The organism is Testudinibacter sp. P27/CKL/0425, assembly GCF_052931395.1.
The window spans coordinates 1,150,103-1,207,773 of record NZ_CM128801.1; the positions used below are offsets into that span (position 1 = coordinate 1,150,103).

Annotated in this window: 51 protein-coding genes and 1 riboswitch (2 of these 52 running past the window's edge); of the genes, 29 read left to right on the forward strand and 22 right to left on the reverse strand. The window is 48.7% G+C overall.

The genetic code is table 11. The features are described from left to right. A protein-coding gene (locus ACUHGC_RS05775; RefSeq protein ID WP_446834671.1) for a nicotinate phosphoribosyltransferase crosses the window boundary here: on the forward strand, window positions 1-1,049 show its 3' portion. The gene continues 79 nt to the left of window position 1, outside the view; 1,049 of the gene's 1,128 nt are visible here — the last part of the coding sequence; the start codon falls outside the window, past its left edge; it ends in the stop codon at window positions 1,047-1,049. Further along, window positions 1,030-1,770, forward strand: a complete 741-nt coding sequence (gene nadE / locus ACUHGC_RS05780) for an NAD(+) synthase (RefSeq protein ID WP_446834672.1) — start codon at window positions 1,030-1,032, stop codon at window positions 1,768-1,770. Before ACUHGC_RS05775 ends, nadE begins: the two co-directional genes overlap by 20 nt. A gap of 55 nt (window positions 1,771-1,825) precedes the next feature. Here the strand turns inward: nadE and putP are convergent, their stop codons facing one another. Both putP and ACUHGC_RS05790 read right to left on the reverse strand, forming a co-directional pair. Beyond that, window positions 1,826-3,328 (reverse strand): sodium/proline symporter PutP, encoded by a 1,503-nt coding sequence (gene putP / locus ACUHGC_RS05785; protein WP_446834673.1) that lies wholly within the window; start codon window positions 3,326-3,328, stop codon window positions 1,826-1,828. 62 nt (window positions 3,329-3,390) lie between these two features. Next, window positions 3,391-4,083: a YggS family pyridoxal phosphate-dependent enzyme gene (locus ACUHGC_RS05790; RefSeq protein WP_446834674.1), complete on the reverse strand. Its 693-nt coding sequence runs from the start codon at window positions 4,081-4,083 to the stop codon at window positions 3,391-3,393. 200 nt (window positions 4,084-4,283) lie between these two features. On the opposite strand from ACUHGC_RS05790, the gene ACUHGC_RS05795 reads away from it, so the two are divergent. The 5 genes from ACUHGC_RS05795 to thrC all read left to right on the forward strand — a co-directional run bounded on the left by ACUHGC_RS05795 (window position 4,284) and on the right by thrC (window position 10,062). Beyond that, a complete protein-coding gene (locus ACUHGC_RS05795; protein ID WP_446834675.1) occupies window positions 4,284-4,589 on the forward strand; it encodes a type II toxin-antitoxin system HigB family toxin in 306 nt (101 codons plus the stop codon). Further along, complete coding sequence (locus tag ACUHGC_RS05800; RefSeq protein WP_446834676.1) at window positions 4,576-4,944, forward strand: helix-turn-helix domain-containing protein; 369 nt, start codon at window positions 4,576-4,578, stop codon at window positions 4,942-4,944. Before ACUHGC_RS05795 ends, ACUHGC_RS05800 begins: the two co-directional genes overlap by 14 nt. Window positions 4,945-5,265: 321 nt before the next feature. Then, complete coding sequence (gene thrA, locus ACUHGC_RS05805; RefSeq protein WP_446834677.1) at window positions 5,266-7,725, forward strand: bifunctional aspartate kinase/homoserine dehydrogenase I; 2,460 nt, start codon at window positions 5,266-5,268, stop codon at window positions 7,723-7,725. An 11-nt stretch (window positions 7,726-7,736) separates the two neighbouring features. Then, window positions 7,737-8,684: a homoserine kinase gene (thrB, locus tag ACUHGC_RS05810; RefSeq protein ID WP_446834848.1), complete on the forward strand. Its 948-nt coding sequence runs from the start codon at window positions 7,737-7,739 to the stop codon at window positions 8,682-8,684. Between the two features lie 100 nt (window positions 8,685-8,784). After that, window positions 8,785-10,062, forward strand: coding sequence for a threonine synthase (gene thrC, locus ACUHGC_RS05815; protein WP_446834678.1), 1,278 nt, complete (start codon window positions 8,785-8,787; stop codon window positions 10,060-10,062). A gap of 66 nt (window positions 10,063-10,128) precedes the next feature. On the opposite strand, the gene yedE is transcribed toward thrC, so the two are convergent. Beyond that, a complete protein-coding gene (yedE, locus tag ACUHGC_RS05820) occupies window positions 10,129-11,196 on the reverse strand; it encodes a YedE family putative selenium transporter (RefSeq protein ID WP_446834679.1) in 1,068 nt (355 codons plus the stop codon). A gap of 321 nt (window positions 11,197-11,517) precedes the next feature. Between yedE and acnB the strand changes: the two genes are divergently transcribed. Together acnB and ACUHGC_RS05830 are read left to right on the forward strand one after the other, a co-directional pair. After that, a complete protein-coding gene (acnB, locus tag ACUHGC_RS05825) occupies window positions 11,518-14,124 on the forward strand; it encodes a bifunctional aconitate hydratase 2/2-methylisocitrate dehydratase (protein ID WP_446834680.1) in 2,607 nt (868 codons plus the stop codon). Between the two features lie 68 nt (window positions 14,125-14,192). Further along, window positions 14,193-15,308 (forward strand): metallophosphoesterase, encoded by a 1,116-nt coding sequence (locus tag ACUHGC_RS05830; protein WP_446834681.1) that lies wholly within the window; start codon window positions 14,193-14,195, stop codon window positions 15,306-15,308. Window positions 15,309-15,392: 84 nt separating this feature from the next. Here the strand turns inward: ACUHGC_RS05830 and smpB are convergent, their stop codons facing one another. Then, window positions 15,393-15,875, reverse strand: coding sequence for an SsrA-binding protein SmpB (gene smpB / locus ACUHGC_RS05835; protein ID WP_446834682.1), 483 nt, complete (start codon window positions 15,873-15,875; stop codon window positions 15,393-15,395). A gap of 198 nt (window positions 15,876-16,073) precedes the next feature. Here smpB and ACUHGC_RS05840 point away from each other — a divergent pair, with 198 nt between their 5' ends. From ACUHGC_RS05840 to ACUHGC_RS05895, 12 genes are all read left to right on the forward strand, one after another. Beyond that, a complete protein-coding gene (locus tag ACUHGC_RS05840; RefSeq protein ID WP_446834683.1) occupies window positions 16,074-17,381 on the forward strand; it encodes an acetyl-CoA C-acyltransferase in 1,308 nt (435 codons plus the stop codon). Window positions 17,382-17,388: 7 nt separating this feature from the next. Next, complete coding sequence (locus ACUHGC_RS05845; RefSeq protein ID WP_446834684.1) at window positions 17,389-19,539, forward strand: 3-hydroxyacyl-CoA dehydrogenase NAD-binding domain-containing protein; 2,151 nt, start codon at window positions 17,389-17,391, stop codon at window positions 19,537-19,539. A 37-nt stretch (window positions 19,540-19,576) separates the two neighbouring features. Further along, window positions 19,577-20,191 carry a class I SAM-dependent methyltransferase gene (locus ACUHGC_RS05850; protein ID WP_446834685.1) on the forward strand — a complete coding sequence of 205 codons (615 nt, stop codon included), beginning with the start codon at window positions 19,577-19,579 and terminating at the stop codon, window positions 20,189-20,191. 7 nt (window positions 20,192-20,198) lie between these two features. Beyond that, a complete protein-coding gene (locus ACUHGC_RS05855) occupies window positions 20,199-21,047 on the forward strand; it encodes an SDR family oxidoreductase (protein ID WP_446834686.1) in 849 nt (282 codons plus the stop codon). A gap of 15 nt (window positions 21,048-21,062) precedes the next feature. After that, entirely contained in the window at window positions 21,063-21,890 is an 828-nt protein-coding gene (folP, locus tag ACUHGC_RS05860) for a dihydropteroate synthase (RefSeq protein WP_446834687.1), read from the forward strand. Between the two features lie 25 nt (window positions 21,891-21,915). Beyond that, window positions 21,916-23,250 (forward strand): phosphoglucosamine mutase, encoded by a 1,335-nt coding sequence (gene glmM / locus ACUHGC_RS05865; RefSeq protein WP_446834688.1) that lies wholly within the window; start codon window positions 21,916-21,918, stop codon window positions 23,248-23,250. Window positions 23,251-23,298: 48 nt separating this feature from the next. Then, window positions 23,299-23,700, forward strand: a complete 402-nt coding sequence (locus ACUHGC_RS05870; protein ID WP_446834689.1) for a cytochrome b562 — start codon at window positions 23,299-23,301, stop codon at window positions 23,698-23,700. 183 nt (window positions 23,701-23,883) lie between these two features. Next, entirely contained in the window at window positions 23,884-24,744 is an 861-nt protein-coding gene (locus ACUHGC_RS05875) for a co-chaperone YbbN (RefSeq protein WP_446834690.1), read from the forward strand. 45 nt (window positions 24,745-24,789) lie between these two features. Further along, complete coding sequence (trxB, locus tag ACUHGC_RS05880; RefSeq protein WP_446834691.1) at window positions 24,790-25,737, forward strand: thioredoxin-disulfide reductase; 948 nt, start codon at window positions 24,790-24,792, stop codon at window positions 25,735-25,737. Window positions 25,738-25,809: 72 nt separating this feature from the next. After that, the gene (gene cydD / locus ACUHGC_RS05885) at window positions 25,810-27,576 is read left to right on the forward strand and encodes a heme ABC transporter permease/ATP-binding protein CydD (RefSeq protein ID WP_446834692.1); all 1,767 of its coding nucleotides are present in this window, start codon (window positions 25,810-25,812) and stop codon (window positions 27,574-27,576) included. A 12-nt stretch (window positions 27,577-27,588) separates the two neighbouring features. Continuing rightward, a complete protein-coding gene (gene cydC / locus ACUHGC_RS05890) occupies window positions 27,589-29,343 on the forward strand; it encodes a heme ABC transporter ATP-binding protein/permease CydC (protein ID WP_446834693.1) in 1,755 nt (584 codons plus the stop codon). A gap of 101 nt (window positions 29,344-29,444) precedes the next feature. Next, window positions 29,445-30,341 carry a sigma 54-interacting transcriptional regulator gene (locus tag ACUHGC_RS05895; protein WP_446834849.1) on the forward strand — a complete coding sequence of 299 codons (897 nt, stop codon included), beginning with the start codon at window positions 29,445-29,447 and terminating at the stop codon, window positions 30,339-30,341. A 143-nt stretch (window positions 30,342-30,484) separates the two neighbouring features. Here the strand turns inward: ACUHGC_RS05895 and mglC are convergent, their stop codons facing one another. The 4 genes from mglC to ACUHGC_RS05915 form a co-directional block, all read right to left on the reverse strand. Then, entirely contained in the window at window positions 30,485-31,495 is a 1,011-nt protein-coding gene (mglC, locus tag ACUHGC_RS05900; RefSeq protein ID WP_446834694.1) for a galactose/methyl galactoside ABC transporter permease MglC, read from the reverse strand. A 30-nt stretch (window positions 31,496-31,525) separates the two neighbouring features. Beyond that, complete coding sequence (gene mglA, locus ACUHGC_RS05905) at window positions 31,526-33,064, reverse strand: galactose/methyl galactoside ABC transporter ATP-binding protein MglA (RefSeq protein WP_446834695.1); 1,539 nt, start codon at window positions 33,062-33,064, stop codon at window positions 31,526-31,528. Window positions 33,065-33,117: 53 nt separating this feature from the next. Continuing rightward, entirely contained in the window at window positions 33,118-34,110 is a 993-nt protein-coding gene (gene mglB / locus ACUHGC_RS05910) for a galactose/glucose ABC transporter substrate-binding protein MglB (RefSeq protein ID WP_446834696.1), read from the reverse strand. Between the two features lie 207 nt (window positions 34,111-34,317). After that, window positions 34,318-35,316: a substrate-binding domain-containing protein gene (locus ACUHGC_RS05915; protein ID WP_446834697.1), complete on the reverse strand. Its 999-nt coding sequence runs from the start codon at window positions 35,314-35,316 to the stop codon at window positions 34,318-34,320. A 197-nt stretch (window positions 35,317-35,513) separates the two neighbouring features. On the opposite strand from ACUHGC_RS05915, the gene ACUHGC_RS05920 reads away from it, so the two are divergent. Genes ACUHGC_RS05920 through galM form a run of 3 tightly spaced genes read left to right on the forward strand, consistent with a single transcriptional unit; the run spans window position 35,514 to window position 38,825 of the window. After that, window positions 35,514-36,569 (forward strand): UDP-glucose--hexose-1-phosphate uridylyltransferase, encoded by a 1,056-nt coding sequence (locus ACUHGC_RS05920; protein ID WP_446834698.1) that lies wholly within the window; start codon window positions 35,514-35,516, stop codon window positions 36,567-36,569. Window positions 36,570-36,606: 37 nt separating this feature from the next. After that, the gene (gene galK / locus ACUHGC_RS05925) at window positions 36,607-37,776 is read left to right on the forward strand and encodes a galactokinase (protein WP_446834850.1); all 1,170 of its coding nucleotides are present in this window, start codon (window positions 36,607-36,609) and stop codon (window positions 37,774-37,776) included. After that, complete coding sequence (galM, locus tag ACUHGC_RS05930; protein WP_446834699.1) at window positions 37,773-38,825, forward strand: galactose-1-epimerase; 1,053 nt, start codon at window positions 37,773-37,775, stop codon at window positions 38,823-38,825. The genes galK and galM overlap by 4 nt, the downstream gene beginning before the upstream one ends. Window positions 38,826-38,870: 45 nt before the next feature. On the opposite strand, the gene ACUHGC_RS05935 is transcribed toward galM, so the two are convergent. Genes ACUHGC_RS05935 through ACUHGC_RS05955 form a run of 5 tightly spaced genes read right to left on the reverse strand, consistent with a single transcriptional unit; the run spans window position 38,871 to window position 44,349 of the window. Next, window positions 38,871-39,707, reverse strand: a complete 837-nt coding sequence (locus ACUHGC_RS05935; RefSeq protein ID WP_446834700.1) for an ATP-binding cassette domain-containing protein — start codon at window positions 39,705-39,707, stop codon at window positions 38,871-38,873. Next, window positions 39,691-40,755 carry a peptide ABC transporter ATP-binding protein gene (locus tag ACUHGC_RS05940; RefSeq protein ID WP_446834701.1) on the reverse strand — a complete coding sequence of 355 codons (1,065 nt, stop codon included), beginning with the start codon at window positions 40,753-40,755 and terminating at the stop codon, window positions 39,691-39,693. Before ACUHGC_RS05940 ends, ACUHGC_RS05935 begins: the two co-directional genes overlap by 17 nt. A gap of 41 nt (window positions 40,756-40,796) precedes the next feature. After that, window positions 40,797-41,690 carry an ABC transporter permease subunit gene (locus ACUHGC_RS05945; protein WP_446834702.1) on the reverse strand — a complete coding sequence of 298 codons (894 nt, stop codon included), beginning with the start codon at window positions 41,688-41,690 and terminating at the stop codon, window positions 40,797-40,799. Continuing rightward, entirely contained in the window at window positions 41,680-42,642 is a 963-nt protein-coding gene (locus tag ACUHGC_RS05950) for an ABC transporter permease (protein WP_446834703.1), read from the reverse strand. The genes ACUHGC_RS05945 and ACUHGC_RS05950 overlap by 11 nt, the downstream gene beginning before the upstream one ends. Then, window positions 42,643-44,349 carry an ABC transporter substrate-binding protein gene (locus ACUHGC_RS05955; RefSeq protein WP_446834704.1) on the reverse strand — a complete coding sequence of 569 codons (1,707 nt, stop codon included), beginning with the start codon at window positions 44,347-44,349 and terminating at the stop codon, window positions 42,643-42,645. Window positions 44,350-44,474: 125 nt separating this feature from the next. Here ACUHGC_RS05955 and pspB point away from each other — a divergent pair, with 125 nt between their 5' ends. From pspB to ACUHGC_RS05975, 4 genes are read left to right on the forward strand one after another with little or no spacing between them, the layout of a single operon-like run. Then, entirely contained in the window at window positions 44,475-44,711 is a 237-nt protein-coding gene (gene pspB, locus ACUHGC_RS05960) for an envelope stress response membrane protein PspB (RefSeq protein ID WP_446834705.1), read from the forward strand. A 9-nt stretch (window positions 44,712-44,720) separates the two neighbouring features. Then, window positions 44,721-45,095, forward strand: coding sequence for an envelope stress response membrane protein PspC (pspC, locus tag ACUHGC_RS05965; RefSeq protein WP_446834706.1), 375 nt, complete (start codon window positions 44,721-44,723; stop codon window positions 45,093-45,095). 39 nt (window positions 45,096-45,134) lie between these two features. Then, window positions 45,135-46,544 carry a YcjX family protein gene (locus ACUHGC_RS05970; RefSeq protein WP_446834851.1) on the forward strand — a complete coding sequence of 470 codons (1,410 nt, stop codon included), beginning with the start codon at window positions 45,135-45,137 and terminating at the stop codon, window positions 46,542-46,544. 8 nt (window positions 46,545-46,552) lie between these two features. Then, window positions 46,553-47,632, forward strand: a complete 1,080-nt coding sequence (locus ACUHGC_RS05975; RefSeq protein ID WP_446834707.1) for a TIGR01620 family protein — start codon at window positions 46,553-46,555, stop codon at window positions 47,630-47,632. A 25-nt stretch (window positions 47,633-47,657) separates the two neighbouring features. Here the strand turns inward: ACUHGC_RS05975 and metC are convergent, their stop codons facing one another. Next, window positions 47,658-48,863: a cystathionine beta-lyase gene (gene metC / locus ACUHGC_RS05980; RefSeq protein ID WP_446834708.1), complete on the reverse strand. Its 1,206-nt coding sequence runs from the start codon at window positions 48,861-48,863 to the stop codon at window positions 47,658-47,660. Window positions 48,864-49,106: 243 nt separating this feature from the next. On the opposite strand from metC, the gene ACUHGC_RS05985 reads away from it, so the two are divergent. Further along, the gene (locus ACUHGC_RS05985) at window positions 49,107-49,709 is read left to right on the forward strand and encodes a peroxiredoxin C (protein WP_446834709.1); all 603 of its coding nucleotides are present in this window, start codon (window positions 49,107-49,109) and stop codon (window positions 49,707-49,709) included. Between the two features lie 86 nt (window positions 49,710-49,795). Here ACUHGC_RS05985 and bioB read toward each other — a convergent pair whose 3' ends face one another. The 8 genes from bioB to ACUHGC_RS06025 form a co-directional block, all read right to left on the reverse strand. Further along, window positions 49,796-50,800, reverse strand: a complete 1,005-nt coding sequence (gene bioB, locus ACUHGC_RS05990) for a biotin synthase BioB (protein WP_446834710.1) — start codon at window positions 50,798-50,800, stop codon at window positions 49,796-49,798. Window positions 50,801-50,878: 78 nt separating this feature from the next. Beyond that, complete coding sequence (gene thiQ, locus ACUHGC_RS05995) at window positions 50,879-51,511, reverse strand: thiamine ABC transporter ATP-binding protein (protein WP_446834711.1); 633 nt, start codon at window positions 51,509-51,511, stop codon at window positions 50,879-50,881. Next, window positions 51,508-53,124 (reverse strand): thiamine/thiamine pyrophosphate ABC transporter permease ThiP, encoded by a 1,617-nt coding sequence (thiP, locus tag ACUHGC_RS06000; RefSeq protein ID WP_446834712.1) that lies wholly within the window; start codon window positions 53,122-53,124, stop codon window positions 51,508-51,510. The genes thiQ and thiP overlap by 4 nt, the downstream gene beginning before the upstream one ends. Before the next feature lie 7 nt (window positions 53,125-53,131). Continuing rightward, the gene (gene thiB / locus ACUHGC_RS06005; RefSeq protein ID WP_446834713.1) at window positions 53,132-54,139 is read right to left on the reverse strand and encodes a thiamine ABC transporter substrate binding subunit; all 1,008 of its coding nucleotides are present in this window, start codon (window positions 54,137-54,139) and stop codon (window positions 53,132-53,134) included. A 47-nt stretch (window positions 54,140-54,186) separates the two neighbouring features. Continuing rightward, window positions 54,187-54,304, reverse strand: a riboswitch (TPP riboswitch). Window positions 54,305-54,349: 45 nt separating this feature from the next. Next, on the reverse strand, window positions 54,350-55,165 hold the full coding sequence (locus tag ACUHGC_RS06010; protein ID WP_446834714.1) for a polyphosphate kinase 2 family protein: 816 nt from the start codon (window positions 55,163-55,165) through the stop codon (window positions 54,350-54,352). Window positions 55,166-55,175: 10 nt separating this feature from the next. Then, window positions 55,176-55,631, reverse strand: a complete 456-nt coding sequence (locus ACUHGC_RS06015; RefSeq protein WP_446834715.1) for an RrF2 family transcriptional regulator — start codon at window positions 55,629-55,631, stop codon at window positions 55,176-55,178. 262 nt (window positions 55,632-55,893) lie between these two features. After that, window positions 55,894-56,781, reverse strand: a complete 888-nt coding sequence (locus ACUHGC_RS06020; RefSeq protein WP_446834852.1) for an IS256 family transposase, variant Zn-binding type — start codon at window positions 56,779-56,781, stop codon at window positions 55,894-55,896. Between the two features lie 194 nt (window positions 56,782-56,975). Next, window positions 56,976-57,671, reverse strand: partial view of a YdgA family protein gene (locus tag ACUHGC_RS06025; protein WP_446834716.1) — the 3' portion only. It continues 798 nt past the right edge of the window; only the last 696 of its 1,494 coding nucleotides appear in the window; the start codon falls outside the window, past its right edge; the stop codon is at window positions 56,976-56,978.

The window sequence follows — 57,671 nt, forward strand, 5'->3', positions numbered from 1 at the left end:
GAATCAAAGACGGTTGGTTTTCTGCGGTTTATTTCTTGAAAACCACAAAAATTGTAGCAAATCGTATTCCTAAACAGACGGTCACGATGCAATTTTTCCAAAAAAATGAGGCGATTGTGTGTGGTATGGATGAAGCGATTGCGCTGTTGCACACTTTTGCCACCAATCCGCAAAATCTGAAAATCTGGGCGCTGAACGACGGTGATAAGATTTCGCCGTTTGAAACCGTATTGATGATTGAAGGGTATTATGAGGATGTCGGCTATCTGGAAGGGATTATCGACGGAATTTTAGCGCGCCGCACTTCGGTGGCGACCCATGTATATAACGTGGTGCAGGCTGCCGGTGAAAAACAGGTGATTTTTATGGGCGACCGTGATGATCATTTTTCACAGCAAGCAGGCGACGGCTATGCGGCATATATCGGCGGCATGAGTGCGCAGGCGACGTATGCGATGAATGAGTGGTGGGGCACTGAAGGTGTCGGCACCATGCCGCACGCCTTGATTCAATTGTTTAACGGCGATTTGATTCAAGCTTGTGAAGCCTATTTGGCGACCTTCCCCGACGATAATCTGGTGGCGCTGGTGGATTATAATAACAACGTGGTTGAGGATTCTCTACGCGTTGCGCGCCATTTCAGCGAGAAATTATATGGCGTTCGGGTGGATACTTCCGCCAATATGGTGGATCAATATTTTCTGCGAAACCAGCATGAATTTGGACAATACGATCTGCGCGGCACTAATCCGCGTTTGATTAAATTATTGCGCCGCCATTTGGACGCGGAAGGTTTTCAGCACGTTAAAATTATTGTCAGCGGCGGGTTTGATTCAGCGAAGATCAAATTGTTTGAACAATTGGATACGCCGGTGGATTCCTATGGCGTGGGCTCTAATTTGCTGAAGGTGAATATCGGCTTTACCGGCGATTGTGTGAAACTAAACGGCGTGGAACAAGCCAAACAAGGGCGTCGCTACCAGTTTAATCCACGCTTGCAGCCAGTGCCGTATACAGAGGAAAATGCGCATGACTCTACAACAGTATAGTGAATATCTGGTTCAATGGCTGGAGCAGCAGCGTGCTTTTTATGGCGCTAAAGGCTATGTGATTGGCATTAGCGGCGGGATTGATTCGGCAGTGGTGGTGAACTTGCTGATGAAAACCGGTGCGCCGGTGCAAGGGCTGATTCTGCCGTCAGAAACCACTTCGGCACAAGATATTGCCGATGCGTATGCGGTGGCGCAACATGCCGGTTGTCCGGTGTTGGAAGTGCCGATTATCGATAGCTACCGCACGTTTATGCACAGCGCACAACCGCTCTTTCGAGACGATGCCGAACGGCAAAATGTGATTGCCGGCAATGTGCAGGCGCGTTTGCGTATGACAATGCTGTATGCTTGTGCGCAAAACCGGCAGGCAATTGTAGTCGGCACGGATAATGCGGCGGAGTGGCATACCGGCTATTTCACCAAATACGGCGACGGTGGTGTGGATGTGGTGCCACTGGTGCAATTGCGCAAAGAGCAGGTGTTTGAATTGGGGCATTTGCTGAATGTGCCGCAAGCGGTGCTGGATAAAGCACCTAGTGCAGGCTTATGGCAAGGGCAAACCGATGAAGACGAAATGGGGGTCAGCTACGCTGAAATTGATGCGTTTTTGCGTGGTGAAAGCGTTTCTGAGCAAGCGCAAAAGCAGATTGACTTCTGGCATAACCGCTCTCATCACAAACGAATGTTAGCTCCAGCGCCGAAAAAAAGGGTGGAATAAGTACAAATAAAAAATGCGGTGATGACCGCATTTTTTTATGGTTTTTTACAAGGCATTATAAATCGGCTTTATAAGCTGCAGTTGTCTGTTCGTAGTTGCGAATCACTTCAGCTTCAGGCTTAGTGCTGATCAGCGAGCCGATCACAATCGCCGCAGACGATAACAGGAATCCCGGAATCATTTCATAAATGCCGCTATTCGGGAACACACTGTTCCAGAAGGAAACCACCAAAGCGCCGGTCAGCATACCTGCCATTGCGCCGGTTGAATTAGTGCGTTTCCAAAATAGCGAAAACAGCACCAACGGTCCGAATGAGCTGCCGAAACCTGCCCAAGCGTGTTCAACCAATTTCAATACTTGGCTTTCCGGATTTTGGGCGATTGCAATCGCAATAATCGCAATCACTAATACCATAATCCGCCCGATCCACACCAATTCCCGTTCGCTGGCTTTCGGCTTGATAAAGCCACGATAGAAATCCTCAGTGATCGCACTGGAGGAAATCAGTAATTGGCAACTTAAGGTACTCATCACCGCGGCAAGAATGGCTGACAATAAAATACCGGCAATCCACGGATTAAACAGATGACGTGCCAATTCGATGAAAATTTGCTCGCGATTGCTGTTCACCGCTGTGGCAAGCTCCGGATTAGCGTAGAAATAAGCAATACCGAAAAAGCCGACGCCGACTGCGCCGAGCAAACAGAAAATCATCCACGACATTCCAATTCGGCGTGCGCTGGTGAGTAAGCGGACATTTTCCGCCGCCATAAAGCGAGCCAAAATATGCGGCTGCCCGAAGTAGCCCAAGCCCCAAGCGGACAGGCTTAATAAGCCGATAATCGAAGTGCCGGTCCACATATCGGTGAAGTTTTTGCCTAACTCGTTGCCAGCGGTTTCTAACACTAATGGCAGTTCATTCAGCCCACCGATAGCAAATAGCACCATAATCGGGGTGATGATCAACGCCAACACCATCAACGTTGCCTGCACGGTGTCGGTCCAGCTCACGGCTAAAAAGCCACCGATAAAGGTATAAATAATCGTGGCGAGCGCTCCATACCAAAGTGCGGTTTGATACGGCGTGCCGAACAGATTTTCAAACAGTCGCGCACCAGCCACCACACCGGCAGAACAGTAAATGGTAAAGAAAAACAGGATAATCGCGGCGGCAATGATTTTCAGCATTTTGTGTTTCGCACCAAAGCGTGCTTGAAAATATTCCGGCAGTGTCAGCGCATTGTCGTGGGTTTCGGTAAATACCCGCAACCGTCCGGCAACAAAATACCAGTTCAAATAAGCCCCAATGGTCAAGCCGATCGCAATCCATGCTTCAACCAAGCCGGCGGAATAAACCGCACCGGGCAGCCCCATCAGCAACCAACCGGACATATCCGACGCACCTGCTGACATCCCGGTAACAAATCCACCTAAACTGCGTCCGCCTAAAATATAGTCAGATAAATTATTGGTATAGCGGTATGCCAGCAAACCGATAAGCAGCATACCGATAATATAAATCGTAAATGTAATAATCGTTGGATCGTATCCAAACATAAACCAACCCTATACTGAATTTTGAGAAAGTGGAAGAGTATAGCACCAATCCACGCAAGCCGTTAGTCTCTAGCACCAAAAATTGCGCTGCCGATCCGCACTTGGGTCGAACCGCACCGGATTGCCATCGCCATATCACCGCTCATGCCGAGTGATAAGGTGTCGATCGGCTGCTGCGGCAGGGCTTGCTGCAATTGCTGAAACAGCGTTTGCATTTGGCGGAACGCCTGCTGTTGTACGGCGGGATCATCGCTTTCTTGTGGAATTGCCATTAAACCGCGCAGCCGTAAATTCGGCAATACGCTGATTTGTTCGGCGAGTGGTAATAAATCCGCAGGCAAGATTCCCGATTTGGATTGCTCGTCGCTAATGTTGATTTGAATCAGCACATTTAACGGCGCAAGTGCGGTCGGGCGTTGTTGACTTAGGCGTTCGGCAATTTTCAGCCGATCAACGGTTTCAATCCAATCGAAATATTCCGCCACCAAACGGCTTTTGTTGGATTGCAACGGTCCGATAAAATGCCATTCTAAAGCAATACCTTGTTGTTGAAAGTGTTGAATTTTCTCAACGCCTTCTTGCACATAATTTTCGCCAAAAGCGGTTTGTCCCGCTTGAATCGCTTGTTCAATCGCTGTGATCGGTTTGGTTTTACTCACCGCCAATAATTTAACTTCAGCCGAAGTGCGGTCGGCTTGCCGACAATAATCGGCGATTTGCTGATGAATCTCAGCCAGATTTTGTTGAATAGACATGGATAAATCGTGTTTCGTGATAACTCAAAAGTGCGGTTATTTTAGCGTGGAATGTGTAGGCTGTCTAAGAAAGAGTGAAAACGGTTTTTTGTCTGTTTTGCGATCGTGATCGAGAAAAAAATGTATGTCAGTAGATAAAAATAAAAAAACGAAACAATATTCCCAAAATGGGAATTTATGCTTTATCATAAGGGGAAAAAATGATTGTTGTCGGAACAGAACTTTTACTATCGTTCTGCAAAAAACACACAAATAGCGAGAAAGCGCTTAAAACATGGCTACAGACTGTGAGGCAATCCAACTGGAAAACGCCGCAGGAAATTAAAAATGTGTATCGTAGCAGTGATTTTTTATCGGGCAACAGAGTGATCTTTAATATTAAAGGCAATCACTATCGGCTGGTGGTGAAAGTCCGTTATGTCAACGGTATTGTGAAAATTGAGTGGATTGGAACACACGCTGATTACAGCAAACAACGGTTTAGGGGACAAAATGAAGAGCGTTAAATTAATTGCAAATGAACAAGATTATCGTGAAGCGTTAGCAAGGCTGTCTGATTTGATGGATTTAGAGCCGGAGGAAGAGAGTGAAAACGGCTTGGAGTTGAATGCACTGGCGTTATTAATCGCCGCTTATGAAGCTAAACATTATCCTTTCCCGACCGATGATGTAACCGCACTTGATATTATCAAATTTAAAATGGAACAAAACCAATTGAGTGCCAAAGATATGGTGAAATATCTCGGATCCCCGTCGAAAGTATCGGAAGTGTTAAACGGCAAGCGAAAATTAAGTTTGAGCATGATTAAAAAATTACATTACGGATTGGGCATTCCGGCAGATTTATTGTTGCAGGTATAAGATTCAACTTTGAGGCTAAATTTCATCATACTGAGCAGCAAAGTGCGGTATGGATTGATTAAATAGAATTTATTGCGGCTTTCTCCAACTTTTCATTGACAATGCGCTTGAAATTCTGTATTTCTATCACATCAAAAATTTTGAAAATTTAACCAAATCATGCAAAACAACACCATTACTATGACCACCATGATTATTACCATGCGTAAGCACGTGGCGGGTTAGTGTTGCATAACGAAATCAAGAGAACCCGCACCGACAAGTGCGGGTTTTTTAATATTTACAGTTTACACAACATCAATAAAAAATCAGGAGAACATTATGCGAGTGCTTAAATTTGGAGGAACGTCGCTGGCGAACCCGGAACGCTTTTTGCAGGCCGCCGGATTGATCGAACAGGCGCACTTAAACGATCAGGCGGCGGGCGTGTTGTCGGCACCGGCGAAAATCACCAACTACTTGGTGGCGTTAGTCGAAAAAGCCAGTAACGGCGAAGCCTTTGAGCATGAATTTAACGAAGCCCTGCAAATTTTCTACCGCATTATTGATGGTCTCTACCTCGCCAATTCCAAACTCGATAAAATCAGCCTGCTGCAAATCATTGATAACGAATTTACCCAATTAAAGCACACCTTAGACGATATTCAGCGCAACAAACGTTGTCCGGACAGCATCAATGCCACGATTTTATGCCGTGGTGAGAAATTGTCGATTGCGATGATGAAAGCGTGGTTTGAAGCCAAAGGCTATCAGGTTACCCAACTTGATCCGGTGGAAAAACTGGTGGCGAAAGGCACATATTTAGAATCATCGGTCAGCATCAGCAAATCCAAACCACGAGTTGATGCCGCATCGATTCCAAAACAGAATATCGTATTGATGGCAGGCTTTACCGCCGGTAATGAACAAGGCGAATTAGTGCTGTTGGGGCGTAACGGTTCGGATTATTCCGCTGCGGTACTTGCCGCCTGTTTAGATGCGGACTACTGTGAAATTTGGACGGATGTTGACGGTGTATATACTTGTGATCCACGTTTAGTGCACGATGCCCGTTTGTTAGACAGCCTGTCGTATCAAGAAGCGATGGAACTCTCTTATTTCGGTGCGAAAGTGATTCACCCACGCACAATCGGCCCGTTGGTGCGTTGTAGCATTCCTTGCGTGATTAAAAACACTGCAAATCCTGATGCACCGGGCACTTATATCAATAATGACGTGAAATCCGACAGCTTGCAGGTGAAAGGCATCACTAATTTAGACAATGTCAGTATGTTCAACCTTTCCGGTCCGGGAATGCAGGGCATGGTCGGCATGGCGGCACGGGTGTTCTCAACTATGTCAAAAGCCGGTATTTCGGTAATTTTGATCACCCAATCTTCTTCTGAGTACAGTATCAGTTTCTGTGTGCCGACCAAATCGGCAGGCGTAGCAAAAGAGGCGTTACAACAAGAATTTGCCTATGAATTGGAACACAAACAGCTTGAGCCGTTGGAAGTTACCGATAAATTATCGATCGTTTCGGTGGTCGGCGACGGCATGAAACATGCCAAAGGCGTGGCGGCACGTTTCTTTACCGCACTTGCCAAAGCCAATATCAATATTGTGGCGATTGCTCAAGGTTCGTCCGAACGCTCTATTTCCACTGTGGTTCCGCAACAAAAATCGGTGCAAGCAGTGAAAGCCACTCACCGTGCGTTGTTTACCCATCATCAAGTGGTGGACGTGTTCGTGGTCGGCACCGGCGGTGTCGGTGGCGAATTAGTTGATCAAATTCAGCGCCAAACCGACTATTTAGAACAAAAGAACATTGCGATTCGAGTATATGCGTTGGCAAACTCTAAACACCTGCTGTTGAACGAGCAGCCGTTGGATCTGAACAACTGGCGTGAGCAGCTGGCTGGCGCAGACGAAGCGTTTTCAGTTGAGCGTTTAACCCAATTTATTCAAGACAACAATATTGTCAATCCGGTGCTGGTGGATTGCACCTCAAATCAAGAGATTGCCAATCAATATGTCAACTTCTTGAGTGCCGGTTTCCATGTGGTGACGCCAAACAAAAAAGCCAACACCTCGGATGTCGAATACTATTTACGCTTAAGAGCGGTAGCGGCACAAAATCAACGCAAATTTATGTACGACACCAATGTCGGCGCAGGTTTGCCGGTGATCGACAACCTGCAAAAATTACTGGCGGCAGGTGATGAAATTTTGCAGTTTGACGGCATTTTATCCGGTTCGCTGTCATTTATTTTTGGCAAGCTGGAAGAGGGCTTGAGTCTGTCGGAAGCCACCAAGCTGGCAAAAGAGAAAGGCTTCACCGAACCGGATCCGCGTGATGATCTGTCAGGCAGTGATGTGGCGCGCAAATTACTGATTATTGCCCGTGAAAACGGCTTAATGCTGGAATTGGGCGATGTGGAAGTAGAAGGCGTGTTGCCGCAAGGTTTTGCCGACGGCAAAAACGTGGACGATTTTATGGCACAACTGCCGCAGCTGGATAGCGAGTTTGCCGAGCGTGTGGCAAACGCCAAAGCCAACGGACAAGTGCTGCGTTATGTCGGGCGTTTAGATAACGGTAAATGCAAAGTGTCAATTGTGGCGGTGGACGGTGAAAATCCGCTGTACAAAGTGAAAAACGGCGAAAACGCACTGGCGTTCTACACCCGTTATTACAACCCGATTCCGTTGCTGCTGCGTGGTTACGGCGCGGGCAATGATGTTACTGCCGCCGGTATTTTTGCCGATATTCTGCGCACCTTACAAAACGGAGGCGGCAACTAATGGCTCAAGATATGTTAAGAGTGTATGCACCGGCATCGAGCGCCAATGTCAGTGTCGGCTTTGACACGTTGGGTGCTGCAATTTCGCCGATTGACGGTTCGCTGTTGGGCGATGTGGTGCAAATCGAAGCGATTGCCGACGGTTTCGAATTGGAAAGTGCCGGTTATTTCGTGCGTAAATTGCCGAAAGAGCCGCAAAAAAATATCGTCTATCAAGCCTATGTGCTGTTTAGCGAGCGGTTGAAGCTACGCAACAGCAAAGTGCGGTCGTTGCGTTTGACGCTGGAAAAAAATATGCCGATCGGTTCGGGGCTTGGCTCCAGTGCCTGTTCGATTGTGGCGGCATTGGTGGCGTTGAACCAATTCCACCAGCAGCCGTTTTCTAAAATGGAATTGTTAGAAATGATGGGCGAATTGGAAGGGCGAATTTCCGGTTCGATTCACTACGACAACGTTGCGCCGTGCTTTTTGGGCGGGGTACAGTTGATGGTGCAATCTCTCGGCAATATCAGCCAAACTTTGCCGTTTTTTGATCAATGGTATTGGGTGTTAGCTTATCCGGGTATTGAAGTATCTACCGCCGAAGCACGGGCGATTTTGCCGAAAAGTTACAGCCGCCAAGATGTGATCGATCACGGTCGTTACTTAGGCAGCTTTGTACACGCCTGCCATACTCATCAGGAAAACTTAGCGGCATTGATGATGAAAGATGTGATCGCCGAGCCTTATCGTGAACAACTGCTGCCGAATTACAATAATGTAAAACAAGGCTGCCGTGATTTAGGCGCATTGGCAACCGGCATTTCAGGCTCAGGGCCGACCATTTTTGCCATCGCACCGGATTTGGTCACTGCGAGTAAAGTTGCAAGCTATTTAGAAAATAACTATTTGCAAAATAATGAAGGTTTTGTCCATGTTTGTCAGGTTGATAATCAAGGTGCAAGGCTGTTAGACTGTTAGTCATCTCAATAATATAACTTATAATAAATTTAGGGCGTATGGTAAACGCCCTGCTATATACAAACTAAATCAGCAGCAAAGGACAAACAGAGGATTTCAAATGAATTTATACAACATCAAACACCCGGAACAGCAAGTGGATTTTGCCCAAGCGGTGCGTCAGGGGCTCGGCAAAAATCAAGGGTTGTTTTTCCCTGAAGTGATCCCGCAGTTGGAGAATATTGATGCGCTGCTGGATTTGCCGCTGGTGGAACGTAGCCAAGCCATTTTATCTGCTCTCATCGGTGAAGAGTTACCAAGTGCGGTGTTAAACCAAATCATCAGCGATGCGTTCACCTTCCCTGCGCCGTTAGCGCAAGTGGAAGACAATATTTATGCACTTGAACTGTTCCACGGCCCGACCTTGGCATTTAAAGATTTCGGCGGTCGCTTTATGGCACGCACCTTAGCGGCGATTCGTGGCGAAGGCAAAATCACGATTTTAACCGCCACCTCCGGCGACACCGGTGCAGCGGTGGCGCACGCTTTTCACGGCTTAGACAACATTGAAGTGGTGATCCTGTATCCGAAAGGTAAAATCAGCCCGTTGCAAGAAAAGCTGTTCTGCACCCTCGGCGGTAATATCCGCACCGTAGCGATTAACGGCGATTTTGATGACTGCCAAGCGTTGGTGAAACAGGCGTTTGACGATGCCGAATTGCGCCAAGCCATTGGCTTGAACTCTGCTAATTCGATTAATATCAGCCGTTTATTGGCGCAAGTCTGCTACTATTTTGAAGCGGTGGCGCAATTGCCGAAAGCCAAACGCGATCAAGTCGTGGTTTCAGTGCCGAGCGGCAACTTCGGAAATTTAACCGCCGGGCTGATTGCCAAATGGTTAGGTTTGCCGATCAAGCGTTTTGTTGCTTCAACCAACGCCAATGATACCGTGCCGCGTTATTTACGCAGCGGCGAATGGCAGCCGAACGCCACCGTTGCAACCCTTTCCAATGCAATGGACGTTAGCCGCCCGAACAACTGGCCGCGAGTGGAAGAGATTTTCAAACGTAACGGTTGGGCATTAAGCGATCTGCACTCTTATGCCCGCAGCGATGCGGAAACCGAAACCGCACTTCAAGCGATGCACGCCAAAGGTTACCTGTGCGAACCGCATGGCGCGATTGCTTACGACACCTTAGCCGCCGATTTGCAAGCGGGCGAAACCGGTATTTTCCTGTGCACCGCTCACCCGGCGAAATTCAAAGAAAGCGTTGATCGCATTTTAGATTTAGATCTGCCACTGCCACCGGCGTTAGACAAACACAACAAATTGCCGTTGTTGTCTGATGAAATGGCGAATGATTTTGCGTTGTTACGTGCATATTTATTGAAAGCGTAAACGCAAATAGGCGAGTTGTGAACCAGACCGCACTTTGACTTGAATGCAAAGTGCGGTTTTTATGACTTACGACGCGCTGGAATTTTTACTGGTCAGCCCGATATAGATACAGAACGCAAAACCGATTGCAACAGCATAAGGCGCGAACGCAGTGATCCCGACGGGGCTGCTTGCCAAGGCAAAATTATGCGCTACAGCGGCACCGACCAACATTCCCAATAGGAAAATTGCCGCATCATTATCGCCTTCACCTAAATGCGCCAACTGCTTGCCCGGACAGCCGCCACCCAACGCAAAACATAAGCCGGACAACGCCATTCCTAAGAAATTCCACACATAGTCATTGTGTGCAATCGGTTGTTCGCTGAAGCCCAATTTAAATTGCCCTAACAGCAAGTTAGTCAACGCGGTGAAAACCACTAATGCGATGATACCGTTAAGCAGATAGCTGTCACGGAACAACACCATATTGCGAATCGAACCGATAGAACAGAAACGTGAACGTTGCATAACGATGCCGATAAGGATTCCGGCGCCGAGCGACAGCCAGAGATTGGCATGCTGTGCCGCAGGGCCTTTTTCAGAGAAAAAGATCGGCAAGTTTTCACCGAAATTTAAGCGAGTCAGCAGTAGAATCAACAACACTGCAGCGAAAATGGTTGGCAATAAGCCCGCGGCTTTGCTGATAGCGGTTGTTTTCCCCAGCGAATAGCCACGCTTAATAAAAACCAGTGAGAACAAAATGCCGGCGGTAAGCCCTAAAATGCCCGCGATAGCGGTTAAATCGCCGCCGCCGAGGCGTAGGTATGCTCGCCAAGGGCAGCCGAGGAAGACCAAGGCGCCGAACATCGCAAAGATGCCGAGCGCAAAACGAATCAGCGGCGAAGAACCACCTTGCGGTTTAAATTCTTTTGCCCAGACCGCACTTGCCAATGCGCCGAACACCAAACCGATTAATTCAGGGCGAATATATTGTACCACCGCCGCTCGGTGAAACCCGAGTGCGCCGGAAGTGTCGCGCAGGAAGCAAGCCGCACAGAACCCCATATTACCGGGATTGCCGAAGTGAACAAGAATGGGAGCAATGATACCAAGTGCAGCACCTGCAACCACAGGCCAAGTAAGTAATTTCATAATTGAACCTTTGGATATCAGAAGTTAACTAAATTGTCGCTGAAGATCAAAATCAGCGTTGAGAACAGCCTATTTATTCTACAAAATAAAGCCCGCAGCCCATATATTCAGTATGTGAATTTGTGAGCTTAATCAGAATAAAAATGGTGTTATACAGCGAAAATCCTTGATCTAGCCCAAAAAAATCACATAAAGTGGTAGCATAGTATGCTATAGGGTGTAAGATGTAACAATTTAATAACAATAGATTTAACGAATGTCTATTGTCACCGAAGTGCTATTTACTCTACTTACTCACAATCACGATGACGAGGTGTAATGATGTCTGATTTCTTAACTAACTATCGAGCCCATGTCGCCGAGCGGGAACAGCAAGGCGTTATTGCCAAGCCGTTAGATGCGGAGCAAACCGCACAGCTGGTGGAATTATTAAAAAAACCGGTGTCCGGCGAAGAAAAGTTTTTATTGGAATTATTTGAGAATCGTATACCGGCAGGCGTGGATGAAGCGGCGTATGTGAAAGCCTCTTTTTTATCGGCTTTGGTGAGCGGCGATGTCAGTTCGCCATTGATTTCGGCTGAAAGAGCGGTTGAGCTGCTCGGCACCATGCAGGGCGGTTATAATATCGAGCCGTTATTGAAAGCCTTGGACGATGACAAGCTCGCGCCGTTGGCGGCAAAAGCGCTGTCGTTTACATTGTTGATGTTCGATAATTTCCATGATGTGGTGGAAAAAGCCAACGCCGGGAATAAGTATGCGCAGCAGGTGCTGCAATCCTGGGCGGACGCGGAGTGGTATTTATCACGTCCGAAACTGGATGAGAAAATCACTGTGACGGTATTTAAAGTCACCGGAGAAACCAACACCGACGATCTCTCGCCGGCACCGGATGCCTGGTCACGCCCGGATATTCCGATGCACGCCTTGTCGATGCTGAAAAATGAACGTGATGGTATCAAGCCTGATGACGCAGGCACAGTCGGGCCTATCAAGCAGCTTGACGAATTAAAAGAAAAAGGCTTTCCGCTAGCTTATGTCGGCGATGTGGTCGGCACCGGATCGTCGCGTAAATCAGCGACCAACTCAGTGTTGTGGTTTATGGGCGAAGACATTCCGTACATTCCGAACAAACGCGGCGGCGGGGTCGTTCTCGGCAGCAAAATTGCGCCGATTTTCTTTAATACCTTAGAAGATGCCGGTGCGTTGCCGATTGAAGTGGATGTCAGCGAATTGAATATGGGCGATGTGATCGATATTTATCCGTATGAAGGCAAAATTTGTCAGCACGATTCCGACAAAGTTCTAGCAGAATTCAGTTTAAAAACCAACGTGTTATTAGATGAAGTACGAGCTGGCGGACGGATTCCACTGATTATCGGACGAGGTTTGACCCACAAAGCGCGCTGCGAATTGGATCTGCCGGAAAGTGATGTTTTTGCGAAACCGAAGATCAGCGAGCAAAGCGACAGAGGCTACACCCTCGCACAGAAAATGGTGGGGCGCGCTTGCGGCGTAGATGGCATTCGTCCGGGGCAATATTGCGAACCGCGCATGACTTCGGTCGGCTCGCAAGATACCACTGGTCCGATGACCCGTGATGAATTAAAAGATTTAGCCTGTTTAGGCTTTTCGACCGATTTGGTGATGCAATCCTTTTGCCATACTGCCGCTTATCCAAAACCGGTTGATGTGACTACGCACCACACACTACCAGATTTTATTATGAATCGTGGCGGCGTTTCATTGCGTCCGGGAGACGGTATTATTCACTCATGGTTGAACCGCATGCTATTGCCGGATACGGTCGGCACCGGCGGTGATTCGCATACCCGTTTCCCAATCGGCATCTCTTTCCCGGCAGGTTCGGGGTTGGTGGCATTTGCGGCGGCAACCGGCGTGATGCCGTTGGATATGCCGGAATCGGTATTGGTGCGGTTTAGCGGCACGATGCAGCCGGGCATTACCCTGCGCGATTTAGTACACGCGATCCCGTATTATGCAATTCAGCAAGGGCTGTTGACAGTTGAGAAAAAAGGTAAGAAAAACATTTTCTCCGGTCGGATTTTAGAAATCGAAGGTTTGGAACAGCTGAAAATTGAGCAGGCATTTGAGCTTTCCGATGCCTCGGCAGAGCGTTCTGCGGCGGCTTGTACCATTAAACTGGATAAAGAACCGATTATCGAATACCTCAACTCCAATATCACCTTGTTGAAATGGATGATTGCCGAAGGCTACGGCGATGTTCGCACCTTAGAACGCCGAATCAAAGGCATGCAGGAATGGCTGGCAAATCCGGAGTTGATGGAAGCCGATGCGGATGCCGAATACGCGGCGGTGATCGAGATTAATCTGGACGAAATCAAAGAACCGATTTTGTGCGCGCCGAACGATCCTGATGATGCACGCACCTTGTCAGATGTAGCCGGTGATAAAATTGACGAAGTTTTTATCGGATCTTGTATGACCAACATCGGACATTTCCGTGCGGCAGGTAAGTTGTTAGATAAATTTAAAGATGTGATCCCAACACGCTTATGGATTGCACCGCCGACCAAAATGGACGCTGCGCTATTGACCGAAGAAGGCTATTACAGCATTTTCGGCAAGAGCGGTGCCCGAATCGAAATGCCGGGCTGCTCGTTATGTATGGGCAACCAAGCGCGGGTGGCCAGCGGTGCGACGGTGGTTTCCACCTCAACCCGTAACTTCCCGAACCGTTTAGGGCAGGGCGCCAATGTTTATCTGGCGTCGGCGGAAGTGTCGGCAGTTGCGGCATTGCTGGGCAGATTGCCGACCGTGGAGGAATACCTCGAATATGCAGCGGATCTACAAACCGATAAAGCCGATACCTACCGCTATATGAACTTTGACCAAATCAACAGCTATGTGAAAAAAGCCGATGAGGTGATTTTTCAAACCGCCGTGTAAAAGTCATATTTAATTAATAATTAAACGGTATAATTACAATCCCTTAGCAATTGCTGAGGGATTGTTTTTTGTCTATCACTTCTCGGGAGCAAGCCATGCCGCCACGCTATTTAATTATTTTTGCCGTTGTGATTTTAACCGCACAAGTGTTTATCTATGTCACCAACCGCGGCTTAAGGTGGTATTTAAAACCCTATATCGGCGCAAAGTGCGGTCTGGCGCTCAGCTTGTTACTATGGATTGTGCCGAATATCTTAATGGCGATCACCGCCAGTCGCATTTTCCCACAATTTCGAATCACCGCCTTCGTGCTGTTCTTGCTCGCTTATGCGTTTATGCTGACGCTGGGCTTATGGCTATTAAATCGCCTCAGCTGTTGGTTACGGAAAAAAACCTTTGCCGACCGCACGTTGCGGATTGCCGCCCCGTTGCTGTATATTTTTATTATCGGCTTAGGGTTGTATAACGCCTATACGCCGCGTGTGCAGCACTATGCGATTCAAAACGACAAATTACAAGGCAGCTTGCGCATCGGCATGGTGGCGGATTTGCATTTGGGGCAATTATTCGGCGTCAAGCAGCTAGAGAAATTAGTACAAATCATGCACGCGCAGCAGGTCGACATCATCTTGATGCCGGGCGATATTATGGACGATAATTTGGATTATTATCTCTCGGAAAATATGCAACCGCACTTGCAAACCCTGCAAGCCCCGCTCGGTGTGTATGCCACGCTGGGCAATCACGATATTTGGGCGGCGAGGGAGATTCGCAGCGCACTGGAACAAGCAGGTGTACAAGTACTTGCCGATGAAGCGGTGTTGATCGAAAATCGGTTTGTGGTGGTTGGGCGCAATGATCATCTGGATAAAAGTCGTCAATCGCTCGATGTGTTGTTGAATCACTTGCCGCACGATCCACCATTTCGAATTTTACTCGATCATCGCCCAGATGATATTCGGCAAAACAGTGAGCAGGCGTTGGACGTGCAAGTGTCAGGGCATGCGCATAAGGGGCAGGTTTTTCCGGCAAACTTAATCACTGCGGTGATATATCCGTTGGATCACGGCTATTTGAACCTGAATAACCGCCACTTTTTTGTCACATCTGGTTATGGTTTTTGGGGGATTCCATTTCGGATTGGCTCACAATCGGAAGTGATGATTATCGACATCAACCGCTAAAGTGCGGTATTTAGGACAAAGCAGACAAAAGGCATTCTAAAAAAATTACCAACTATTTTGTCTACTATGTCTTTTTGCTTGAGTCTAGCCGCGGTTGCTGTTTTTCATGATCCGCTCTTTGGCGCGTTGCCATTCGCGATCTTGAATGGCATCGCGTTTGTCATGCTGTTTCTTGCCTTTTGCCAGTCCGATTTTGATTTTCGCCCAGGCATTTTTCCAATACAGCGACAACGCCACGATGGTGTAGCCGTCGCGGTTGGCTTTGCCGAATAGGTTTTCCAGTTCGCGTTTGCTTAACAACAGTTTACGGGTGCGGGTCGGATCGGCGACCACATGGGTCGATGCCATGTTTAATGGCGTGATCATCGCGCCGAACAGATAGGCTTCGCCATCTTTGAAAATCACATAACTGTCGCTGATGTTCGCTTTGCCGGCACGCATGGCTTTCACTTCCCAGCCTTGCAGCGACAACCCGGCTTCGATTTCATCTTCGATAAAATAATCGTGCCGCGCGCGTTTGTTTAGCGCAATGGTGTTAGAACCGACTTTTGCTTTTTTTTTGCTCATAATAAGGGGTTTTTATCGTTTCAACGTCATTCAATTTGTCAAATAGGGCGAAATTGTATCAATAAGCCGCCCAACTAGAAAGTAAAAGCGTCAGAATTCCCGCGGAAATAAAAATTTTTCGTTTCTTTTAAGCCGAATTTGTTATGCTATGCGCTATTGATAATCAGGGTTAATACGCAATAATCGGGGTTTGTTTTTATGCCTATTCAGCAAAGATTGGTTAATGCACGGGGTGAACGGATTGCAGTGGTGGCGGGATTGCGCACCCCATTTGCACGCCGTAATTCTGAATTTAAAGAGTGTTATGCTACCGATTTAGGGGTGATGGTAACTAACGAATTGCTTAACCGTTTACCGCTGGAGCGCACAGTGGTAGATAAATTTATTTTCGGGCAAGTTATCCAACAGCCTGATGTGCCGAATTTGGCACGTGAAATTGCGCTCACCTTATCCATGCCGCACGCGCAGGCTTATACTTTAAGCAGTTCTTGTATCACCGGATTGCAGGCGGTGGCAAATGTGTGTAACGGGATTATTAGCGGTTCGATTTCTTGCGGGCTTGCCGGTGGTGCCGATTCGATTTCCAATGCACCGTTCAGCCTGAAGCCGAAAGTGATCCGCACGTTGCGCGATATGTGGCGCACCTCCAGTTATAGCCGTAAATGGCATCTGTTCAGACGCCTTTCTCGTCAGGATCTTAAATTACAGCAAGTCAACTTGCGCGACGCGATGACCGGCTATTCGCTGGGCGACATTTCCGAACAGATGGCACAAAATTTTGATTTAAGCCGTGAACAGCTTGATCAATACAGTGCACTTTCACACCAGCGTGCCGAGCTGGCGTGGCAGCAGGGATTGATGAGCGAGCAGGTGATGTTGTCGCACCCTGCGCCGTATCGACATTATGTGGTGAGAGACAATATGATTAGCGAGCAGGTGAACGCCGAGTATTACCAGCGTTTTAAACCGTTGCAGGCGGGGCAGCACAATGTGGTGACGCCGTGGAGCGTATCCGAGCCGGCAGACGGCGCGGCGGCGGTGTTGCTGATGCGCGAAGAATTAGTCGAACAGTATCAATTAAAGCCGTTGGGCTATATTCGCAGTTTTGCGCTGACCGGCAACGACGTGTGGAATAATATGCTACTGGGCGCAACCCATGCCGCCGCACAAGCCTTGGCATGGGCGAATATGGAATTGAAGGATATTGATCTGACCGATATGCACGAATCCTCCGCTGCGCAAATTTTGGCAAACCTGCAACTGTTTGAATCGAAACAATTTGCGCAACAGCATTTGCAACGCGAAACCTCACTTGGCAGCGTCGATATGGATAAATTTAACGTGCTGGGCGGCTCGCTGGCTTACGGCTCGCCGCGGGCGATCACCAGCTTGCGGGTGTTGATCCAAACGTTGCATCAATTGCAACGGCAAGGCGGCGAAACCGCACTTATCGCGTCTAGCGGTTTAGGTGGTCTGGGTGCGGCAATGGTGTTGGAACGGGAGTAGTTGAGAGATGAAAATGCAGGCAGATACTCAAACGAACACAAAATTTGACTATCAGGGCGAACAGCATACCGAGTTGTTTAAACTCAGCTTTCACCAACGCGAAATAGCAGTTATTACGCTGAATGTGACAGCAAAAAAACAGAACTGGCTGAATCAGGAAGCGATTTATTATTTAAACAACCTACTCAATCAACTTGGCAATTGGCCGTTGCGCGGGCTGATTTTTATTTCGGGCAAGGAGAACAGCTTTGTGCAAGGCTTCAGTTTGTTCGGCTTAGAACCGAAAAGCCACAGCGACTTAGCAGCATTCAGCCAGCAAAGTCAGGAGCTGATCAAAAAAATTCAAGCACTGAAATTCCCGACGGTGTGTGCCGTGCAAGGCACTTGTTTCGGGCTGGGGCTGGAACTGGCGCTGGCGTGTGATTACCGCTTGGCGGCGGATGACGGCGAAACCCGTTTTTCGATGCCGCAGGTGAAATCGGGGCTGCTGCCGTTTGCCGGTGGCTGTCATTTACTGACCGAGCAGATCGGGCTGAAGCAAGGGCTGCTGATGTTGCTGTCCGGCAACAAAATCAGCGCGCGCAATGCGTTGGCAAAAGCGCTAATCGACGAAATTGTGCCGAAAGCCAGACTGTTTCAAATCGCCTGTCGTTATGTACGCGGCGAAACCACTTCTGCGGTGCAAAAAGTGAAAAGTGGTTACCAGCATCTGCTGTTTAAAGGTGAAAATATCGGTTGGCTGCGCCGCCATATCATTGAACAAGTGGAACAGCAGATTTGGATGAAATCGTTTGATAACTATCCGGCGACTAAGGGCATTCTAGAGTTGTTTAAACAGCAGCAACAGGCAGTGCCAAGTGCGGTTAGCGCGCGCTTTGCTGAACTATTCGCCGAGAAAACCTCGACGGTATTGCGTCAAATGGAACGCACCAATCGCGAAATGCGTCATCAATACCACGATTTGCAGGGCGATAGTAAAATTAAAAAAGTCGCGGTGTTGGGAAGTGGCTTTATGGGTGCGGGGATTGCGTATATCACCGCCGCGCGTGCCGGTTTGCCGGTGAGGATTAAAGACATCAATCCTGACGGTGTACAAAAAGCGCTGCGTCTGAGTTATCTGTTGTTACAAAAAGAGGTGGATCAAGGGCATCTGCCGTACGGAAAACTGTTGCAAAAAATTTATCTGATTAGTGGCGGAGAGCGTTTTATCGGCAAACAAACCGCCGATATTGTGATCGAAGCGGTGTATGAAGATCTGCAATTGAAACAGAACCTGATCGAAGAAAGCGAAAATTATTACGATCAGAACACCATCTTTGCCAGCAACACCTTGACGCTGTCGATTGCCGAAATCGCCTCAAAAGCACAGCGTCCGCAAAATGTGATCGGCGTGCACTATTTCACGCCGGTCAGCCAGCGCCGAATGGTAGAAATCGTGCCTCACGCTGCCACGTCGCAACAAACGATTGCCAAAGCGATTAGTTTGGTGATAGAACAGGGGCAAGTGCCGTTATTGGTTAAGGATTCCCCAGGGTTCTTTATTAATCGGATTATGATTCCTTATCTGCTAGAAGCCTATTATTGCCTGTTAGACGGCGAAGCGGTCGGCACGATTGATCGGGCGCTACAGGAATTCGGCTTCAAGAGTGGTCCGCTGGCGATGATCGATGAAATGGGGCTGGATATTCTGGTTAAAAGTTTGCCGAAACTGGAGCGTGCTTTCGGACAACGCTTCGCGCCACCGCCGAAAGTGGATTATCTGCTGCGCAACGAACGCAAAGGGCGCAAAAATCGCCGCGGTTTTTATCTGTATCATTCGCGCAGCGGAGATCGCACCCAAGTAGATAAAAGTGTGTACCAAGTGCTGGAAGTGGTGGCGGAAAATAATTTGGAGCCGGAACAAATTGTGCGCCGCTGTATCTTAATGATGCTGAACGAAGCCGGTTATTGCGTGCAGGAACAGGTGATCACCAATTTGAACGAAGGCAATGTGGCGTCAGTATTGGGCGTGTTTTTCCCGGAATTTCGCGGTGGAATTTACGCTTATATAGACGAAGTCGGTGCCAAAACGATTGTGAATGAGCTAGAATTATTACAAGCACAATACGGCGAGCGTTTCCGCCCTTGCGAATGGCTGCGCCGGCAAGCGGCAGAATAGGCGGAGTCAGTTAACCGCACTTGCTAGGAGCAAGAATATGGTGAGTGATAAACGTTGGGATTTCTATGCCGGATTTTATAATCCGCTGCTACGCTTGGCAACCACACAGCGGCGGCAAGTGTTCGCCCATTTGGGATTGCAGCAGGCGCAGCGGGTGTATCTGGCGGGCTGTGGCAGCGGTTTGGACTTGGTTTATCTGCCAGGGGGAAGTCAGGTACTCGGCGTCGATTTTTCAGAAATGATGCTGGCAAAATGTGATCAGCAGGTGCAGCAGTTAGCCAAGCAAGGACATAAACTTGAGGTCAGCTTGCAGCAAAGCCTGGCGGAAGTCTCCGGTTTACCGGGCGAGAGTGTCGATTTGGTTGTGCTGCACCTGATTTTAGCCGTCACCGATAACCCGCAGGGATTATTGGCGGAAGCGGTCAGAATTTTGAAACCGAACGGCATGATTTCCATTTGGGATAAATTTGTGCCGGTCGAAAAAAATGCCGGAATGTTGCGCAAAATGGCAGATTATGTCAGCCGAAAATTGGGCACGACCTTGCTGTTGCAGATCGACGACTTGCTACAGCCGCATTCCTTGGCGATAATGCAACGGCATAATTTGCTGCACGGACAGATGCAGCACCTGATATTACAAAAAGAGAAGTAGGAGTAAGATGAATTCGGTGGCAATTGTCGGCTTAGGCTGGCTGGGTTTTCCGTTAGCAAAACATTTACAGCGCGTCGGTTGGGAAGTGAAAGGCAGCAAACGCACCCATGAGGGCGCGGAAAGTATGCGCCTGAACGGTTTTGAAGCGTATTTTCTGCAACTCGTACCGGAAATTGACGCCGATCCGGATGATCTGCACGCGTTGCTGGACGTCGATGCGTTGATCATCAATATTCCGCCGAGCCAATATTTTTTCGACACTCACAGTTATGTTGAAGGCGTGAAAAATCTGGTGGATGAAGCGTTGCTGCACGGCGTGCAGCATTTGCTGTTTATCAGTTCCACTTCGGTTTTCCCGCCGCAGAGCGGCGAATATGACGAGCAAAGTGCGGTTGAGCCACAGTCGGATGTGGCGAAAGCGCTGTATGAAACGGAAAATTGGTTGCTGCAACTGAATGATGTGGATTGCGACATCTTACGGCTGGCGGGGTTAATCGGCATTGATCGCCATCCGGTCAGTAGCCTAGCGGGGCGGCACGACATAAAAGGCGGCAATCAGCCGGTGAATTTAGTGCATCAAACCGACTGCATTTTGGCTATCCAATCGTTATTGGAAACCAAAGGATACAAACGCTTATACCATTTAAGCGCGCCACAGCACCCGAACCGCGCGGATTATTACCGCAAAATGGCGGAGATCTTAGAGTTGGATCTACCGCACTTTGTACAAGATGAAGCGGATTTGCAACGGATTATTCACGGCAATAAAATTGTCGAGGAACTGGATTTTGAATATAGCTATCCGGATCCGTATCAAATGCTGCCGCAAGCCGAACAATATTTTCACCAAGAATAAAAAACAAAATCAATTATGAAAATCAGTCACCAGAACCGCACTTTGGATCTTTCCACGCCCAAGATTATGGGCATTTTGAACGCCACGCCCGATTCGTTTTCCGACAGCGGGCAGTTTTACCAACTGGATAACGCGTTGTATCATGTCGAAAAAATGCTGGCAGACGGCGCCGAGATTATCGACATCGGCGGCGAATCGACCCGCCCGATGGCGGCGGAAGTGTCGCTCGATGAGGAGCTGCAACGGGTTGTGCCGTTGGTGGAAGCGGTGCGCGCGCGTTTCGATTGCTGGATCTCGGTTGATACCTCAAAAGCGCAGGTGATGCGCGAAGCGGCAAATGTCGGCATGGATTTAATTAACGATATTCGCGCGCTGAGTGAGGAAGGTGCGCTGCAAGCGGCGGCGGAGCTGGCGCTGCCGGTTTGTATCATGCATATGCAAGGACAGCCGCGCACCATGCAGCACAACCCGCAATATGCGGATGTGGTGCAAGAAGTGCTGGACTGGCTGCGATTGCGGGCGCAAGCGTGTGTGGCGGCAGGAATTCAACCGACGAATCTGATACTCGATCTAGGTTTCGGCTTCGGCAAAAGTGTAGAACATAATTATCAATTATTACAACAGCTTGCTCGTTTTTGTGAACTGGGCTATCCCGTATTGGCGGGGGTGTCGCGCAAAAGTATGATTGGGCAGGTGTTGGATAAACCGGTTGATCAACGCATGGTCGGCAGCGTCACCGTCACTTTATTGGCGGCGATGAACGGCGCGACGATTTTAAGAGTACATGATGTGGCGGCAATGTCCGACGCATTAAAAATTTGGCAGGCAATGCAAAACGCCTAACGATGAATAAATAGAGGAAAATCACATGGCAGAACGTAAATATTTCGGCACCGACGGCGTGCGCGGCAAAGTGGGAACGTATCCGATCACCCCTGAATTTGCGCTGAAACTGGGCTGGGCGGCAGGCAAAGTGCTGGCAACCCAAGGCAGCCGTAAAATTTTGATCGGTAAAGACACCCGAATTTCAGGCTATATGCTGGAATCTGCCTTGGAAGCAGGGCTGGCGGCTGCCGGTTTATCCGCCGCCTTTATCGGCCCGATGCCGACGCCGGCGGTAGCGTATTTAACCCGCACTTTCCGCGCTGAAGCCGGAATCGTGATCTCGGCGTCACACAACCCGTATTGGGATAACGGGATTAAATTCTTTTCCAGCAAGGGCACAAAATTGCCGGATGATGTGGAAGAAGCGATTGAAGCGATGTTGGAACAACCGATGGACTGCGTCGAATCTGCAGAACTTGGGCGCGCCAGCCGTCTTAACGACGCCGCCGGGCGTTATATCGAATTTTGCAAAAGCACCTTCCCGGCACACTTAAGTTTAGAAAATTACAAAATTGTGGTGGACTGCGCCAACGGCGCGACTTACCACATCGCGCCGAATGTGCTGCGCGAACTGGGCGCGGAAGTGGTCGAAATCGGCACTAAGCCGAACGGCTTGAACATCAATGAAAAGTGCGGTGCAACTGATATTCACGCGTTAGCGGAAATCGTGCGCGAATCGAAAGCGGACGTCGGTTTGGCATACGACGGCGACGGCGATCGCTTGATTATGGTCGATCACTTAGGCAATAAAGTCGACGGCGACCAAATCTTGTTTATCATTGCGCGCGAAGCGTTACGCGCCGGCAAATTGTCCGGCGGCGTGGTCGGCACGCTGATGAGCAACATGGCGTTGGAAGTGGCGCTGAAACAGCTTTCAATCCCGTTTGTGCGCGCCAACGTCGGCGACCGTTATGTATTGGAACAGATGGAAGCACACAACTGGAAATTCGGCGGCGAAAATTCAGGGCATATTATTATTCTGGAGAAAAACAGCACCGGCGACGGCATTGTGGCGTCATTGGAAGTGCTGTCAGCCATGGTGCAGCAAAAAATGTCACTCAATGAATTGGCAAGTGCGGTCAAACTGTTCCCGCAAGTGTTGATTAACGTGCGTTTCAGCGGCGGCGAAAATCCGTTAGAGCACGACAGCGTGAAAGCGGTGGCGGCGGAAGTGGAAAAACAATTAGACGGAAACGGTAGAATCTTATTAAGAAAGTCAGGCACCGAGCCGTTGATTCGTGTTATGGTTGAATGTGCTGACGGTGAGTTGGCACAAAAATCAGCGGAACGTATTGCCGAAGCGGTGAAAAGCGTTTAAGCAACAGCGTTTTATTTTTTAGTTACTTTTACTTTGTAGGAAGTGAATATGAACATTAAGCAGATGTGGAAAACAGGATTATTGGGGGCAGCGTTGGTGGTGGCAACCCTGAGCAGCGGCGTGGCAAGTGCTAATCTGAAAGACGATATGCGCACCATCGCCGGCAACGCGACAACCGCCTTAAAAACCGAAAGTACGCAGGAATTTGTACAATCTCTGCAAAATCTGAGCAAAGCCGCAGAAAGTGCGAAACAATTCTTGCCTTACAGTTTGCATGATCAAGCAAAAGACAGTGAAGCCGTGTTGGATTATCAGTCAGGCTTACAACAACTGATTGATGTTTCGGCGGAAAGTGTGAAATTTGCCGAACAAGGCGACTTAGCCCAGGCGAAAAAACAGGCTGAAAAGCTGATTGAATTGCGCGACGCATTTCATAAAAAATATAAGTAACCGCACTTTGACAGGGGCGGATTTCTCGCCTCTGTTTTCTCTGATTTTAGCGCCGCTTTTCGGCAATTTCTTTTGTTCATCCGTTCCTTTAAAAGCAAAAAAGTATCCCCATTTATAACAATATCTGTCTTAAGTTCACCAATTTGTTAAACTATGGCGACCAGCCAAAACAGGAATGGATCCATGCTTGATAACCAACAGTATCTGATTGATTTAAATGAACAAAACTTCAACGAAATTTTACAGCTGAGCCAACAATTGCCGCTGGTATTCAGTTTTTATATGCCGGGGCACACGCAGTCGGAAGAATTTACCGCACTTTTACAGCGCATCGCGCAGCAGCACAACGGCGTGTTTGCGTTGGTGAAAGTCAACTGCGAACAGCAACAGGCAATCGCACGCCAATTCCAGATTCAAGCCGTGCCGACGACCTATCTTTTCAAAGACGGCGCGCCGTTAGATGCGTTTTCGGGCGCGTTGAGCGAACAAGAACTGCAAGTGCGGTTGAACGTGATTCTGCCGAAAGAGGAAGAGATCAAATTCAATCAAGCGCTGGATTTTCTGCAAGCGGAAGATTACAACAGCGCGCTGCCGTTGTTGAAAGAGGCGTGGAATTTGTCGGATCATAAAAACAGCGACATCGCGTTGCTGTATGCCGAAACCTATATCGCAATGAAAAATACCGAAGCTGCCGGTGAAATTTTGCAGCAGATCCCGATTCAAGATCGCGACAGCCGTTGGCAGGGGTTGCAAGCGCAAATTGATTTGTTGATTCAAGCGGCGGATACCCCGGAAATTCAGCAGTTACAACAGGATTTTGCGAAAACCCCAACTCCGCAGATTGCACTGAAATTGGCATTGCAGCTGCACCAAGCGGCGCGCAACGAAGAGGCGCTGGAGTTGTTGTTCGGTTTCTTAAAGCGCGATCTTGCGGTGGAAAACGGCGAGTTAAAGCAGCAATATTTGTCGATTTTATCGGCAATCGGCAGTAGCGATCCGATTGCAAATCAATATCGCCGTCAGCTTTATTCGCTACTTTATTAACGATTCGATATAATAGCCGCATTCACTATTTCAGGAGTTAGAAGAATGAGCGTTAAACATTGTAAATTATTGATTTTAGGTTCAGGGCCGGCAGGTTATACCGCCGCGGTTTACGCAGCGCGCGCCAATTTGAATCCGGTGTTGGTGACCGGAATGCAGCAAGGCGGGCAACTGACCACCACCACCGAAATTGAAAACTGGCCGGGCGACTACGGCGACACCACCGGGCCTGAATTGATGCAGCGGATGTTGCAACACGCTGAGAAATTTAACACCGAGATCGTGTTTGATCACATCAACAAAGTGGATTTGAGCCAGCGTCCGTTCAAATTGAGTGGCGATGTGCAGGAATTTACCTGTGATGCCTTGATTATCGCCACCGGCGCTTCTGCTAAATACTTGGGGCTGGAAAGCGAGGAAAGTTACAAAGGGCGCGGCGTTTCCGCGTGTGCGACCTGCGACGGCTTTTTCTATCGTAACAAGCCGGTTGCAGTGATCGGCGGCGGCAATACCGCGGTGGAAGAAGCACTGTATCTGGCAAACGTGGCATCGGAAGTGCATTTAGTGCATCGCCGCGATCAATTCCGCAGCGAAAAAATTCTGCTCGATCGCCTGATGAAGCGGGTGGAAGAAGGCAAAATTATTTTGCACACCAAACGTACTTTGCAAGAAGTGTTGGGCGACGACATGGGCGTGACCGCAATTCGTCTGCAAGATACCGAATCGGCACAAACCGAAGAAGTGAAACTCGACGGCGTGTTTGTGGCGATCGGGCACTCTCCGAATACCGCACTTTTCGAAGGGCAGCTGGCGCTGAATAACGGCTATATCGTGGTGAAATCGGGGCTGGAAGGCAACGCCACCGCCACCTCGGTTGAGGGTGTTTTTGCTGCGGGTGATGTGATGGATCACAACTACCGTCAAGCGATCACCTCCGCCGGAACCGGCTGCATGGCGGCATTGGACGCCGAGCGCTTTTTGGATTCGGAGTAACGAATAAAAATACAAGGCGGTTTATAGCGACCGCACCGCCAACCAACATAAATTTCCACAGATTGAGATCGTATGGATAAAGCCCGTCAAAAAACCGTTGCCAAATGGTTGCGCCAACAGCAAAAAATCATCAAGCGTCCGCTTCAGCTCAATATCTTGTTAGGCTGCGTAAGTGCGGTATTGTTAATCGGGCAGACTTGGCTGTTAGCACTGATTTTAGACGGCTTGATTATGCAACAACTGCCGCGTGCGCAATTTCTACCGCACTTTGCCTGGCTGCTGCTGATTTTCGCATTGCGCGCCGCAATTTTATATGCGCGCGAAAAAATCGGGTTTTATAGTGGACAACGTTTGCGCCAAGCGGTGCGCGGGCAGGTGTTGGATAAGTTGGCGTCTGTTGGACCGGTGACGATGAAAATTCATCCTGCCGGCACTTGGGCGACCATTGTGCTGGAACAGGTGGAAAATTTACACAATTTCTATGCCCGCTATCTCAGCCAGCAGTATCTCTCACTACTGGTGCCGGTGATTATTCTGATCGCGGTGTTTCCGATTAACTGGGTGGCGGGGCTGATTTTGCTGCTGACCGCGCCGTTAATTCCGGTTTTTATGGCGTTAGTCGGGTTGAAAGCGGCAGAAACCAGCCAACGCAACATCACAGTACTCGGGCGATTGAGCGGACAGTTTTTAGATCGGCTACGCGGCTTGGAAACCTTGCGCCTGTTCGGGCGCGCACAACAGCAACAACAAGTGATGGGCGAAGCGGCGGACGAGTTTCGTCGCAGCACCATGGATGTGTTGAAAATTGCGTTTTTGTCGTCTTCGGTGTTGGAATTTTTCACCTCGATCTCAATTGCGATCATGGCGGTATATTTCGGTTTCAGCTATCTGGGGCAGATTAGTTTCGGCTATGCGGGCGTGACCTTAGCGCTGTTTGTCGGCTTTTTCAGCTTGATTCTCGCCCCTGAATTTTACCAACCGCTGCGCGATCTCGGCACTTATTACCACGATCGCGCCGCCGCGATTGCAGCTGCTGATGCGGTGGAAGCCTTCTTACAGCAAGATTTTCTGGCGACGCAATCAGAGCAGACTCAGCCACTAAATAATGCTCAACCGATCAGCCTGCAAGCCCGCGATCTGGAAATCCTCACCCCGCAAGGCGATGCCTTAAGCCAAAAACTGAATTTTAGCCTACCGGCAGGGCAAAACGTTGCCTTGGTCGGGCAGAGTGGCGCGGGCAAAAGTTCACTGCTGAATGTGTTGTTGGGATTTTTGCCGTATCGCGGTAGTTTGCAGGCGAACGGCGTGGAACTGCGCGAGCTGAATGTTGATGACTGGCGGGCGCAAATCGCGTGGGTCGGGCAAAATCCGTTGTTATTGGCGGCAACCATTCGAGAAAATTTGTTGCTCGGCAATCCGCAAGCCAGTGATCAACAGTTAGAACAGGCGCTGGACGCGGCGTATGCCAAAGAATTCACCGACAAACTCGGCTTGGATTATCCGATTCAAGAGGGTGGCAGTGGAATTTCCGGTGGACAGGCACAGCGTTTGGCAATTGCCAGAGCGTTGCTGCGTCAAGCCGGGTTATTGCTGCTTGACGAACCGACCGCCAGCTTAGACGCACATTCCGAAAGTGCGGTGCTGACCACTTTGCACCGTCTGAGCAAACGCCAAACGACTTTGATGGTGACACACCGAATTGAAGACTTGCAGCAGTCTGATCAGATTTGGGTGATGCGCCAAGGCGAGATTTTGCAGCAGGGCAGTTTTGACGAACTGCGCCAACAGCACGGTTATTTCGCCGAATTACTGGCGGAACGCCAACATAGCATTAATTGACGGAGAGAGAGAATGGGTGCGATTTTGCCTTTTTTGGTGATGTTTAAATACAATCTGTTCCGCCTGTTATTCGGCGTGGTGTTGATGATCTGCGGTTTGGCGGCGAGTGTTGGCTTGCTTACCTTGTCGGGCTGGTTTCTGGCGGCGGCGTCGTTGGCGGGTGCGACGATTTTATTCAATTTTTTCTATCCGTCGGCTGGGGTGCGAGGCTTAGCTATCGGGCGCACCGCACTTCGCTATTTTGAACGGATTGTCACTCACGACGTCACATTCCGGATTATTGCGCGCTTGCGCATGACGGTGTTTCAAAAGCTGATCCCGCTGTCGCCGGCGGTACTGGCACGCTATCGCAACAGCGATTTGTTAAACCGCTTGGTGGCGGACGTCGATACTCTCGATAGCCTATATTTGCGCCTGTTCGCGCCGTTTGTCAGCGCGGGCATGGTGATTCTGTTCCTGTTTTTGGGTTTGAGCCTGATTGACCGCACTTTAGCGGCAACGCTGGCGTTGACGCTGTTTGGCTTGATGATTTTAATTCCGAGCGTGTTCTATCGTTTAGGCAGAAAATTTGGCGAACGATTGACGTTACAGCGCGCCGACTACCGAGTGCGGTTTATCGACTGGTTGCAAAATCAGGCGGAACTGTTGCTGTTTAACGTTGCCGAGCCGCAACGGCAAAAATTGCAGCACACCGAGCAGCAATGGCAGCAGTTACAGGCGAAAGAGGCGAACCTCAGCGGTCTTTCGGCGGCATTGCTGCTGTTCGGCAACGGTTCGATCTTGCTGTTGATGCTGTGGCTGGCGGGCGGCGTGGACTTTAATGCTGAAAACGAATTGCGTTTGGCGCACATTGCACTGTTCACTTTTTCCGCACTTGCCTCATTTGAAATTCTGATGCCGTTGGGCGCCGCATTTTTGCGCTTGGGGCAGGTGATCAGCTCTGCCGAACGGGTAAATGATATTATCAGCCAGCAGCCGTTGGTGGTGTTTGCAGGCGAGAAGCAAGATTGGGAGCTTGCCGCGAATGAACCGTTGATTGCCTTAAAACAGATCGGTTTTAGCTATCCGCAAGCGCAGAACGGCACGGCGGAAAGTGCGGTCTTGCGCGACATTGATTGGCAGGTTGGCGCACGGCAAAAAGTAGCGTTGCTCGGCAAAACCGGCAGCGGCAAATCCAGTTTATTGCAATTGATTCTGCGCAATTACGATCCGCAGCAGGGCGAAGTGCGGTTGGGCGGCTATCCGATTGCCGATTATACCGAAGCCTTTCTACGCCGTGAAATCGCCTTTTTGAGCCAGCGGGTGTATGTGTTTAGCGCCACGCTGCGCGATAACCTGTTATTGGCGAATGAATATGCTGATGATCAGCGGCTTAACCAAGTGCTACAACAAGTCGGCTTGGCACATTTGCTGCAACAGCCGGAAGGCTTGGCGGTTTGGCTGGGCGACGGCGGACGACCGCTTTCCGGCGGCGAGCAGCGCCGTTTGGGAATCGCACGGATTTTATTAAGCGACAGCACGCTGATTTTGCTCGATGAGCCGACCGAAGGGCTGGATCGCGAAACCGAGCGCCAAATGCTGGAGTTGCTGCTACAACATTGCCAAGATAAAACCCTGATTATGGTCACTCACCGTTTGACCGCACTTGAGCAGTTTGATCGCATCTGCGTGCTGGATAACGGCAAATTGCAACAGCAAGGCAGCTATGCCGAACTGGCGCAAGATCCGCAGGGGCTGTTTTACCGTTTTCTTAATCGACTTGCCTAGCATAGGGCTGTACGAGGTAATTTATGAACCCGAATAATCCACATCACCATCAGGCATCATCGCAGGGCGCGCAATCCGAATTTGTGGCGCACAGCCCGGAAATGCGGCAATTGTTGAAACAATTGAAACAATTCGCACAATCGGATGCGCCATTGTTGATTCAAGGCGAAACCGGCAGCGGCAAAGATCTGTTCGCCAAATTATGTCATCAATGGAGTCATCGACAGGCGGAAAAATTTATCGCAGTCAATTGTGCCGGTTTGCCGTCGGAAGCCGCCGAGCAGGAGATGTTCGGCGACAGCAGCCACGGCAATCACAGCACCGGTTTTTTTGAATATGCCAATCACGGCACGGTGTTGCTAGATTCGATCAATGAACTGTCGTTGAGCTTACAAGCCAAGCTGCTGCGTTTTTTAAACGACGGCAGCTATCGCCGCGTCGGCGAGGAACAAGAGCATTATGCTAATGTGCGCGTGATCTGCACCTCGCAGCGCCCGCTAGCTTATTATGTTGAAAACGGTGAGTTACGCGAAGATCTGTATCATCGCTTAAATGTGCTCAGCCTGACAATTCCACCGCTGCGTCAGCACAAGCAGGACATACCGCACTTGGTGGACTTTTTTCTTGCCAAAATCAGTCAGCAGCTGGCGATTCCACTGCCGAAATATGATAACGCCTATTTAGCGGCGCTGCTAAACCATGATTGGCGCGGCAACGTGCGTGAGCTGTATAATTTGCTGTATCGCAGCTGCGCCTCGCTGGGTGATCAACAGACGTTGCCACTGCCGAATTTTGCGCGGCAAGCCACGACCAGCAGTACGAGCGAGTTAGCGGAATATGACGGCATGAGTTGGGAAGCGATTATGGCGCAGTTTGAGCGCGAGCTGCTGCAAAAATTCTACCGCAGCTACCCGAGCACCCGTAAACTGGCACAGCGTCTCGGGGTGTCGCACACCACTATCGCGAATAAATTGAAGCTGTACGCAATCAAGAAATAATCCCTAGCAGGCAATAGTCGAATAGCATAAGCAAAGCCGAATAGTAAAAATTTCGGCTTTTTTGTTTCCGTTAATCATAAAAAACCGCACTTGGTAGAGGAGTCCCAAGAGCGGTCAGCTTGCTAGTGCTATTTACGTTTTACTTATTTTTTCTTCGCATATTTCAAGGAGTCGATGGCGACCGCCAAGATAATGATGCTACCTTTAATAATATATTGCCAGTATGGATTAACACCGATATAGGTTAAGCCGTAGTTGATAACGGTGAAGATTAACACCCCGGTTACCACCCCGATGACCGTGCCGACACCACCGGCGAATGAAACCCCACCTACCACACAAGCGGCAATGGCATCTAACTCATACATAAAGCCCAAGTTATTGGTGGCACTACCGATACGACCGGCTTCCAACATCCCACCGAAAGCGTAGAACATCCCGGCAATCATGTAGATAACCACAAGATTACGGGTGACGTTTACACCAGAAACGCGAGCTGCTTCAGGGTTTCCGCCGATAGCGAAGATATTTTTACCGAAACGGGTTTTGTTCCACATAATCCAAACTAACAGGGTTGCAATCGCGGCGTAGATGGTAATGTATGACAGCCTGAACTTGCCGAATCGGAAGTAGCCCTGAGCAAATTCGGAGAATGATGAGGTGAAACCGGCAATCGGAGAAGAACCGACCGCATCGTAATACAGTGAGTTGATACCGTAAACGATGATCATGGTACCTAAGGTGGCGATAAACGGTGTTACATTCAGCACGGCAATGATAAAGCCGTTCATTAAACCAATCACCGCACCAATCGCACAAACCACCAAAATCACCACCGGAATCGGAATTTCAGCGAGATCAGGGAAAACGCGGTTCACGTTATCCATTGCTTGCAACAAGGTGGCGGAAACGACCGCAGCCAAGCCGACCTGGCGACCGGCGGATAAGTCCGTACCTTGCGTAACCAATAATCCGGCAACGCCGAGAGCGATAATCAAGCGCACTGAGGATTGAGTTAAGATGTTACTGAAGTTGATCAAGCTCAGGAAGCTGGAGTCCTGAATAATGATAATCGACAGTAGAATCAGCAATACGAAATAGATCGCATTTTGTTTGAGGAAATCAAGAGATTTGTTTCTTCCTAAATCAGCCATGGTGTTATCCCTTCTCTTATTTTTTATAAATTACAAATATTTAGCGGCAAGTTGTAGAATTTCTTGCTGCGATGTCTCTTTGGTATTGACGATACCGGCTAATTTGCCGTTACTCATTACCATGATTCGATCGGTGATCCCGAGCAGTTCCGGCATTTCGGAGGAGATAATGATAATGCCTTTATCTTTGTTGGCGAGTTCCATAATTAATTGATAAATTTCATATTTTGCGCCAACGTCGATCCCGCGGGTCGGTTCGTCCAACATCAGAATTTCCGGCTGGGTCAACAACCAGCGGCCGATAATCACTTTTTGCTGGTTCCCGCCTGAGAGTGAGCCGATATTGGTTTTATGCGACGGCGTTTTTACGTTCATCGAATCGATCACCCATTGGGTATCACTTTTCATTTTGGTTGTACTGAGCAAACCAAACTTCGACATATACGATTTAATATTCGAAATCAGGGAGTTAAACTCAATGCTGAGATTTGAATAAATCCCGGTGGAGCGGCGTTCTTCTGTCACCAGTGCAAAGCCGTTGTTGATCGCCTCAAGTGCGGTTTTGTTGCGCATCACTTTGTCATGCAGCTTCACCACACCGCTTTTTTTCTCGCGAATCCCGAAAATGGTTTCCACAATGTCGGTACGTTTTGCGCCCACCAATCCGGCGATGCCGAGAATTTCGCCTTTGTGCAATTCAAAACTCACATCTTGAATCGAAGGCTGGTTAAGTGCGGTCAGGTTTTCAACCGTGAGGATCACTTCTTTCGGCTGGTTGGTTTTCGGCGGGAAGCGTTGAGTCAGTTCGCGCCCAACCATCATCGCGACGATGCCGTCCATGGTGGCGCCTTTGACCGGAATGGTGTTGATCCATTTGCCGTCGCGCAGAACCGTGACTTCATCACAAATTTTGAAGATCTCGTCCATTTTGTGCGAGATATAAATAATGCCGCAGCCGCGCTCTTTCAGTTTGGCGATAATCGAGAACAGGTGGTTGACCTCTTTTTCCGACAGAGAAGAAGTCGGTTCATCCATGATCACGATTTTGGCATTATAAGAGAAGGCTTTGGCGATTTCGATCATCTGCATTTGCGACACGGACAGTTTGCCCACTTTGTCGCGCGGATCGATATCAATATCCAATTCTTTAAAAATGGCTTTAGTGTCGTTATACATTTTTGTGTGGTCAACCAAGCCCGCTTTGGTCGGGTAGCGACCTAGCCACAGGTTGTCCATCACGCTGCTTTGTTTAACCAAGTTCAGCTCTTGGTGTACCATTGAAATCCCGTTTTCCAGTGCTTCTTTTGAGGTTTTAAAATTAACCGGCTGTCCCAGAAAAAGAATTTCGCCCTCGTCTTTGGCATAAATACCAAACAGGCATTTCAGTAGTGTGGATTTTCCGGCTCCGTTTTCCCCCATCAGGGCGTGAACCGAATGTGATCGCACTGTCAAATTGGCATTGTCCAGCGCTTTTACGCCGGGAAAGGTTTTGCTTACCCCTTTCATTTCCAACAGAATCTGATTTGATAAAACAGGGCTTTCTGTTTGCACGGATTGCTCTACATTCATATCCAACCTCAAGCGAAAAGGGGAGAGAAATCTCTCCCCTAGATTACATCATATTATTTTAAGAAATTTTCCAAGTTGTCTGAGTCGACACCAACGTATGGAATACGCACAACGCGGTTTTCCAGTTTCCAGTCAGTGCCTTCCGCAGCATCTTTGCCGTTTGCCAGATTATTGGACAGTTGTACGACTGCTTTCGCTTGGTTCACGCCGTCGTTCAGAACAGTACCGGCGATCGCACCGGATTTAACCAGTTGCAATACTTCAGCCAGGGCGTCCACCCCGAAGATCGGCAGGTTTTTACCGTGTGATTTCGCCGCTTCCAATGCGCCCATTGCCATGCCGTCGTTATTCGCGATAATCACTTCAATGTCGTTGGCTTTCGGGCCGGACAACCATGCATCGGATTTATCTTTCGCCATTGCCGCATCCCACATACCGGTGTCGATGTACAATTGCTCAGTTTGAATACCTTGTTTGTTCAGCTCATTGATTACGAACTCGGTACGCGCTTCGGCATCCGGATGCCCCGGTTCACCTTTCAGCAATACATATTGGATTTTGCCGTCTTTATTCAAATCCCAAGCCGGATTGGCTTTCCATTGTTTGGCGATCAAATCACCTTGGATCACGCCGGATTCTTTTGGCTCTGTTCCTACATAGTAGGCTTTATCGTAGCTGCCGATTGCCGCAGGGCCCGGATCTTTGTTGAAGAATACCACCGGAATGTCTTCTTCTGAGGCTTTTTTGATGATGGTTGGTGCAGCCGCAGGGTCAACCAAGTTGATTGCCAATGCTTTTACGCCTTTAGAGATCAAAACGTCAACTTGGTCGTTTTGAATGGATTGGGCATTTTGTGAATCGTTCATTAACAACTCGACGTCTTTCAATGCTTTGGCTTCTTTTTCAATTTCCTGACGCATGGTGGACATAAAGTTGTCATCGTATTTATAGATAGTTACACCAATACGGTTGGCGGCTTGCGCAGAGGTTGCTGCAATTCCTAATCCGACAGCCAATGCAACGGAAGTCAATACGGTTTTTTTCATGGTAATTCTCTCCATCTTTGCTATTAAAGATAAATGCCATCGGTTTTGCTGCAACCGATACTTAGAATATTATCTGCATTAAGCGATAATGTCAGGGCTAAGGATACGCAAGGATTGGTTAAAAGTATGTGATCCTATTCACATTATGAAAACGATTACATGAATAAATTGAAAAATATGCGGCTTAGATCACAATTTCGGTTCAAATTAGATCGATTTTACCGAGAATCGTTTCACTAAAGTCGGGTTAAAGGTGATGTTCGCCGGCGAAGCGACTTCTTTATTCACTAAACTTAGAGCAAGCTCCGCCGCATAATTCGCCATTAAATCAATCGGATAACGAATAGTAGTTAATTTTGGCACCAAATAACCGGCAAGCGGCATATCGTCGAAGCCGATAATCGAAAATTGCTGTGGAACCTTAATGTTATTTTCATTCAAGATAGATAAAGCGCCCGCCGCCATGGAATCATTGTAACAAACCACCGCGGTCAAATTGGAGTTGTAGCTCAACAGCTTAATCATCGCTTCCTCGCCGCCCTGATAATCGGGAGAGGAGTTGGCAATGGCGTGGCAATGAATCGGTAACGCATTGTCACTTAACGCTTTGATATAACCGCTCTTACGCTCAACTTCATCGCTGATATGGTGGTTTGAGCCGATATAACCGATTGAATGGTGACCGTGTCGGATTAAGGTGGTGGTGGCTAAATAGGTTCCCTTTTCGTTATTCAACGCAATGCAGCGGTGTTCAAAACCGGGGATTGTGCGATTGATGATCACCATACCGGGGTGGCGAGTCAGGTAGTCGCTCAACACCTCATCGCTTAAGGCTTTGGAATGCACTACTAATGAATTGCAACGTTTTTTCAATAATAAATCAATGGCTTGCTTTTCTTTTTCCGGATCGTGATAGCCGATGCCGATCAAAATATTGCGGTTATGCAGCGCAGCAACCTGATCGACAGATTTCACTAGAATGGCAAAAAAGGAATCGGTTACATCGGTCACCACCACGCCGATAGTGTCGTTGCTCTGCGATGCCAGCGCCTGCGCGTTGGCATTCGGGTAGTAACCCAACTGCTGAACCGCACTTAGCACCGCTTCGCGCGTTTTGTTGGTGATCGAGGGGTGCGCGTTTAACACCCGCGAGACGGTCGCTACAGAAACATTAGCACATTTTGCCACATCACGAATGGTCACCATTTTATTTCCCTCTTTTTTGATTCGTTGAAACCGTTTCCTATCATACGCTAATTTTCATAATTTCAAGCATAAGTACACAAGTATTTGGGCGTTTTGTGATCTGATTAACGGTTTGTTTAACGGATTATGCTATATTTATCGCCTAATTATGTAAGCGATTACATTGTATTTTGGTCGAAAATAAAGGTGAAAGAGCGATGAATAACATGATTTTTGATGCCACCGAGCACCCGCACCGTCGTTATAATCCATTGAAAGATGAATGGATTTTGGTTTCGTCGCATCGAGCGAAGCGTCCTTGGAGCGGACAAAACGAAACGCCGTCGACTCGCCAGTTGCCGAGTTATGATGAAAACTGTTTCTTGTGCCCGGGCAATAAGCGGGTGTCGGGCGCAGTGAATCCTGATTATCAAAATACCTATGTGTTTCCGAATGATTTTGCCGCATTAATGCCGGATAGCCCCGAGGCGCCGCCGAGTGATAATCCGCTGTTTCAAGTGATGGGCGTGCGTGGATTAAGCCGAGTGATCTGTTTTTCGCCGGATCACAGTAAAACTCTGCCCGAACTGAGCGTGCCGGAATTACGCCAAATCGTTGAAACCTGGAATGAACAAATCGAAGAACTGGGCAAGGAGTATCTTTGGGTTCAAGTATTTGAAAACAAAGGTGAAACCATGGGCTGTTCGCAGCCGCATCCGCACGGACAAATCTGGGCGAACAGTTTTTTGCCGAATGAGGTGGCGACCAAAGAGCGCAATTTACTGAACTATTATCAGCAACACGGCAGCAATTTATTGCTGGATTATGTCAATGCCGAAATGCAAGACGGCAGCCGCACCGTGGTGGAAACCGAATTTTGGCTGGCGGTGGTGCCATACTGGGCGGCATGGCCGTTTGAAATCCTGCTGCTGCCGAAAATGGCGGTGAAACGTATGAGTGAGTTGACTGGTGAGCAACGCGATGATTTAGCATTGGCGATTAAGCGGTTAACCACTCGCTATGACAATTTATTTGAGTGCACCTTTCCATATTCAATGGGCTGGCACTATGCGCCGTTCTTTAAAGACGGGCGCAATTTGGAGCATTGGCAGTTACACGCAGTGTTCTATCCGCCGTTGCTGCGTTCTGCCACCATTCGCAAATTTATGGTCGGTTATGAAATGCTGGCGGAATCACAGCGTGATTTAACCGCCGAACAAGCCGCCGCCCGTTTGGCGCAGCTGAGCGATACACATTATAAAGCAATAAAATAAAGGAGACTGAGAGATGAATGAACACCCACATTCGGCTTTGCCGCCACAACAACAAGCACAAAAAGAGTTTGTCGATCAATTTGAATATCAACCGCAACTGCTGGTATATGCGCCGGGCAGGGTGAATATAATTGGCGAACACACCGATTATAACGACGGCTTTGTGATGCCATGCGCGATCGATTACGGCACGGCAATTAGCGGCGCAAAACGGCAAGACAGTATTTTTCGGGTGTATGCAGCCGATTTGCAACAATGGGACGAATTTGATTTAAGCCAGCCGATTGAACCGCACTTTGATGCCGACGGTGAATATAAATGGACCGGCTATGTGCGCGGCGTGGTGAAATTTATTCAGGAAAAATGCCCGCAATTCAACACCGGCGCCGATTTAGCGATTAGCGGCAATGTGCCGTTGTCCTCAGGGCTGAGTTCTTCCGCCGCGCTGGAAGTGGCGACCGGAAAATTCTGTCAGGTGTTGGGTGGCTTGCCGCTGAGCAATGTGGAGATTGCATTGATTGGGCAAAAAGCTGAAAACCAGTTTGTCGGCTGCCAATGCGGCAATATGGATCAATTGATTTCGGCATTAGGACAAAAAGATCATCTGCTGAAAATTGACTGCCGCACGCTGGAAACCGAGCCGACTCCGGTGCCGCAAGGCGTGGCGGTGATGATCGTCAATTCCCATGTGAAACACGATTTGGTGGCGGGCGAATATAACAGTCGTCGGCAACAGTGTGAACAAGCGGCGGCGTTTTTCGGCGTGAAAGCGTTGCGCGATGTTTCGATTGAACAATTTAAACAGCGTGAAGCCGAGTTGACCGCACTTGACCCGATTGTCGCCAAACGCGCCCGCCATGTGGTTACCGAAAATCAGCGGGTATTAGACGCCGTGACAGCGCTGAAAGACGGCGATTTGCAGCAATTGGGTGTGTTGATGGGGCAGTCGCACGACTCGATGCGCGACGACTTTGAAATCACCGTACCGGAAATTGATTATCTGGTGGAATTGGCGCAGCAGGCGATCGGCAGCGATGGCGGCGCCCGCATGACCGGCGGCGGTTTCGGCGGCTGTATCGTAGCGTTGGCGCCGGAAGAGAAAATTGAAGCGGTGCGCAAAAATATTGCCGAACACTACCAAAAACGCACCGGCTTGAAAGAAGCATTCTACGTTTGCCATGCCTCAGCCGGAGTCAGCGTATTATGATCTGTATTTACAACGAAGATTTAGCCCCCGACGGCAAACCGTTCCAAGTGGTTGAATTATCCAATCCAAACGGCATGAAAGTGCGGTTGACGGATTGGGGCGCCACTTGGCTCGCCTGCCAATTGCCGATTGTCGGGCAGTTGCGCGATGTGGTGTTGGGCTGCAAAACGGTTGCCGAGCATAGCAAACAGGGTGCTTATCTGGGCGCGACGGTCGGGCGTTTCGCCAATCGGATCGCTAATGCCGCATTCACCCTAAACGGCAAGCACTATCAGCTGGACGCTAATCAGCAGCAAAAACATCAACTGCACGGCGGTTCACAGGCTTTCGACAAACGCCGCTGGCAGATTCTGGCGCATAGCGACGATAGCGTCGAATTCGGCTTGCATTCGCCCGACGGTGATCAAGGCTTTGCAGGCAATGTTGAGGTCAAAGTGCGGTATCGGCTGCGTGATGATAACGGACTTTTGGTGGAATTTGACGCGCTGGCGGATCAAGATACGCCGTTAAATTTAACCAACCACACCTATTTTAATCTGGACGGCGAAAGCGCGGAACAAAATGTGTTGCAGCACCGTTTAAAAATCGATGCCGATTTTTATCTGCCGGTGGACAGCGAAGGCATTCCGAAAGCGCCGCTGACCACGGTTGCCGGCAGCGGATTTGACTTCCGACAAGCGAAAACGCTGGCTCAGGATTTCCTAAGCGATGCGGATCAACAATTAGTTGCTGGCTATGATCATGCGTTTTTACTGGCGCATCACGGTTTAGACGGTGCGCCGCAGGTGGAATTAACTTCAGCCAATGGCGATATGAGCTTGCAGGTGTTTACCGATCAACCGGCGATTCAAGTATATAGCGGCAATTTCTTGGCAAACACGCCGAATCGCAGCGGCTCGGTGTATGCCAACCACGCCGGCGTAGCGCTGGAAACTCAAAGTTTGCCTGATACGCCGAATCACCCGGAATGGTTTCAATACGGCGGCATTAGCCGAGCGGGTGAGCGTTACCACAAAAGCACGCTGTTTTTGTTTAAAGTGCAAGAATAAAACGGTGCAACCGCACTTTGCAGTGTTCTGATTAAAAGTGCGGTTTTATTGCTCGTCGAAGTGCGGTTCCCAAGCGGAGTCGTCCAGACTGTGTCCGAAATGGCTTTCCACTAAGCGACGGGTGAAATCGTGCGCCGGTGCGCTTAGCACTTCCCGAGTGCTGCCGTATTCCACCATGTGTCCTTCTTTCATCACCAACATATAATCGGAAATATGTTTAATGATACCAACGTGTTGCCCCAAATAGATATATGACAACCCGAGCTGTTTTTGCAGATCAAGCAGCAAATTCAGCAACTGGGTTTTCACCGAGGTGTCCATCGATGCTAACGCATTGTCTAAGATTAGAATTTCAGGTTCTAGGATTACCGCTCTTGCCAGGGCGACCCGCTGCTTTTGGCTTTGCGACAGGGTGTAAATCGGAATGGTGGCGTGATCGGGATACAAACCGACCAAACGCAAGGTTTGATAGATTTTTTTATTGCGCTGCGCTTCGTCCCAATTAGTAGTCAGCCGCAGCGGAGTGTCTAGCACCTGCCCGATGTTCAAGTGCGGTATCAAGCTGTTGTCGGGATCTTGAAACACCATGCGAATGTGGCGACAGCGGGATTGATAGTCGCCGAATTGCAGTTCGCGCCCTTTAAACCAAATTTTGCCTTTTCTCGGCTGCACAATACCGCCGATCATCTTTGCCAACGTGGATTTGCCGGAACCGTTGGCGCCGACCACCGACAGCGTAGTGCCTTTTTCTAAACTGAAGCTAATATCGGTGACCGCAGAAAAATAGCCCGAACGCCAAAAGGTGTTGTGATCGCGAAACGATTTGCTCAGATCTTCCACTAATAACAAGGAATTATTGGATAACTTAGTTTGCGTCGCCATGTGGGTTCTCGGATTGGATGGTTAGCGGAGTAAAGTCTTTGGCTGCCTGAAACGTGTCATGTTCGCGGATATTCAGCGGGAAATGGCAGGCAAATTCATGGTGTTTAATACGTTTTAATGCCGGTTTTTGTACGCAGCGTTTCTGCGCGAAAGAGCAACGCGGTCCCAAACGGCAGCCGACTGGCAAATTATTCAGCAGCGGAACACTGCCGCGCAAGGTGCTTAACCGGCTTTTCAGCGGCAGTGGCTGGCTGAAATCCGGAATCGAATTGAGCAGCGAAACGGTGTAAGGGTGGTGCGGCTTTTCCAACAGAGCCTGTTTCGCCGCACTTTCTACTGTTTGCCCGCAATACAGAATAGTGAAATGATCGCACCATTCACTGATAGTTTTAATGTCGTTGCTAGTGAGTAAAATCGTGGTGTTTAGATTCTGGTTCATACTGGCAAGCAGCTTGAAAACCTGCAATTGCGTGGTGGCTTCCAGTGCGTGAGTCGGTTCGTCCGCCACCAATAAGCAGGGCTGGTTGATCACCGCCATCGCCACCACCACTTTTTGCGCTTCGCCTTCGGTGATTTCAAACGGGTAGCTGCCCATAATATCTTTATGATCTTTAATCCCGATACGGTGCAGCAGTTCGATCACTTTGCGTTTTTTCCAGCCGAACCATTTCCACCATTGACCTTTGTATGAAAAAGCGGGAATCGCGTTGATTAACTGTTTGCCGATTTTACGGCTCGGATCTAAACAAGAGAGCGGATCTTGGAACACCATGGCGATCTCTTTGCCGACTAATTTGCGTCGTTTTGCCGGGTTGAGCTTTAATAATTCGACATCATTGAACCGGAAACGATCGGCGGTGATTTTCCACGAGGCTTTGGCGGAGTTACAGATGATTTCTGCCACCAGACTTTTGCCCGAGCCTGATTCGCCGATCAGCCCGCACACTTCGCCTTCATTCACCGTCAGGTTCATGTTGTCGATCATTTTGACTTTTCCCTGCGGCGTATTCACTTCTACCGTCAGGTTGCGTATATCCAATAATGCCATGCGGATTCCTATTCTTACCAACGCGCTCAGATTATGCCGACTTACAGCTTACGAAAATAGCGCTCAATCGCCTTTGCCATGCCGTCGCTAAACAGCAACACCACTAAAATCACAAACATTAACACCAGCCCCGGCAGAATTGACAGCCAAGGCGCCAGATAAATCAAATCAATATATTCGCGCAGCAAAGCTCCCCATTCCGGCTGCGGCGGTTGTGCGCCGAGCGCAATAAAACTCAGTGCGCTGATATCCAACATTGCCAAGGTGAAGATTCGGCTGGTTAAACGAATAAACACCGGCAGCAGGTTCGGCAACATCACTTTGTTAATCAGATAGCCTTTCGATGCGCCGTCGAGGCGCAGCATCAGCACATATTCTTTTTTCATTTCGCCTTGCAGTGCCAGATAAACCTGGTGAATAAAATACGGCAGCGAGGCGAGTAGCACCGCCAGCATCGCATTTAACAGACTGGGCTGCATTAAGGTGGCGATGATAATCGCCAACAACAGAATCGGAATCGACAAAAACGCATCCAGAAAATGCCCTAAAATATCCGATTTCAGCCCTTGGCTGGTGCCGGCGATAATCCCAAGCACACTGCCTATCAGCAGCGTCAGCAGAGCGACGATTAATGCGCCGCCGAAAGTATAACGCAGCCCGTAAATCAAGCGACTGAGCAGATCACGCCCCAGCTCATCAGTACCAAAGAAAAAAGCGATTTTACCTTGGTTGCTCCACGACGGCGGTAGTAACTCCTCGCCGACAAACTGCATATTCAATTCATAAGGCGCAATCAACGGTGCAAACAGCATTAGCAGCAGTAACACTGCCAGTAGATAGGCGCAAATCAGCGCCGGCTTATTGCGTTGGAAATGCTGCCAGATTTCCGTCAGCGGCGAGGTGAAACGAAAGTCGTCAGGTTCTTTATCTAACATACCAACCCTTACGATTAAACGGATCCAAAATAAACATCAAAAAGTCGCTGATAATATTAATCAAAATGATCAACAAACCGATAATCATCATGCCGGCGGAAATGGCGTTGTAATCCTGCTGTTCCACCGCATTGATCAACCACTGCCCGATGCCCGGCCAGCTGAAAATATTTTCAACCAGCATACACATCGCAAGCAGCATGGTAAAGCTGCGGGTCAGTTGCGGGATTAATGGTGGCAAGGTGTTGCGAATCAGCATTAAACGGGCGATTTTCAATTTTGACCAGCCGCGGGTTTCCACCACTTTAACATAGTTCTCCGCCAGCACTTTTTCCGCACGAGTTTGAGTCAGCTGGATAATTTCCATCAGCGGCGCGATCATCAGTACCAACACCGGCAATGCTAAGTGCTGAAACACGTTTTGAATGATTTTTAACTGGTAAGGGCTGTCGCCAAACCAGACATCGATCGCCGCAAAGCCGGTAATCGGTTCGATTTGGTAGAGTGGATAATGTTGCCCGATGGCGGAAATTTCCCATTGATGAATCGCGGCAAAGTAGAGTACGATCGGCGCGATCCAAAATATCGGCAGAGAAATCCCGAATGACGAGCCGAAACGAATCGCCTTGCCGAGCCACTGTTTGGAGTGAAACGCGCCGAAAAAGCCGAGCGGCAAGCCGAACAGAATGGCAAAAAACAGTGCGAAAATACACAGCTCAATTGTGGCGGGCAGCACCGCCAGAATTTGTCGCAGCAGCGGCTGACCGTCCAAATAGCTGATGCCGAAATCGCCGTAGAACAGGCGCTGTGCATAATCGACATAACCGGAATAGAAGTGCGGTTTTGCCAGAATGGTATTCAGTGGATCGCGCATCAGAATGTGGTAGCTGATCAATGACAGTATGAACAGCGTAATCAGCGTCAGCAGCGCGCGGCGTAAAATAAACAGCATTTATTCCACCTCCCGTTGCAGTTTTAAATCGGCGAAACGGATCGTACCGAGCGGCGACATCTGCACGTTTTGTACCTGTTTATTATAGATCATAATGCGTTTCACACTGGCGATCGGAATTAACGGCACTTGCGTCAGCACATATTGCTGGGCGATGTCATAGTCTAAAGCGCGTGAAAGTTGAATCGGCGTACGCAAGGCGCGAGCCATCACCTGATCAAATTCAGGGTAGCACCAGTTGGCAATATTGGTGTGCGCATTGTTGGTGTGGCAGCTAAGAATCGGGCGCAAAAAGCCGTCGGGATCCAAACTGCCGGCAAGCCAACCGCCTAAAATCAGGTCATAATCATCTTCTCCGGACAGCAGCAAATGCTCCAACTCGCTGCGTTGCAAGTATTTCATGTTGACTTTCACGCCGGCTTGCGCCAAATCAAAGCGGATCATTTCTGCCATTTTAATCGGGCTGGGGTTATAGACTTGATTGTCGGTCAACACCCAGAAGTTCAGGCTGAGCGCTTTGTCTTGTAAAAAGGCTTTGGCGGCTTGCGGCTGATAACTGTAGGCAAAAGATCGCATATTAAATTGCGATGCCCACGAGCTTCTTGGAATGATAGTATTTGCGACTTCGGCGGTATCAAAATAAATTTGACGCACGATCCGCTCGCGGTTAATCGCTTGTGCCATTGCACGGCGCAGCGCCGGATTTTGTACGGCATCGCGGTTCATATTAAACGCCAAAAACGACAAATTCATGCCGTCCACCGAAGCGGAAGCAAAACGTTCGAGATTGCGCAGCAGGTTATCGACCTGACTGGCTTCCGGGAACGCCATCACATCGCATTCCTGATTCATCATTTTTTCCAAGCGCCCTGAACGGCTGCTTGATAAGTCAACTACCACATGCTTAATCGCACTTTTTTGACTCCAATAATTATCGTTGCGCTGTAGCCGCACATATTGGTTGCGGAAATAATCGCTGATTTTGTAAGCGCCGGTGCCGATTGGCAGGGTGTCAAGCTGGGCGATATTGTCATCGGCGCTGAGTTGTAGCGCGTATTCTTGCGACAAAATCACCGCATATTGGCTGGCAAGGTGATCCAAAATCGAGGAATCGGGCGCAGTTAATTCAATTTTAACCTGATACGGCGAAACCGCACTGACATTGGCGATTTTTCCATTGAAATCAATGCTGTCAAAATACGGATAGCGGTTTTGCCGCGCCAAGTCATAGTAGATTTGGTATTGCGGATTATGCCGTTGTTCGGGTTGTTCCTGTTCCGGCGTCGGGTAAGAATATAGCCGCCCCAAAACGCGATTAATCGAAAACACCACATCATCGGCATTCATTTCGCGGCTGGGGGTGAACCATGCGGTTTTGTGGAATTTAACCCCTTTGCGCAAGTTAATCAGCAGGGTTTTGCGATCTTTAGACAGGCTGTAGCCGGTGGCGAGCGCCGGAATAATTCGCTTACTTTTATCATTTTTTATCTCGAACAGCTTGTTATAGATCTGTTCCGTCACCACATTTATACTAGTACCGACATCAACAGTTTGCGGATTAAACGAGAAGCCTGTAGAGTGAGTACAATAGATCAGCCCGTTATTTCGCAGTTCATCGGGAATACGGGGCGCAGCCGACAGGCTCTGCGGCAAGGCGGCAGAGAACAATACAACGGCAGAGAATAAGACTTTGTTGAATAACGACATCGCTTACTGAATACCAACGGAATAATATAGGTGTAAATTGTAGTTTATCCGACGGCATAATGCCATTTTCTTTTAGCAGATAGCGGCTAACCGTCGAATGAAACGTTGAAACAGGAGGAACCACTATGTTTTGGACGATCATTTTATTGTCGATTTCCGCATTTATTTTTTGTTTATTGGTGCTGCCGTTTTGGTTGTATATGCACTATAAAAGCAAACAGCAAATCGGTGTCGGCTTGAGCGAAGAGGACAAAATCAAACTGCAACAGCTGAACGAACAAGCCAAGCAGCTGCGTCAACGGGTCGAGCAGTTGGAAGCGTTGCTGGATTACCAACAACCGAACTGGCGCAAAACACAATAGGAGGCAAGCATGATTTATCGTTACCCTCAACAAGGCATCATTGCCGGGGTTTGCGCCGGTTTGGCAAAAGCCTCGGGGCTGGAAAACTGGGTGGTGCGGCTGATTGCGGTGTCGCTGTTTTTGTTCGGCGGTTATTTTGTGATGCTGATTGCTTATATTGCCGCAGCGATGCTGCTGGATAAAGCACCGGACAGCGGCTATCAAACCCGCGATTATGACAAGATTTTCGACCAAACGCCGCTGAAAGAAAAAACCTGGCGTGCCGGTGTCAGCGCCAATCAGAAATTGCTGGATTTGGAGCGGGAATTCGGGCAGTTGACCCAACGCGTGAGCCAAATAGAACACTATTCCCGCTCAGCAGATTTTAAATCCTCGAATAACTAGTTTTCAGGTAAAGAAAAGCACAGCATGATATTAAACAGTTTGCAGAAATCGCTTCGCCGCGAAGTGAATGATCTGGTCAATCGCGGCTTTGACCGCACTTTGCGCTTGGCGGTAACCGGTTTGAGCCAAAGCGGGAAAACCGCGTTTATCACCAGCTTAGTGAATCAGTTGTTGACGCTGGATCGTGACGACAACAGCCATTTGCCGTTTTTTTCCGCCGCTCGGCAGCGCCATATTTTAGCAGTGAAGCGGGTCGAACAGGAAAACTGGAGTATTCCGCGTTTTGATTACGAAGCAAATTTAGCCAGCTTAAAACAAGATCCGCCGCAGTGGCCGCAATCGACGCGCGGCGTCGGCGAGATTCGCTTGGCGATCCGCTATCGTCACAGCAGCGGGCTGTTGCGGCATTTGAAAGAAGAAAGCACGCTGTATTTGGATATTTTCGACTATCCGGGCGAATGGCTGTTGGATCTGCCGTTATTGGACACCGGCTTCCGCCAGTGGTCGCAAAGCCTACAAAAGCTGAATCTCGGCGTGCGTAGTGAATTAGCGCAGCCGTGGTTGCAACAGCTTGCAACGCTGGATTTGAGCGCAAAAGCCGACGACGAAGTGTTGGCGCGCTTGGCGAAAAGTTATACCGATTACCTGTTTGCCTGCAAAGCGCAGGGGTTACAATTTATCCAGCCGGGGCATTTCGTGCTGCCGGGCGAATATACCGGTGCGCCGGCGTTGCAATTTTTTCCATTGTTGAACCTCAACGAACAGCAATGGCAGCAGCTGGAACAAAATAGTTCGCGAGACAGCTATTACGCAGTGCTGAAAAAGCGTTACGCCTATTACTGTGAAAAAATCGTCAAGCGGTTCTACGAAAAGTATTTCAGCAAATTTGATCGCCAGATTATTTTGGCGGATTGCCTCACGCCACTCAACTACAGCCAGCAGGCATTCAGTGAAACCAAAGAGAGCCTGCGCCAGTTGTTTAAAAATTTCCACTATGGAAACCGCACTTTGCTGCATCGGCTGTTTTCACCGAAAATTGACAAGCTGCTGTTTGTCGCCAGCAAAGCGGATCACGTCACCGCCGATCAACTGCCGAATCTGATCAGCCTGATGCGCCAGCTGGTGCAAGAGGGCGGGCAGCATGTTAATTTTATCGGGGTGGAAAACGAATACAGCGCCACTGCCTCGATTTGTGCGACCAAACCGGTGTTAGTGAATGATAACGGTACGACGGTCAAAGCGCTGCAAGGCGTGCGCAGCCGCGATAAAAAATCGGTGACGGTGTTTCCGGGCAGCGTACCGGCACGGCTGCCGAATGCTGATTTTTGGCGGCAGAGCGGTTTTGAGTTTGATCAGTTTGAGCCGCTGCCGCTGGACGACAACGAACGGATACCGCACTTGCGCATGGATTCGGTGTTGCAGTTTTTGTTAGCCGATAAATTGGATTAAAACGGAACATGGATAAAAAATATTTTGAAATCCAGCCGCCGCGCGACGAAACTGAAAGCGAAGTGCGGTTGCAACAGAAAAAAGAGTTTGTCGACGTTGAGGTGCTTGCCGATTTGGAAGATGAGACGGCGGCGAAATTGGAACAGCGTTTTGATGAAATTGTCGAGCCGAAAGCCCGCTGGTGGAAAAAACTGGCGGCGGCAACCGCACTGTTGTTTTTGACCGCACTTGTGGCGCAGTCGGTGCAGTGGCTGCTCGATTCGTGGCGGCAACATCAATGGATCGAATTTGCGTTCGCCTTGGTCGGCTTTTCGGCGGTGGCGCTGGGCATCGCGGCGCTGTTTAATGAGTTTCGCCGTTTGCGAAAATTAAAACGGCGGTTGAAACTGCAACAGCAAAGCCAAGATTTGATGGCACAAAGTGCGGTCGGCATGAAGCTAAACAGCGCCGAACAGGGGCGGGAGTTGTGCTTAAAAATTGCTGATAATATGCAGTTGGAAAAACAAGATCCGCGCCTGTTGCAGTGGCAAAAACAGATCAACGATACCTATTCGGCGCAGGAAATCAGCTATCTGTTTAGTCAAACCGTGCTGAGTGAGATTGACAAAAAAGCGCGTCGTCTGGTGAGCAAAAGTGCGGCGGAAGCGGCGATTGTGGTTGGCGTCAGCCCGTTGGCGCTAGTGGATCTGTTTTTTGTGGCGTGGCGCAATTTGGCGTTAATCAATAAACTTGCCGCACTGTACGGCATTGAATTGGGCTATTTCAGCCGCATTCGCCTGTTGCGCATGGTGTTGATCAATATGGCATTTGCCGGTGCGACCGAATTAGTGCACGACATCGGCATGGATTGGCTGTCAAAAGATCTGATGGCGAAACTTTCCGCCCGTGCGGCACAAGGCTTGGGCGTGGGGCTGCTCACCGCACGACTGGGAATTAAAACTATGGAGTTTTGCCGCCCGTTGGCTTTCCAAGCCGATGAAAAACCGCGCTTGAGCATTATTCATCAAGAATTATTGACCACATTAAAATCAACTCTGCTTGGTGGCACGGAAAAAGCCAACACGGAGAAAAACAAAACGCGGGTCTAATTTGCCCGCGCTTAGGTTTATCAGATTAAGCGGCGTTAATCCGCGCAAAGCCTTGCTCTAAATCGGCGATCAGATCTTCGACGTCCTCAAAGCCGATATGCACCCGAATCAACGTGCCGTCGAGTTTGCGCTCGATTCCCGGGCGGATGCGTGCGATTTCTTCCGGTTGGTTATATAAAATCAACGATTCAAAACCGCCCCAAGAGTATGCCATGGTGAACAGTTGGAAGTGATCAAAAAAGGCTTCCAGCTGTTGCTGGCTGAGCTTTTGTTTCAATTCGAATGAAAACAAGCCGCTGCTGGCGCTGAAATCCCGTTTGAAAAACTCATGCCCCGGGCAGCTCGGTAATGCCGGGTGGAATACCGACCGCACTTCGTCGCGTGCCGCCAACCATTGTGCAATTTTCAGGCTGCTTTCGTGGTGCTGTTTGAAACGCACCGCTAAACTACGCAAACCGCGCGCGGTGACATAGGCGGTGTCGGCATCGACCATTTGTCCCATCAGATAAGAGTGTTCCCGCAATTGATCCCAACAGCGCGCATTGGCGACCGCGGTGCCAATCATCGCATCGGAATGCCCGACCAGATATTTTGTGCCGGCTTGAATCGAAATATCAATATCATGTTCCAACGCCTTAAACAGCAAGCCGCCGCCCCAAGTATTGTCGATCATAATCACAATTTCAGGATTAATGGCGCGCGCTGCACGGACAATGGACGGAATATCCGGCACTTCCATTGTCAATGAGCTTGGAGATTCCAAAAACAACACTTTGGTGCTCGGGCGAATTAAGTTGGCAATTTCTGCGCCGATTAGCGGGTCGTAATAGCTGGTTTCGACATTAAATTTAGTCAGAATGTTATTGCAAAAATCTTGGGTCGGTTCATACGCCGCGCCGCTCATCAGCAGATGATCGCCGCTTTTGACAAACGACAAAATCGCATTGGTCACCGCCGCTGCGCCACAAGGGTAGAGCGCGCAGCCTGCGCCGCCTTCCAGATCGCACATGGCGTCTTGCAGTGAAAAATGGGTCAGTGTGCCGCGTCGCCCGTAAAATAGCGCGCCTTTGGCGCGATTGATTGTCGCCTGTTTTTTCTCTTTCAGGCTGGTGAAAATCAGTGATGAAGCACGCTGAATCACCGGATTGACGCTGTTTTGAGTGTAGCGCGCTTGGCGTCCGGCGTGGACTAAACGGGTTGTCGCTTGGAGTTTTTTGCTGGAATCTGACATGGTCGCCCTTATTGTTTTTTCAAAATTGAGAAATAAGATAATGCTTATTCGGCGCAGACGCAACCGAATCAATACAACAAATAGATTTCACCTATCGCTTAAATAGTGTGACGAAGCTCACGACTTTTAACACTTATTTGGTTATACTATGCAAAGATTAAGCAGCCATATTGTTTTAGTTTACATATTCGTTGCTTTTACTCGGACGGAAGTCCATTTTCAAATTGATATTTAGGAGAAATTATGGTTTTAGTAACCCGTCAAGCCCCTGATTTTACAGCATCTGCCGTGTTAGGTAACGGTGAAATCGTTGATAATTTTAATTTTAAACGCCACGTTTCCGGCAAACCTTCCGTCGTATTTTTCTGGCCTTTAGACTTCACATTCGTTTGCCCGTCAGAATTGATCGCATTCGACCATCGTTATAAAGAGTTCCAAGCGCGTGGCGTGGAAGTGGTTGGTGTGTCTATCGACTCTCAATTCTCTCACAACGCATGGCGTAAAACGACAACTGACAAAGGCGGCATCGGTGAAGTTCAATACGCAATGGTTGCCGACGTGAAACACGACATTGCCAAAGCTTACGGCATCGAACACCCTGAAGCAGGCGTTGCACTGCGAGCATCTTTCCTGATCGACAAACACGGCGTTGTACGTCACCAAATCGTCAACGATTTGCCATTGGGTCGTAACATCGACGAAATGCTGCGTTTAGTTGACGCGTTGCAATTCCACGAAGAGCACGGCGAAGTGTGCCCGGCACAGTGGGAAAAAGGCAAAGAAGGCATGAAAGACAGCCCGGAAGGTGTTGCCAGCTACCTGAAGAAAAATGCAGATTCACTGTAATTGTTAAGCCATTGTGCTGACAATTTAATAAAAACCATGCCGAAGCATGGTTTTTTTACCTCATTTTTAGGTTAGCGAGCGCGAGGCTAATCTACTTTACGGTTTTCTTCCGTTTCCGGCTCTAAATTCAGTTTTGCCATCAGCAATTGGTCGCCGTCTTCTTCCGGATTGCCGGTCACCAGCAGTTTGTCGCCATAGAAAATCGAGTTTGCCCCCGCCATAAAGCACATCGCCTGCATACTTTCCGACATTCCTTGGCGCCCGGCTGACAGGCGGACGTAGCTGGTCGGCATGGTGATCCGTGCCACGGCAATGGTGCGCACAAATTCCGTCCAGTCTAAATCTTCTGCGTCCATTAACGGCGTGCCTTCGACTTTTACCAGTTGATTAATCGGCACCGATTCCGGTTGCGGATCAAGGTTAGCAAGGCTAGCGATTAAACCGGCGCGTTCTTTGCGGGTTTCGTTCATGCCGACAATCCCGCCGCAGCACACTTTGAGCCCTGCTGACCGCACTTTGCCCAGGGTATTGATGCGATCATCAAAGCGGCGCGTGCCGATCACTTCGTGGTAGTGCTCAGGGGCGGTATCCAAATTGTGATTGTAGTAATCTAATCCGGCGTCTTTTAATTGTTCCGCCATGCCGTCTTGCAGTAAGCCAAACGTGCCGCAGGTTTCCATGCCCAGCGCTTTCACCGCTTTGATAATTTCAGTAATTTTCGCCACGTCTTTCGGCTTTGGTCCGCGCCATGCCGCACCCATGCAAAAGCGCCCCGCACCACGGGATTTGGCAATTTTGGCTTTTTCGACAATTTCATCAATCTCTAACAATTGCTGATTTTGCACGCCGGTTTGATAGCGTGCTGACTGCGGGCAGTAGCCGCAATCTTCAGGGCAGCCGCCGGTTTTGATCGACATCAGGGTCGAAAGCTGAATCGCTTGCGGATTAAAATGTTCGCGGTGCACTTGCGCCGCGCGATAGATCAATTCTAAAAATGGCGTTTCAAACAGCGCTTCCACTTTGCACACCGACCAATATTCAAGACTTGGATGCGGTGTCAGCTGGCTTAACTCAACCTGTTGAATTGTCATATAATTTCCTTTTATCAATTTTAAATGCGGATTATAGTAACGGAAAAGAGGGATTTAATTAAACGAGTTTACATTTTTTCAATCAAGCAAATGTCCGTTGTGAATCTGTAAAGTGCGGTCGATAAACTGCGCCACTTCCTGAGGTTGATGGGTGACCATTAGCAAAGTGAGCCTTTTTTCATCGCAAATTTGCGCTAACAGTGCCAACATCTCTTGTCGAAGTGCGGTGTCCAGCGCGTAAAACGGTTCGTCGAGCAGCAAAATCGGCTTGTCGCGCAGCAAACAACGCGCCAGCGCCACTCGCTGCTTTTGTCCGCCGGAGAGTTGATCGGGCAGGCGAGTGAGAAACTCAAGCAAGCCAACGTGTTCGGCAAGCGACCGCACTTGCTGCCGTTGTTCCGTATTAATGTTCAAATTCGGTTGTAGCCCTAAAATAATATTTTGTTCAACCGTTAAATGATTGAACAGATTATTTTCTTGAAACAGCATCGACACCGGGCGCAAGTGCGGTTCTGTGTGAGTATGATTTTCACCGTTCAGCCAAATTTCACCGCTGTCGGCAAGTTCAAAACCGGCAATTAAGTTTAACAGCGTGCTTTTGCCTGCGCCACTTGCGCCGACCAAGGCGATTTTCTCGCCGGATTTAACCTGCAAATCAAACGCCATCGGCATGGCTTTATAGTTAAATTTGAGTTGATTGAGTCGGATCACGGGGTGTTTCCTTTATTGATTGCGGGGGCGTCCTGTTTTTCGATCAGTACAAAAACCAGCGCACATAATAGCAGTAAGATCAACGCGGTGACCGCTGCCTCTTGGCTGCGATAATGTCCTAATTGTTGATACAACAGACGTGGCAGCGAGCTGAAATCTTGGTTGCCGAACAGCGCAATCGCAGTGAAATCGCCTAGCGACAATGCAAAGGCGTACGCATAGGCGGTGCGAATCGGTTTGCGCAGCTGGTGCCATTCAATCAAGCGCCAGCGCGTCCAGCCGCGAATCGCCAACGATTGGCACAGTTTTTCATAATAGGTCATGTTGTGTTGAAATGGTACGGCTAAAATCCGCAGCACAAACGGCATCGCAATTAATGCATTGCAAATGGCGACGATCGCGAATAGGTGAAAATTCGAAAAATCAATGGCTTGCAGACTTAAAAACAGCCCGATCGCCAGCACTAGTGTCGGCACGGCCAGAATCATCATGCCGACATTCAACATCGTATCTGCTGTTTTGCGGTAATAGTGCCAACGCAAACGGCGCACACTCAACAGCAACGCCACGCTCATCAACACCGCCAGCAGTGCGGCAATCGGCGCTAGGGTGAGTGAGTAGCCGATTGCCCGCCATAACGTGGCACTTTGCCACAGCTGCCACCACGCAGGGGAGTTCAATCCGCTATATACAATATTCAGCAGCGGCAAGCCGATAAACAACATCACTGCCACTAAAATCATGCGATGCAGCCATTGCCAAGTGCGGTTCAGCGATTGTGGAGGGTAGGTTTGTTGCTTGCTTAAACTGGTGGCGGTGTGGCGGCTGAAATAGGCATTGCCCTGAAACAGCACAAAACACAGCCCGAACTGTACCAGCGCCAAGCTGGCGGCTTTGCCGAGGTCAAAATCAAAGGTGATTGCTTGGAAAATCGCCACTTCCAGTGTGGTATATTTCGGTCCGCCGCCGAGGGTCAGAACAATCGCAAAACTGGTGAAACACAGCATAAAAATCAGCGCAAATACCGGCAACAATTGCGGGCGCAGGTATGGCAATTCAATTAAGCGCAAGAAATCAGCGTTGCGGATATTCAGTTGCGCCGCCAGTTGCCGTTGTTGTACCGGAATGCTGTGCAGCGTTTGCAGAAAAATTTTGCTGGCAAGCGGCAGGTTGAAAAACAGGTGCGCAATCAGAATGCCGCTTAAGCCGTAAAACGACGGTTGCCAGTTGATTCCCAGCCACTGCAAACCTTGCAGCAGCCAGCCGGACAGCCCGTAAACCCCGATTAAGCCGAACACCGCCACCAGCACTGGCAGCACGAAAGTAAGTGAAAACACTTTCAATAAAATCGCTTTGCCGATAAACGTGCGGTAATACAGGGCGTGCGCGGTCAGCAGCCCCGCCGTCACCGACAACAGCGCCGAGAGCAGCGCCTGCCGGAAGCTGAATTTCAGGATATGCCAAAAATAGGGATCGTCAAACAGCAGCGTCCAACTGTCGGACTGGCTGTGTTGCAACAATTGCCACAGGCTGTTGGCATAAAACAGCAATAAAAAACTCACCACTGCCAAGCCGGGCAGGCAGTGGGAGAGGGGCAGACGCAATTTTCGCATTGTCAGATTATTGGCTTAACGCTTGCTGCCAAACCTGAATTTGCGCTTTGCCAACCGCTTTTTCAGGGAATGGCACCGCTAAGGTTTTAACGGGTGTGAATTGATCAAAGTGCGGTTCGATCTCGGTTTTGATCACAGGCAACATGATATTGTGTAATGCGATAATTTTTTGCGCTTCGGGGTTTACCAAAAAAGCTAAAAATTGATCTGCCAGCGCAGGCTGTTGGCTACTCGCCAGTTTCGCCGCCAGCTCGATTTGTACGATATGCCCTTCGGCAAATTCAGCCGCTCGATAGCGATCGTCTTGCTCATCGATTTGATGATACAGCGGTGAAGTGTTGTAACTCAGCACTAAATCCGATTCGCCTTTCAAAAAAGCACCGTAAGTTTCCGACCAGCCCTTGCCAACAGTCACCGTGTGTTTTGCCAGTGTTTGCCAAGCGGTTGCCACTTGATCTTGCGGATAGACCGCATTCACCCACGCCAATAAGCCGCGCCCGACGGTGCTGGTGCGCGGATCTTGATAAATCACCCGCAGATCTTGGCGCTCCACCAATTCGGTTAAACTTTTGGGCGGATTGGTGAGGGTGTGTTGGTTATAAATAAACGCATATTGCCCGTAGTCATATGGCAGGAAAGTGCGGTCAGTCCATTCGATCGGCAGCGCAAGCGGGCTTAAATCCACGCTGTTTTCGGCAAATAGTTTTGATTCGTGCGCTTCAGGCAGTAAATTATTGTCTAAACCGATCACCACATCGGCTTTGCTGTTTTTCGCCTCCAAACGCAGGCGGTTAAACAGGGTTACGCCGTCTTCAAACGGTACGAATTTCAGATCGCACTGGCACTGCTGTTCAAACGCCTGTTCCAGCTTCGGACCCGGTCCCCATTCGGAAGTGAAAGAGTCGTAGCTGTAAACCGTCAAGTGCGGTCTGTCTTGGCTTAATGCGGTGTGGCTGAATGCCAGAAATAGGGCGGAAGCGGTTAGTTTGGTCAGTAAAGAAGACATATTGAACATCCTTTTATCATAAAACGATAAGAAAGAATTCAAGTGCGGTATTTGGCAAGAAACACGATCTCAAATCCCTTCGCTGCTACTAATCAGATCAGGTTCAATGGGTATTTCTCAGCGTTATCATCGCCATAAAAAAATGGACAAGATAATGCACCCCAATGAGAGTGCGGCTATCTTATCCAAAAGAAAAACGAAAGAAAAGCCCTAATCGTGCTATTCGATCTTATCCGGCCAGCCGCTGGTGTCGACTTGTGGATATTGCATATTCAGCTTGCGCAAGGTGTCGAGCAGAATTTTCGTGATAATGACATTGCGTCCGGATTTGGAATCGGCAGGGATTACATACCACGGCGCATATTCGGTCGAGGTTTCGTTGATCACGCGTTGGTATTGTTGTTGGAAATCGTCCCACAATTTACGGTCGTCCAGATCACCGAGATTGAATTTCCAATTTTTCTCCGGATTATCCAACCGCTCTTGCAACCGCTCTTGTTGTTCGTCTTTAGAGATATGCAAAAAGAATTTGAGGATCACCGTGCCGGTTTCGCTTAACAGCCGTTCAAAATCGTTAATATGGCGCAGGCGGCGTTTTTCCTCATCATCGCTGATCCAGCCTTTGACTTTAGTCACCAATACATCTTCATAATGGCTACGGTTGAAAATAACGATTTCGCCGCGGCGCGGCACCACATTGTGCACCCGCCACAGATAATCGCGATCCAATTCGTTAGTGGTCGGTGCTTCAAAATAGGCGGTGCGCACCGCCAGCGGATCGACACTTTGAAATACCGCGCGGATAGTACCGTCTTTTCCGGAGGTGTCCATGCCTTGCAGCACGATCAACACTTTGCGCTGATGTTCGGCATACAGCAAATCTTGCAGATGATCCAACTCCGGCGACAAGCTGCTCAGAATTGCATTGCGTTCCTCTTTGGTTTCGGCAACATCTTTTTTGCCGTTGGTCGAGAAATTTTTGATATTGAATTTATTTTTACCGTCAAAGCGGTAATTTTTCAGGTCGAATGCCATAATTTTATCCTTAATTAACCGCTTGATATTGAATTTCAGGCACGGCGAAATGGCGTGCAAACAGCTCCGGTTGCTTTAATACATCTTGTAAAGAGTATTGGGAAAGGTATTTATAGAATGCGTCCAACGCCAATTCAAAAATGGACGGCAACTGGCAAACCGGCGCAATACAACAGACCACGCCATGATCGCGGCAGCGAACCAGTGAATCGTCACCTTCCGCCAGACGGATGACTTTTGCCAAGTTGATTTCGTGCGGTGGATGGGCGAGTTGAATCCCGCCGCCTTTGCCGCGGCGCGATAAAATCGTTTGCTGTTTGGCTAAATGGTGGATCACTTTCATTAAATGATTTTCGGAAATTTGATAGGCGGTTGCAATTTCCTGAATCGTACACAGGCGATCGTTATTTAATGCCAGATAAATCAAAACCCGCAGGTTGTAATCGGTAAATTTGCTTAGTTTCATGTCACTCTTTCACTATTTTAATTTTAATCTCGATGAAATTTTAGCATAACTCACCTGCGGTAAGTTGATTATTGTCAATCGGAGCCGGATAAAATTGCAGTTTAAAACTCGAATTTGTGAACTAAATTCCAAAATAGTCCTCTTTTTTAACCAAAATGGCGATTGATAAAATTTGGCATAGTAGCCAAAAATGTGGCTGATTTTGAGATCTAAGCTTCTATTAGACATTTTTGTGGCTACTCCTCTTAAAGCGCTAGTTTTTCTAGCTCTTTTTATTCAAAAAATCCTGTATAAACATAATCTTATTCCTTCGGTTTAGTCCATTATGAACGGATAATTTCTGCTTTAAATCCTTAAACAGCCCTTCCAGCCGATTTGTCGTTTTTTCTATCCGTAACTCCGGGTATTTTTCAAAGACAAACAAGTAATCCATATAGCGTTTAATACTGGCATAAGCCCCTCTCAATTTGCGATGTTTATAAGGAAATTTACCCTGATTATCGGGTATATCAGACCGTTCTTCTAAGTAAGCTTTATGCTGCAAAAACCAGTGATGCAAACGGACATAAAAGTCATTTTTGTGACTCTGCTTGAGTGTTTTAACCATTGTTTTCAGTTCCTTTCCGGCAACGGATTTAGGGTTTCTCGTCAGCTTGCGAATCACCATTGCAACAAGGTGAAATTGGCACATTTGGGTTGGCGTATTAAATATATCTTTCAATAAGCCCCGTCGCCCATCGCAAGTAATAGATTGAATAATAAATCCTTTTTTACGCAATCGATTGATGGCTTTGGTATAGTAAATGTCCTTTTCGGTACGAACGATTTGGTGGTAAATCACCTTTTTTGAGCAGGAATCCATTATGACTAATACGCCGAATTGTGGCCCGAAAAAAGTGACATCCATAATAAGATTCAACATTGTGGTTTGCGGTGTGCTGAGTGGCGTTTTAGGGGCTTTTTTCAGGTGCCTTTGGATAGTCCTGACCGAACAATCATAGGTTAACGCAAGCTGCTTATACGTCTGTTTTCCGACGGTGTAATCGTGCCAGATTTGGGCGGATTGAAGGTAATTTGTGTGAGAATATGTCCGTAAACAATCCAAGCATTTATAGCGTTGCTTGCCTGAATTTTTACCGTGTTTTTTAATGTGTTCTGAACCACAGAAATAGCAATTTTTTGGTCATTTTAAAAAATCTCACTTAACGCCTTATTCTATAAGGGATTAAGCGAGATTTCAGCCACATTTTTGTCTACTATGCCTTCTTAAAATTTTTACCGGTTGAGATCAAAAAGAGCGGTTTCATCGAACCGCTCTTTGCATTAACTGTGAATGCTTAGCACTTAAAAGCCGCCCATAAAGAGCATCATTAAAGCCTGCGCGATGTTTTCTTCCGGAATAACTTCGCCGTTCAGTTTTAGCTCGCCGTTTTCCAGAATCAATTTGCTTTGATAAGCCTGGTTATCGGACGTCACCAGAATTTTTTGTTGTATCGCATCGGCAAATTGCTGTTCCATATCGGCTTTGAGGTATTCCAGCTGTTCCGCTTGGTATTCTGGTACGCTCGGATCATTGTTGATCTCGATATTAACCATGCTGGTGAGAAATTGTTCGACAGCAGGTTTGCTGATATCGGCATTTAATTCCAATTTATCGAATAACGACAGAATTTTGCCTTGCATTAAGGTCGCCGACGGGTCGGCTTTTGACAGACCCAAATCAAGCGTCAATTTGTTTTCACCTTTGTTGTTGGTCAGGCTGAACGGTTGCAGACGGATTTCCGGTTGGTTTTGTAACAACGCCAACCCCGGTGCGGCCAGTTGTTGTTCCAATTGGTGCTGGTTAACGATTTGTCCTTGGCTATATATTTCCATAATTTGATTTAACGGTTCCGCTTTCAGGTGGTTCAAATCGATATTAAATTCGATTTTTCCCAATGCTTCGCCGCCGATATATACTTCGTTCAGTTGGTTATTCAACGAAATATCGGCAAATTCACCGTTCAATTTGGTTGCATAATTGAAACGCAGAGCGCGAAG

Excerpts from the sequence above, each read along its gene's own strand:
- yedE (WP_446834679.1), bottom strand. The coding sequence starts at position 11,196 with ATGAAATTACTTACTTGGCCTGTGGTTGCAGGTGCTGCACTTGGTATC.
- ACUHGC_RS06010 (WP_446834714.1), bottom strand. The coding sequence starts at position 55,165 with ATGGCATTCGACCTGAAAAATTACCGCTTTGACGGTAAAAATAAATTC.
- mglC (WP_446834694.1), bottom strand. The coding sequence starts at position 31,495 with ATGGCTGATTTAGGAAGAAACAAATCTCTTGATTTCCTCAAACAAAAT.
- ACUHGC_RS05985 (WP_446834709.1), top strand. The coding sequence starts at position 49,107 with ATGGTTTTAGTAACCCGTCAAGCCCCTGATTTTACAGCATCTGCCGTG.
- trxB (WP_446834691.1), top strand. The coding sequence starts at position 24,790 with ATGAGCGTTAAACATTGTAAATTATTGATTTTAGGTTCAGGGCCGGCA.
- ACUHGC_RS05855 (WP_446834686.1), top strand. The coding sequence starts at position 20,199 with ATGAATTCGGTGGCAATTGTCGGCTTAGGCTGGCTGGGTTTTCCGTTA.
- ACUHGC_RS05940 (WP_446834701.1), bottom strand. The coding sequence starts at position 40,755 with ATGGCATTATTGGATATACGCAACCTGACGGTAGAAGTGAATACGCCG.
- ACUHGC_RS05790 (WP_446834674.1), bottom strand. The coding sequence starts at position 4,083 with ATGTCTATTCAACAAAATCTGGCTGAGATTCATCAGCAAATCGCCGAT.
- glmM (WP_446834688.1), top strand. The coding sequence starts at position 21,916 with ATGGCAGAACGTAAATATTTCGGCACCGACGGCGTGCGCGGCAAAGTG.
- acnB (WP_446834680.1), top strand. The coding sequence starts at position 11,518 with ATGTCTGATTTCTTAACTAACTATCGAGCCCATGTCGCCGAGCGGGAA.
- galM (WP_446834699.1), top strand. The coding sequence starts at position 37,773 with ATGATCTGTATTTACAACGAAGATTTAGCCCCCGACGGCAAACCGTTC.
- ACUHGC_RS05895 (WP_446834849.1), top strand. The coding sequence starts at position 29,445 with ATGCGGCAATTGTTGAAACAATTGAAACAATTCGCACAATCGGATGCG.
- ACUHGC_RS05945 (WP_446834702.1), bottom strand. The coding sequence starts at position 41,690 with ATGTTAGATAAAGAACCTGACGACTTTCGTTTCACCTCGCCGCTGACG.
- putP (WP_446834673.1), bottom strand. The coding sequence starts at position 3,328 with ATGTTTGGATACGATCCAACGATTATTACATTTACGATTTATATTATC.
- ACUHGC_RS05800 (WP_446834676.1), top strand. The coding sequence starts at position 4,576 with ATGAAGAGCGTTAAATTAATTGCAAATGAACAAGATTATCGTGAAGCG.
- ACUHGC_RS05950 (WP_446834703.1), bottom strand. The coding sequence starts at position 42,642 with ATGCTGTTTATTTTACGCCGCGCGCTGCTGACGCTGATTACGCTGTTC.
- ACUHGC_RS05975 (WP_446834707.1), top strand. The coding sequence starts at position 46,553 with ATGGATAAAAAATATTTTGAAATCCAGCCGCCGCGCGACGAAACTGAA.
- thiP (WP_446834712.1), bottom strand. The coding sequence starts at position 53,124 with ATGCGAAAATTGCGTCTGCCCCTCTCCCACTGCCTGCCCGGCTTGGCA.
- pspC (WP_446834706.1), top strand. The coding sequence starts at position 44,721 with ATGATTTATCGTTACCCTCAACAAGGCATCATTGCCGGGGTTTGCGCC.
- ACUHGC_RS05935 (WP_446834700.1), bottom strand. The coding sequence starts at position 39,707 with ATGGCGACGCAAACTAAGTTATCCAATAATTCCTTGTTATTAGTGGAA.
- ACUHGC_RS05845 (WP_446834684.1), top strand. The coding sequence starts at position 17,389 with ATGAAAATGCAGGCAGATACTCAAACGAACACAAAATTTGACTATCAG.
- smpB (WP_446834682.1), bottom strand. The coding sequence starts at position 15,875 with ATGAGCAAAAAAAAAGCAAAAGTCGGTTCTAACACCATTGCGCTAAAC.
- thiB (WP_446834713.1), bottom strand. The coding sequence starts at position 54,139 with ATGTTCAATATGTCTTCTTTACTGACCAAACTAACCGCTTCCGCCCTA.
- thrC (WP_446834678.1), top strand. The coding sequence starts at position 8,785 with ATGAATTTATACAACATCAAACACCCGGAACAGCAAGTGGATTTTGCC.
- ACUHGC_RS05920 (WP_446834698.1), top strand. The coding sequence starts at position 35,514 with ATGAATAACATGATTTTTGATGCCACCGAGCACCCGCACCGTCGTTAT.
- thrA (WP_446834677.1), top strand. The coding sequence starts at position 5,266 with ATGCGAGTGCTTAAATTTGGAGGAACGTCGCTGGCGAACCCGGAACGC.
- ACUHGC_RS05850 (WP_446834685.1), top strand. The coding sequence starts at position 19,577 with ATGGTGAGTGATAAACGTTGGGATTTCTATGCCGGATTTTATAATCCG.
- ACUHGC_RS05795 (WP_446834675.1), top strand. The coding sequence starts at position 4,284 with ATGATTGTTGTCGGAACAGAACTTTTACTATCGTTCTGCAAAAAACAC.
- ACUHGC_RS05955 (WP_446834704.1), bottom strand. The coding sequence starts at position 44,349 with ATGTCGTTATTCAACAAAGTCTTATTCTCTGCCGTTGTATTGTTCTCT.
- mglB (WP_446834696.1), bottom strand. The coding sequence starts at position 34,110 with ATGAAAAAAACCGTATTGACTTCCGTTGCATTGGCTGTCGGATTAGGA.
- mglA (WP_446834695.1), bottom strand. The coding sequence starts at position 33,064 with ATGAATGTAGAGCAATCCGTGCAAACAGAAAGCCCTGTTTTATCAAAT.
- cydD (WP_446834692.1), top strand. The coding sequence starts at position 25,810 with ATGGATAAAGCCCGTCAAAAAACCGTTGCCAAATGGTTGCGCCAACAG.
- ACUHGC_RS05875 (WP_446834690.1), top strand. The coding sequence starts at position 23,884 with ATGCTTGATAACCAACAGTATCTGATTGATTTAAATGAACAAAACTTC.
- ACUHGC_RS05840 (WP_446834683.1), top strand. The coding sequence starts at position 16,074 with ATGCCTATTCAGCAAAGATTGGTTAATGCACGGGGTGAACGGATTGCA.
- ACUHGC_RS06015 (WP_446834715.1), bottom strand. The coding sequence starts at position 55,631 with ATGAAACTAAGCAAATTTACCGATTACAACCTGCGGGTTTTGATTTAT.
- pspB (WP_446834705.1), top strand. The coding sequence starts at position 44,475 with ATGTTTTGGACGATCATTTTATTGTCGATTTCCGCATTTATTTTTTGT.
- cydC (WP_446834693.1), top strand. The coding sequence starts at position 27,589 with ATGGGTGCGATTTTGCCTTTTTTGGTGATGTTTAAATACAATCTGTTC.
- nadE (WP_446834672.1), top strand. The coding sequence starts at position 1,030 with ATGACTCTACAACAGTATAGTGAATATCTGGTTCAATGGCTGGAGCAG.
- ACUHGC_RS05915 (WP_446834697.1), bottom strand. The coding sequence starts at position 35,316 with ATGGTGACCATTCGTGATGTGGCAAAATGTGCTAATGTTTCTGTAGCG.
- bioB (WP_446834710.1), bottom strand. The coding sequence starts at position 50,800 with ATGACAATTCAACAGGTTGAGTTAAGCCAGCTGACACCGCATCCAAGT.
- ACUHGC_RS05870 (WP_446834689.1), top strand. The coding sequence starts at position 23,299 with ATGAACATTAAGCAGATGTGGAAAACAGGATTATTGGGGGCAGCGTTG.
- thrB (WP_446834848.1), top strand. The coding sequence starts at position 7,737 with ATGTTAAGAGTGTATGCACCGGCATCGAGCGCCAATGTCAGTGTCGGC.
- folP (WP_446834687.1), top strand. The coding sequence starts at position 21,063 with ATGAAAATCAGTCACCAGAACCGCACTTTGGATCTTTCCACGCCCAAG.
- metC (WP_446834708.1), bottom strand. The coding sequence starts at position 48,863 with ATGTCAGATTCCAGCAAAAAACTCCAAGCGACAACCCGTTTAGTCCAC.